This is a genomic window from Staphylococcus sp. HMSC056G08, assembly GCF_001812305.1.
Classification (GTDB): Bacteria; Bacillota; Bacilli; order Staphylococcales; family Staphylococcaceae; genus Staphylococcus; species Staphylococcus simulans.
The window spans coordinates 1-57671 of record NZ_KV808503.1 but is presented as its reverse complement, the minus strand read 5'-3'; the positions used below and the strand labels follow the sequence as shown (position 1 = coordinate 57671).

At 36.2% G+C, this 57671-nt stretch carries 66 protein-coding genes, 1 tRNA gene and 1 riboswitch (1 of these 68 running past the window's edge); of the genes, 62 read left to right on the top strand and 5 right to left on the bottom strand.

Translation table 11 applies throughout. The annotated features are described in order from the left end of the window. Both rpoE and HMPREF2846_RS09330 read left to right on the top strand, forming a co-directional pair. Positions 1-315, top strand: partial view of a DNA-directed RNA polymerase subunit delta gene (rpoE, locus tag HMPREF2846_RS09335; protein ID WP_002481808.1) — the 3' portion only. 234 nt of this gene lie to the left of the window's left edge; only the last 315 of its 549 coding nucleotides appear in the window; its start codon lies beyond the left edge, outside the window; its stop codon occupies positions 313-315. 226 nt (positions 316-541) lie between these two features. Continuing rightward, positions 542-2158 carry a CTP synthase gene (locus HMPREF2846_RS09330; RefSeq protein ID WP_002481807.1) on the top strand — a complete coding sequence of 539 codons (1617 nt, stop codon included), beginning with the start codon at positions 542-544 and terminating at the stop codon, positions 2156-2158. Positions 2159-2255: 97 nt separating this feature from the next. On the opposite strand, the gene HMPREF2846_RS09325 is transcribed toward HMPREF2846_RS09330, so the two are convergent. Further along, entirely contained in the window at positions 2256-2789 is a 534-nt protein-coding gene (locus HMPREF2846_RS09325) for a DUF2529 family protein (RefSeq protein WP_002481806.1), read from the bottom strand. A 302-nt stretch (positions 2790-3091) separates the two neighbouring features. On the opposite strand from HMPREF2846_RS09325, the gene fdaB reads away from it, so the two are divergent. The 28 genes from fdaB (at position 3092) to fabZ (ending at position 27149) form a co-directional block, all read left to right on the top strand. Next, entirely contained in the window at positions 3092-3949 is an 858-nt protein-coding gene (fdaB, locus tag HMPREF2846_RS09320) for a class IIb fructose-bisphosphate aldolase FdaB (protein ID WP_002481805.1), read from the top strand. Between the two features lie 498 nt (positions 3950-4447). Continuing rightward, positions 4448-5707: a UDP-N-acetylglucosamine 1-carboxyvinyltransferase gene (locus HMPREF2846_RS09315; RefSeq protein ID WP_023016121.1), complete on the top strand. Its 1260-nt coding sequence runs from the start codon at positions 4448-4450 to the stop codon at positions 5705-5707. A gap of 62 nt (positions 5708-5769) precedes the next feature. Further along, on the top strand, positions 5770-6120 hold the full coding sequence (locus HMPREF2846_RS09310; RefSeq protein ID WP_002481803.1) for a winged helix-turn-helix transcriptional regulator: 351 nt from the start codon (positions 5770-5772) through the stop codon (positions 6118-6120). A 131-nt stretch (positions 6121-6251) separates the two neighbouring features. After that, positions 6252-7682, top strand: a complete 1431-nt coding sequence (locus HMPREF2846_RS09305; protein ID WP_070626502.1) for an aldehyde dehydrogenase family protein — start codon at positions 6252-6254, stop codon at positions 7680-7682. 191 nt (positions 7683-7873) lie between these two features. Further along, entirely contained in the window at positions 7874-9190 is a 1317-nt protein-coding gene (rho, locus tag HMPREF2846_RS09300) for a transcription termination factor Rho (protein ID WP_070626501.1), read from the top strand. Positions 9191-9322: 132 nt separating this feature from the next. After that, positions 9323-9583, top strand: a complete 261-nt coding sequence (locus HMPREF2846_RS09295) for a type B 50S ribosomal protein L31 (protein WP_002481800.1) — start codon at positions 9323-9325, stop codon at positions 9581-9583. A 151-nt stretch (positions 9584-9734) separates the two neighbouring features. Continuing rightward, positions 9735-10334, top strand: a complete 600-nt coding sequence (locus HMPREF2846_RS09290) for a thymidine kinase (RefSeq protein WP_002481799.1) — start codon at positions 9735-9737, stop codon at positions 10332-10334. Positions 10335-10336: 2 nt separating this feature from the next. Then, a complete protein-coding gene (gene prfA / locus HMPREF2846_RS09285) occupies positions 10337-11413 on the top strand; it encodes a peptide chain release factor 1 (RefSeq protein WP_023016117.1) in 1077 nt (358 codons plus the stop codon). Then, the gene (gene prmC / locus HMPREF2846_RS09280; protein WP_070626500.1) at positions 11403-12242 is read left to right on the top strand and encodes a peptide chain release factor N(5)-glutamine methyltransferase; all 840 of its coding nucleotides are present in this window, start codon (positions 11403-11405) and stop codon (positions 12240-12242) included. The genes prfA and prmC overlap by 11 nt, the downstream gene beginning before the upstream one ends. A 107-nt stretch (positions 12243-12349) precedes the next feature. Then, positions 12350-13393, top strand: coding sequence for an L-threonylcarbamoyladenylate synthase (locus HMPREF2846_RS09275; RefSeq protein ID WP_070626499.1), 1044 nt, complete (start codon positions 12350-12352; stop codon positions 13391-13393). After that, complete coding sequence (locus tag HMPREF2846_RS09270) at positions 13390-13824, top strand: low molecular weight protein arginine phosphatase (RefSeq protein ID WP_070626498.1); 435 nt, start codon at positions 13390-13392, stop codon at positions 13822-13824. The genes HMPREF2846_RS09275 and HMPREF2846_RS09270 overlap by 4 nt, the downstream gene beginning before the upstream one ends. A gap of 114 nt (positions 13825-13938) precedes the next feature. After that, positions 13939-14466: a TIGR01440 family protein gene (locus HMPREF2846_RS09265; protein ID WP_023016114.1), complete on the top strand. Its 528-nt coding sequence runs from the start codon at positions 13939-13941 to the stop codon at positions 14464-14466. Positions 14467-14491: 25 nt separating this feature from the next. After that, positions 14492-15730, top strand: coding sequence for a serine hydroxymethyltransferase (gene glyA / locus HMPREF2846_RS09260; RefSeq protein WP_002481793.1), 1239 nt, complete (start codon positions 14492-14494; stop codon positions 15728-15730). A 23-nt stretch (positions 15731-15753) separates the two neighbouring features. Then, the gene (upp, locus tag HMPREF2846_RS09255) at positions 15754-16383 is read left to right on the top strand and encodes a uracil phosphoribosyltransferase (protein ID WP_070626497.1); all 630 of its coding nucleotides are present in this window, start codon (positions 15754-15756) and stop codon (positions 16381-16383) included. 164 nt (positions 16384-16547) lie between these two features. After that, positions 16548-17699: a non-hydrolyzing UDP-N-acetylglucosamine 2-epimerase gene (wecB, locus tag HMPREF2846_RS09250; RefSeq protein ID WP_070626496.1), complete on the top strand. Its 1152-nt coding sequence runs from the start codon at positions 16548-16550 to the stop codon at positions 17697-17699. A 160-nt stretch (positions 17700-17859) separates the two neighbouring features. Next, complete coding sequence (locus HMPREF2846_RS09245; RefSeq protein WP_002481790.1) at positions 17860-18210, top strand: ATP synthase subunit I; 351 nt, start codon at positions 17860-17862, stop codon at positions 18208-18210. A gap of 33 nt (positions 18211-18243) precedes the next feature. Then, positions 18244-18969 carry a F0F1 ATP synthase subunit A gene (atpB, locus tag HMPREF2846_RS09240; protein WP_002481789.1) on the top strand — a complete coding sequence of 242 codons (726 nt, stop codon included), beginning with the start codon at positions 18244-18246 and terminating at the stop codon, positions 18967-18969. A gap of 48 nt (positions 18970-19017) precedes the next feature. Then, positions 19018-19230 (top strand): F0F1 ATP synthase subunit C, encoded by a 213-nt coding sequence (gene atpE / locus HMPREF2846_RS09235; protein ID WP_002481788.1) that lies wholly within the window; start codon positions 19018-19020, stop codon positions 19228-19230. A gap of 113 nt (positions 19231-19343) precedes the next feature. Beyond that, positions 19344-19868, top strand: a complete 525-nt coding sequence (locus HMPREF2846_RS09230) for a F0F1 ATP synthase subunit B (RefSeq protein WP_002481787.1) — start codon at positions 19344-19346, stop codon at positions 19866-19868. Beyond that, entirely contained in the window at positions 19868-20407 is a 540-nt protein-coding gene (locus HMPREF2846_RS09225) for a F0F1 ATP synthase subunit delta (RefSeq protein ID WP_002481786.1), read from the top strand. The genes HMPREF2846_RS09230 and HMPREF2846_RS09225 overlap by 1 nt, the downstream gene beginning before the upstream one ends. Before the next feature lie 22 nt (positions 20408-20429). After that, on the top strand, positions 20430-21941 hold the full coding sequence (atpA, locus tag HMPREF2846_RS09220) for a F0F1 ATP synthase subunit alpha (protein WP_002481785.1): 1512 nt from the start codon (positions 20430-20432) through the stop codon (positions 21939-21941). Positions 21942-21974: 33 nt separating this feature from the next. Next, on the top strand, positions 21975-22838 hold the full coding sequence (gene atpG / locus HMPREF2846_RS09215) for an ATP synthase F1 subunit gamma (RefSeq protein ID WP_070626495.1): 864 nt from the start codon (positions 21975-21977) through the stop codon (positions 22836-22838). Positions 22839-22860: 22 nt separating this feature from the next. After that, the gene (gene atpD / locus HMPREF2846_RS09210) at positions 22861-24276 is read left to right on the top strand and encodes a F0F1 ATP synthase subunit beta (protein ID WP_002481783.1); all 1416 of its coding nucleotides are present in this window, start codon (positions 22861-22863) and stop codon (positions 24274-24276) included. A 19-nt stretch (positions 24277-24295) separates the two neighbouring features. Beyond that, entirely contained in the window at positions 24296-24700 is a 405-nt protein-coding gene (locus HMPREF2846_RS09205) for a F0F1 ATP synthase subunit epsilon (RefSeq protein ID WP_002481782.1), read from the top strand. A 186-nt stretch (positions 24701-24886) separates the two neighbouring features. Further along, positions 24887-25120, top strand: coding sequence for a DUF1146 family protein (locus HMPREF2846_RS09200; protein WP_002481781.1), 234 nt, complete (start codon positions 24887-24889; stop codon positions 25118-25120). A gap of 109 nt (positions 25121-25229) precedes the next feature. Further along, entirely contained in the window at positions 25230-26501 is a 1272-nt protein-coding gene (gene murA / locus HMPREF2846_RS09195) for a UDP-N-acetylglucosamine 1-carboxyvinyltransferase (protein ID WP_002481780.1), read from the top strand. Positions 26502-26518: 17 nt separating this feature from the next. Further along, positions 26519-26707, top strand: a complete 189-nt coding sequence (locus tag HMPREF2846_RS14940) for a DNA-directed RNA polymerase subunit beta (protein WP_002481779.1) — start codon at positions 26519-26521, stop codon at positions 26705-26707. A 4-nt stretch (positions 26708-26711) separates the two neighbouring features. Beyond that, entirely contained in the window at positions 26712-27149 is a 438-nt protein-coding gene (gene fabZ / locus HMPREF2846_RS09185; protein WP_002481778.1) for a 3-hydroxyacyl-ACP dehydratase FabZ, read from the top strand. Between the two features lie 72 nt (positions 27150-27221). On the opposite strand, the gene HMPREF2846_RS09180 is transcribed toward fabZ, so the two are convergent. Then, positions 27222-27665: a YwpF family protein gene (locus HMPREF2846_RS09180; RefSeq protein WP_002481777.1), complete on the bottom strand. Its 444-nt coding sequence runs from the start codon at positions 27663-27665 to the stop codon at positions 27222-27224. 185 nt (positions 27666-27850) lie between these two features. Between HMPREF2846_RS09180 and HMPREF2846_RS09175 the strand changes: the two genes are divergently transcribed. The 10 genes from HMPREF2846_RS09175 (at position 27851) to HMPREF2846_RS14750 (ending at position 35429) form a co-directional block, all read left to right on the top strand. Continuing rightward, positions 27851-28267, top strand: a complete 417-nt coding sequence (locus HMPREF2846_RS09175; protein ID WP_002481776.1) for a single-stranded DNA-binding protein — start codon at positions 27851-27853, stop codon at positions 28265-28267. 710 nt (positions 28268-28977) lie between these two features. After that, the gene (locus tag HMPREF2846_RS09170; protein WP_002481775.1) at positions 28978-29655 is read left to right on the top strand and encodes a transglycosylase family protein; all 678 of its coding nucleotides are present in this window, start codon (positions 28978-28980) and stop codon (positions 29653-29655) included. A 209-nt stretch (positions 29656-29864) separates the two neighbouring features. Next, positions 29865-30626, top strand: coding sequence for a LysM peptidoglycan-binding domain-containing protein (locus HMPREF2846_RS14935; RefSeq protein ID WP_070626494.1), 762 nt, complete (start codon positions 29865-29867; stop codon positions 30624-30626). A 113-nt stretch (positions 30627-30739) separates the two neighbouring features. Next, positions 30740-30836, top strand: a riboswitch (TPP riboswitch). A gap of 67 nt (positions 30837-30903) precedes the next feature. Next, positions 30904-31584 (top strand): thiaminase II, encoded by a 681-nt coding sequence (gene tenA / locus HMPREF2846_RS09160; RefSeq protein WP_060804051.1) that lies wholly within the window; start codon positions 30904-30906, stop codon positions 31582-31584. 2 nt (positions 31585-31586) lie between these two features. Continuing rightward, on the top strand, positions 31587-32408 hold the full coding sequence (thiD, locus tag HMPREF2846_RS09155; protein ID WP_002481772.1) for a bifunctional hydroxymethylpyrimidine kinase/phosphomethylpyrimidine kinase: 822 nt from the start codon (positions 31587-31589) through the stop codon (positions 32406-32408). Continuing rightward, a complete protein-coding gene (thiM, locus tag HMPREF2846_RS09150) occupies positions 32401-33195 on the top strand; it encodes a hydroxyethylthiazole kinase (protein ID WP_070626493.1) in 795 nt (264 codons plus the stop codon). Before thiD ends, thiM begins: the two co-directional genes overlap by 8 nt. Beyond that, a complete protein-coding gene (gene thiE, locus HMPREF2846_RS09145) occupies positions 33196-33834 on the top strand; it encodes a thiamine phosphate synthase (RefSeq protein WP_070626492.1) in 639 nt (212 codons plus the stop codon). Between the two features lie 88 nt (positions 33835-33922). Beyond that, a complete protein-coding gene (yidC, locus tag HMPREF2846_RS09140; RefSeq protein ID WP_002481769.1) occupies positions 33923-34792 on the top strand; it encodes a membrane protein insertase YidC in 870 nt (289 codons plus the stop codon). Between the two features lie 125 nt (positions 34793-34917). Further along, positions 34918-35328 (top strand): GNAT family N-acetyltransferase, encoded by a 411-nt coding sequence (locus tag HMPREF2846_RS09135; protein WP_256274622.1) that lies wholly within the window; start codon positions 34918-34920, stop codon positions 35326-35328. After that, positions 35304-35429 (top strand): hypothetical protein, encoded by a 126-nt coding sequence (locus tag HMPREF2846_RS14750; protein ID WP_256274620.1) that lies wholly within the window; start codon positions 35304-35306, stop codon positions 35427-35429. The genes HMPREF2846_RS09135 and HMPREF2846_RS14750 overlap by 25 nt, the downstream gene beginning before the upstream one ends. Before the next feature lie 56 nt (positions 35430-35485). On the opposite strand, the gene HMPREF2846_RS09130 is transcribed toward HMPREF2846_RS14750, so the two are convergent. Further along, positions 35486-36136, bottom strand: a complete 651-nt coding sequence (locus HMPREF2846_RS09130) for an HD domain-containing protein (protein ID WP_060804054.1) — start codon at positions 36134-36136, stop codon at positions 35486-35488. A gap of 23 nt (positions 36137-36159) precedes the next feature. Beyond that, positions 36160-37641 carry a cardiolipin synthase gene (cls, locus tag HMPREF2846_RS09125; protein WP_070626491.1) on the bottom strand — a complete coding sequence of 494 codons (1482 nt, stop codon included), beginning with the start codon at positions 37639-37641 and terminating at the stop codon, positions 36160-36162. 158 nt (positions 37642-37799) lie between these two features. On the opposite strand from cls, the gene csoR reads away from it, so the two are divergent. From csoR to HMPREF2846_RS14435, 5 genes are all read left to right on the top strand, one after another. Further along, on the top strand, positions 37800-38093 hold the full coding sequence (gene csoR / locus HMPREF2846_RS09120) for a copper-sensing transcriptional repressor CsoR (protein WP_002481765.1): 294 nt from the start codon (positions 37800-37802) through the stop codon (positions 38091-38093). A gap of 14 nt (positions 38094-38107) precedes the next feature. Beyond that, a complete protein-coding gene (locus HMPREF2846_RS09115; protein WP_002481764.1) occupies positions 38108-38314 on the top strand; it encodes a putative copper chaperone CsoZ in 207 nt (68 codons plus the stop codon). Positions 38315-38332: 18 nt separating this feature from the next. Next, a complete protein-coding gene (locus HMPREF2846_RS09110) occupies positions 38333-38539 on the top strand; it encodes a copper ion binding protein (protein WP_002481763.1) in 207 nt (68 codons plus the stop codon). Positions 38540-38631: 92 nt separating this feature from the next. Continuing rightward, positions 38632-40824: a heavy metal translocating P-type ATPase gene (locus tag HMPREF2846_RS09105; RefSeq protein WP_070626490.1), complete on the top strand. Its 2193-nt coding sequence runs from the start codon at positions 38632-38634 to the stop codon at positions 40822-40824. An 81-nt stretch (positions 40825-40905) separates the two neighbouring features. Beyond that, entirely contained in the window at positions 40906-41046 is a 141-nt protein-coding gene (locus tag HMPREF2846_RS14435) for an Lmo0850 family protein (protein WP_023016106.1), read from the top strand. A gap of 59 nt (positions 41047-41105) precedes the next feature. On the opposite strand, the gene HMPREF2846_RS09100 is transcribed toward HMPREF2846_RS14435, so the two are convergent. Then, positions 41106-42314 (bottom strand): FtsW/RodA/SpoVE family cell cycle protein, encoded by a 1209-nt coding sequence (locus HMPREF2846_RS09100; protein ID WP_002481760.1) that lies wholly within the window; start codon positions 42312-42314, stop codon positions 41106-41108. Between the two features lie 245 nt (positions 42315-42559). Here HMPREF2846_RS09100 and HMPREF2846_RS09095 point away from each other — a divergent pair, with 245 nt between their 5' ends. From HMPREF2846_RS09095 to HMPREF2846_RS09015, 17 genes are all read left to right on the top strand, one after another. After that, positions 42560-43630: a D-alanine--D-alanine ligase gene (locus HMPREF2846_RS09095; protein ID WP_002481759.1), complete on the top strand. Its 1071-nt coding sequence runs from the start codon at positions 42560-42562 to the stop codon at positions 43628-43630. 14 nt (positions 43631-43644) lie between these two features. Beyond that, the gene (murF, locus tag HMPREF2846_RS09090; protein ID WP_070626489.1) at positions 43645-45009 is read left to right on the top strand and encodes a UDP-N-acetylmuramoyl-tripeptide--D-alanyl-D-alanine ligase; all 1365 of its coding nucleotides are present in this window, start codon (positions 43645-43647) and stop codon (positions 45007-45009) included. A gap of 323 nt (positions 45010-45332) precedes the next feature. Continuing rightward, positions 45333-46841: a degradosome RNA helicase CshA gene (locus HMPREF2846_RS09085; RefSeq protein WP_002481757.1), complete on the top strand. Its 1509-nt coding sequence runs from the start codon at positions 45333-45335 to the stop codon at positions 46839-46841. A 146-nt stretch (positions 46842-46987) separates the two neighbouring features. Beyond that, positions 46988-47452: a PH domain-containing protein gene (locus HMPREF2846_RS09080; RefSeq protein ID WP_070626488.1), complete on the top strand. Its 465-nt coding sequence runs from the start codon at positions 46988-46990 to the stop codon at positions 47450-47452. Continuing rightward, positions 47445-48938 (top strand): PH domain-containing protein, encoded by a 1494-nt coding sequence (locus HMPREF2846_RS09075; protein WP_070626487.1) that lies wholly within the window; start codon positions 47445-47447, stop codon positions 48936-48938. Before HMPREF2846_RS09080 ends, HMPREF2846_RS09075 begins: the two co-directional genes overlap by 8 nt. Beyond that, positions 48931-49428, top strand: a complete 498-nt coding sequence (locus tag HMPREF2846_RS09070; RefSeq protein ID WP_070626486.1) for a PH domain-containing protein — start codon at positions 48931-48933, stop codon at positions 49426-49428. Before HMPREF2846_RS09075 ends, HMPREF2846_RS09070 begins: the two co-directional genes overlap by 8 nt. 1 nt (position 49429) lies before the next feature. After that, complete coding sequence (gene acpS / locus HMPREF2846_RS09065; protein ID WP_070626517.1) at positions 49430-49783, top strand: holo-ACP synthase; 354 nt, start codon at positions 49430-49432, stop codon at positions 49781-49783. A 79-nt stretch (positions 49784-49862) separates the two neighbouring features. Continuing rightward, positions 49863-51017: an alanine racemase gene (gene alr / locus HMPREF2846_RS09060; RefSeq protein WP_070626485.1), complete on the top strand. Its 1155-nt coding sequence runs from the start codon at positions 49863-49865 to the stop codon at positions 51015-51017. 80 nt (positions 51018-51097) lie between these two features. Continuing rightward, positions 51098-51265 (top strand): type II toxin-antitoxin system antitoxin MazE, encoded by a 168-nt coding sequence (gene mazE, locus HMPREF2846_RS09055; protein ID WP_023016097.1) that lies wholly within the window; start codon positions 51098-51100, stop codon positions 51263-51265. Next, positions 51262-51612: a type II toxin-antitoxin system PemK/MazF family toxin gene (locus HMPREF2846_RS09050; protein WP_031262808.1), complete on the top strand. Its 351-nt coding sequence runs from the start codon at positions 51262-51264 to the stop codon at positions 51610-51612. Before mazE ends, HMPREF2846_RS09050 begins: the two co-directional genes overlap by 4 nt. A gap of 291 nt (positions 51613-51903) precedes the next feature. After that, complete coding sequence (locus HMPREF2846_RS09045) at positions 51904-52905, top strand: SpoIIE family protein phosphatase (RefSeq protein ID WP_070626484.1); 1002 nt, start codon at positions 51904-51906, stop codon at positions 52903-52905. 75 nt (positions 52906-52980) lie between these two features. After that, positions 52981-53307 carry an anti-sigma factor antagonist gene (locus HMPREF2846_RS09040; RefSeq protein WP_002481749.1) on the top strand — a complete coding sequence of 109 codons (327 nt, stop codon included), beginning with the start codon at positions 52981-52983 and terminating at the stop codon, positions 53305-53307. Position 53308: 1 nt separating this feature from the next. Beyond that, positions 53309-53788, top strand: a complete 480-nt coding sequence (gene rsbW, locus HMPREF2846_RS09035) for an anti-sigma B factor RsbW (RefSeq protein WP_023016096.1) — start codon at positions 53309-53311, stop codon at positions 53786-53788. Then, positions 53763-54533 (top strand): RNA polymerase sigma factor SigB, encoded by a 771-nt coding sequence (gene sigB, locus HMPREF2846_RS09030; protein ID WP_070626483.1) that lies wholly within the window; start codon positions 53763-53765, stop codon positions 54531-54533. Before rsbW ends, sigB begins: the two co-directional genes overlap by 26 nt. 115 nt (positions 54534-54648) lie before the next feature. Then, the gene (locus HMPREF2846_RS09025; RefSeq protein ID WP_070626482.1) at positions 54649-56799 is read left to right on the top strand and encodes a Tex family protein; all 2151 of its coding nucleotides are present in this window, start codon (positions 54649-54651) and stop codon (positions 56797-56799) included. Between the two features lie 7 nt (positions 56800-56806). Next, positions 56807-57259, top strand: coding sequence for a SprT family protein (locus HMPREF2846_RS09020; protein WP_070626481.1), 453 nt, complete (start codon positions 56807-56809; stop codon positions 57257-57259). Positions 57260-57528: 269 nt separating this feature from the next. Further along, positions 57529-57611: transfer RNA gene (locus HMPREF2846_RS09015), tRNA-Leu, on the top strand. The last annotated feature ends 60 nt before the right edge of the window (positions 57612-57671 follow it).

The window sequence follows — 57671 nt, the reverse complement described above, 5'->3', positions numbered from 1 at the left end:
TTACGTGACTGGTATTCAGTAGATGATATTGAAGAAAAAATCGCACCTACAATTCAAAAATTCGATATCTTGGATGAAGAAGACGAAGAAGATAAAAATCTTAAACTTCTTGGCGAAGAGGAAGAAGAGGAAGACGAAGCAAGAACTGAAGAAGATGTTGAGGACGACGAAGAAAATTTAGACGATCCTCAAGATGAAGAAGAAGTCAATGAATCTGATATCGTTATCGAAGAAGACGAAGATGAATTAGAAGAAGCAGAAGAATTATTTGAAGATGCGGCTGGTTTTAATGATGAGCCAGACGATGAAGAATAATAATTGACTTTTTCTAGAAAAATGATAAAATTTTATTCGGGCTCCTTTAATTAGGACAACGTGTATAAATCATACGCTCCCCCTTTACATGAGATGTGAGAGGGAGCGTTTTTTTATTTTTAAGCGATATTTAAAATAAGCGCTAAGACTTTTATGTCTTAACATGAATACAAACAAGTTATGGAATGTTAAATTAATTTGTAATTGAAAAGTAGGAGGAAAAAGAATGACTAAGTTCATATTTGTTACTGGCGGAGTAGTTTCTTCACTTGGTAAAGGAATTACAGCGGCATCATTAGGCAGATTATTAAAAGATAGAGGTTTATCCGTAACGATACAGAAATTCGATCCATATTTAAACGTAGACCCAGGTACTATGAGTCCGTATCAGCACGGGGAAGTCTTTGTGACAGATGATGGTGCGGAAACAGACTTAGACTTAGGACACTATGAACGTTTTATCGACATCAACTTAAATAAATATTCAAACGTGACAGCTGGTAAAGTTTACTCTCACGTATTGAAAAAAGAACGCCGCGGTGATTACTTAGGCGGTACGGTTCAAGTTATTCCTCATATCACGAATGAAATTAAAGAACGTTTATTATTAGCAGGCGAAAGCACAAATGCAGACGTTGTTATTACTGAAATCGGCGGCACAACAGGTGATATCGAATCACTGCCATTTATCGAAGCGATTCGTCAAATTCGTAGTGATTTAGGCAGAGATAATGTCATGTATATCCACTGTACTTTATTACCTTACATCAAAGCAGCAGGTGAAATGAAAACAAAACCGACACAACATAGTGTTAAAGAATTACGTGGTTTAGGTATCCAACCTGATTTGATTGTGGTAAGAACTGAATATGAAATGACACAAGATTTAAAAGATAAAATTGCATTATTCTGTGACATTCCTGAAGAAAATGTTATCGAATGTCGTGATGCTGAATCTTTATATGAAATTCCTTTACAATTAAGCAAACAACATATGGATGACTTAGTCATCAATCGCTTAGACTTAGATGCGAAATACGATACACAATTAGATGAATGGAAACATTTATTAGAAATCGTAAACAATCTTGATGGTGAAATCACAATCGGTTTAGTCGGTAAATATGTAAGCTTGCAAGATGCTTATCTTTCAGTTGTAGAATCATTAAAACACGCAGGCTATCCATTATATAAAGACATTAAAGTTAAATGGATTGATTCTAGCGAAGTGACAGATGAAAACGCAGCAGAATATTTAAAAGATGTAGACGGCATCTTAGTGCCTGGCGGCTTTGGTTACCGTGCAAGTGAAGGTAAGATTTCAGCAATCCGTTATGCGCGTGAAAACAATGTGCCATACTTCGGTATCTGCTTAGGTATGCAGTTGGCAACAGTAGAATTTGCGCGTAACGTTCTTGGTTTAGAAGGTGCACATTCTGCAGAATTAGATCCTGATACACCATATCCAATCATTGACTTATTACCAGAACAAAAAGATATCGAAGATTTAGGCGGAACATTACGTTTAGGCTTGTACCCAAGTGAAGTTAAAGAGGGTACATTAGCTTATGATATCTATGGTAAAAAAGAAATCGAAGAACGTCATCGTCACCGTTATGAATTTAACAACGACTATCGTCAACAAATGGAAGATGCAGGTATGGTCTTCTCAGGTATCAGCCCAGACGGCAGAAGAATCGAAATGATTGAAATTCCTGGTAATGACTTCTTCTTCGCGAGTCAATTCCACCCAGAATTCTTATCAAGACCAAACCGTCCGCAACCAATCTTCAAAGCGTTTATCGAAGCGGCTAACAAATATCAACAAAATAAAAGTAAATAAGGCAAAACACGTCTATTATAAAGCATAAAGAAGCGGCAAAGCAGATTCACAACTAGGTGAAACAGCTTTGCCGCTTTTGTATTTTCAAATTATTTAGTTACTCTTCTACGTTCAAATCCAAGTCTCTGATCATTTCAATCATTTGTGTATAGATTTCATAGTAAACATAAGTGAAAGCCATAGGATGAGGTTGAACAATTTTGTCATAATCCTCTGTATAGACAATCGGTCTTGGTGTACATAAATCTATATAATGAAGAAGATGGTCAGGAATAGGTGTTTCTTTATTTTTGTTACAGATTAAAACGAAATCAACATCTAAATCAATTAAGCGTTGTGTATCCGCTTGAACTTCTTCTGTATAAAAAGGAGAGAAGAGTAAGACGCGGTCAGTTGTATCTAATGCATCATAACTTTCTAAGTCAGTTAGACGTTTGCTTGCTTCTAATTTTTCATTGCTGTTAAGCACATAATCTTCGAAGCAATTTAAGTCGCCATAACCTTTGACATAAACATGACCTTCTCCGCCGATAGCTTGAATTAAACATTGTGCTGCCATTTGTATATCCAATTCTTGTTGATTTAAGCGATTGAATATACCAGTAAGTTGTGTTTGTAAGATATTCGCCATAGTAGCCTCCAACTATATTATCGATATTTCAATTTTAAATGAAGCTTATCTTTAATTCAATTGACTGAAAAATGTATAAGACGCAGATGAAAATGGGTAATAATAAAAAATACAACGTTAAGCACAGAACAAAGTGGTTGTGAAACACATATACACATGTTGTATACGTTTTCATTTGAAAATTCACACAATTTTATCATTTATAACCGCTTACATTTAGTTTTGCAATGCATTACGGCGGTGACTTTGATATACTTAACGTATAAAAATCACGTGCAAAACGCACGCAAGGAGGAACTTTCATGCCTTTAGTTTCAATGAAAGAAATGTTAATCGATGCAAAAGAAAAAGGTTACGCAGTTGGTCAATACAACTTAAATAACCTAGAATTCACTCAAGCTATTTTAGAAGCTTCACAAGAACAAAATGCACCAGTTATTTTAGGTGTATCTGAAGGTGCTGCTCGTTACATGAGCGGATTCTACACTGTAGTTAAAATGGTAGAAGGCTTATTACATGATTTAAAAATCACTGTACCAGTTGCTATCCATTTAGACCACGGTTCAAGCTTCGAAAAATGTAAAGAAGCAATCGACGCTGGTTTCACATCAGTTATGATCGACGCTTCACACAGCCCATTCGAAGAAAATATTGAAATCACTAAAAAAGTGGTTGAATATGCACATGCACGCGGTGTATCAGTTGAAGCTGAATTAGGTACTGTTGGCGGACAAGAAGACGACGTAGTAGCTGACGGCGTTATCTATGCTGACCCTAAAGAGTGTCAAGAACTTGTTGAAAAAACAGGTATCGATACTTTAGCACCTGCATTAGGTTCTGTTCATGGTCCTTACAAAGGTGAACCAAACTTAGGCTTCAAAGAAATGGAAGAAATCGGTCAATCAACTGGTTTACCATTAGTATTACACGGTGGTACTGGTATCCCAACTAAAGATATCCAAAAATCTATTTCTTTAGGTACAGCTAAAATCAACGTAAATACTGAAAACCAAATTGCTTCAGCGAAAGCAGTTCGTGAAGTATTAAACAACGACAAAGAAGTATACGATCCACGTAAATATTTAGGACCAGCTCGTGAAGCTATCAAAGCTACAGTAACTGGTAAAATCAAAGAATTCGGTACTTCTAACCGCGCTTAATTTTGAGTAATTAAGTATTGAAAGAGCATCTTTTTCGGATGCTCTTTTTTGTGTTGTGAGACAACACCAAAAGATTGTGTTCTCGTCAACCATTTGTTAGGATACAAAAGATTGCGGAAATATCTATATGACAATAATGTTAGGCAAAAATGGTGTATTGCCTGAAATTATTTCGCAGTCTTAACGTGACTTGTGCTATAATGTCTTAAGTGATTTTTTGAATGAAACAAAAAAGTTTGTTGAGACTGACAACTTAAGACAAACGCATAAAATGGGTGCAACATATCAACATGTTGTAAATACTTTAACAAATGGCTTTGTATTCTATAATATGAATATACAATCGCTAGTACATTCAACTATAATTAATATGAAGTATGTGGATAACAGTTATTTTCATAGAAAATGATGAAAGAGTGGGTGTAGTCGTATCAGAAACAAGGTAGACTATACATAGAACTGTGGAATAAAGATTGAATAACAAAGGAGAACAATCGAATGGCTCAAGAAGTAATAAAAATCAGAGGCGGACAGCCATTAAAAGGGAAACTGAAAATCAACGGCGCTAAAAATAGTGCAGTGGCGATTATCCCAGCAGCATTACTTGCAGAGGATGTTGTAACATTAGAAGGCTTACCGCAAATTTCAGATGTTGCTACTTTAGTAAGCTTGTTAGAGGATTTAAACATTAAAACAGATTTAAAAGATACAGAATTAAAAGTAGACCCGACGGAAATAAAAAATGCGTCTTTACCAAACCATAAGGTAGAGTCATTAAGAGCATCATATTATATGATGGGAGCAATGTTAGGTCGATTTAAAAAATGCGTCATCGGACTACCAGGTGGTTGTCCTTTAGGACCACGTCCGATTGATCAACATATTAAAGGATTCAAAGCATTAGGTGCGACGATTGATGAATCAAGCCCGACTTCTATGAAGATTGAAGCGGAAGAATTAAAAGGTGCGAATATCTTCTTAGATATGGTTAGTGTCGGTGCAACGATCAATATTATGTTAGCTGCTGTCCGTGCAGAGGGACAAACAGTAATCGAAAATGCAGCGAAAGAACCTGAAGTTGTAGATGTTGCGACGTTCTTAACAGGAATGGGTGCGAATATCAAAGGTGCAGGTACAAGTACTATTAAAATTACGGGTGTCGATCATTTGCATGGTGTGACACATCAAATTATTCCAGACCGTATTGAAGCGGGTTCATATATGTGTATGGCAGCAGCTTGCGGTGCTGAAGTGGAACTTGATAATATCATTCCAAAACACATCGAACCTTTAACTGTTAAATTACGTGAACTAGGTGTAGATGTTGAGATTGATGATGACCGCGTAAAACTTAAAGGCCAATTACCATTTAACAGCGTCAACATCAAAACGTTGGTTTATCCAGGTTTTGCGACTGACTTACAACAACCAATCACACCATTATTATTCTTAGCAGATGGACCTTCATTTGTAACAGATACAATTTATCCTGAAAGATTCCGTCATATCGAAGAGTTAAGAAAAATGGGCGGAGAAATTTCTGTAGATCAAAACACAGCAACAGTTAAACCGTCTCAATTACATGGTGCGTCTGTGTATGCGAGTGATTTACGTGCCGGTGCTTGCTTAATTATTGCAGGTTTAATCGCTGAGGGTGTAACAACAATTTATAATGTAAATCACATTTATCGCGGCTACACAAACATTGTAGAGAATTTAAAATCTCTCGGCGCAAACATTTGGACTGAAAAAATTTAGGAAACGTGGTATACTTTGTATAGTAGGTTTGCATGATCTAGTAATCATGAGAGGTGATTTAAATGGAAATTTGTCCATATCTAGAAGAAACATTCAAAATCATCGGTCGAAGCTGGAATGGATTAATTTTAAATTATTTATCTAGATGTCCAGAACAGTCTGCACACTTCAGTGATATGAAGAAAGATTTGAAGACAATTACACCACGTTCTTTAAGCTTAAAACTTTCTGAACTGATGGAATGGGAGTTAGTAGAAAAGAACATCGTATCAAAAGCCCCCTTATCAATCGTTTATCATTTAACTGATAAAGGTGCTGCTTTAGCTGAGGCTTTAGTACCGATGGAAGAATGGGCACAAAAATATATTGAACTTGAATCTGAGAATCAAACAGATAATGTGGCCAATTCTTAATATAGATTTGAGAGAAGTAAGAGTTATTCCTTTTGGAGTAGCTCTTATTTTGCGTTATAAGCAGAAACGTTTAAAAAAATCTGAGAAAGGATAAACTATAAAGTAAGACGTAATACTAAGGAGTGACTGAATTGAGAATTCAAACTAAGCAATATATCAATGGTGAATGGGTTGATAGTGCAAGTGGCGAAACAATCGATGTCATCAACCCAGCAACTGAAGAAGTACTCGGTCAAGTTGCGAAAGGTAACAAAGAAGACGTAGATAAAGCAGTCCAAGCTGCAAAAGATGTTTATCTTGAATTCCGTCGCAGCAGTGTAGAATATAGAAGAGACTTACTCGATAAAATTGTCAAAGAGTATGAAAATAGAAAACAAGATATTATTGAAGCGATTACTGATGAACTAGGTTCACCGCTTGAAAAATCCGAAAATGTGCATTATCAAATGGGACTTAATCACTTCTCAGAAGCAAGAGATGCATTGGATAATTTCCAATTTGAAGAACGACGCGGTAATGACTTAGTGGTGAAAGAAGGTATTGGTGTTGCTGGTTTAATCACACCATGGAACTTCCCAACTAACCAAACATCATTAAAACTAGCAGCAGCATTCGCAGCTGGTAATCCAGTCGTATTAAAACCTTCTGAATTAACACCATACGCAGCAATTATCTTAGCTGAAATCTTTGATAAAGCTGGTGTACCAAAAGGTGTATTCAACTTAGTAAATGGTGACGGCGAAGGTGTCGGCAATCCATTAAGTGAACACCCAGATGTACGCATGATGTCATTCACAGGTTCAGGACGTACAGGTGCTAAAATCATGGAAAAAGCAGCACAAGACTTCAAAAAAGTTTCACTTGAACTTGGTGGTAAATCACCTTATATCATTTTAGATGATGCAGATGTAGAAGAAGCTGCTGAAGCTGCAGTCGGCAAAGTTTATAACAACACAGGCCAAGTATGTACTGCAGGTACAAGAACTATTATTCCTGAATCAATGAAAGATAAATTCATTGAAGCAGCAAAAGAAAAAATGAGCCAAGTAAAAGTTGGAGATCCAAGAGAAGAAGGCGTTCAAATGGGTCCAATCATCAGCAAAAAACAATTTGATCAAGTTGAAGATTATATTCAAAAAGGTATCGATGAAGGTGCTGAATTAGTTCTTGGCGGTGTAGGTAAACCTGAAGGATTAGACAAAGGTTACTTCGCAAAACCAACAATCTTTGCGAATGTTGATAACCAAATGACTATCGCACAAGAAGAAATCTTTGGACCTGTAATGTCAATTATCACTTACAAAGACCTTAAAGAAGCAATCGAAATTGCGAACGAAACAAAATATGGTCTTGCTGGTTATGTATATGGTAAAGACTTAAACACTTTACGCAAAGTTGCACGTGAAGTTGAAGCAGGTACAATTGAAATCAATGAAGCAGGTCGCAAACCAGATTTACCATTCGGTGGTTATAAACAATCAGGTATCGGTAGAGAATGGGGCGACTATGGTATTGAAGAATTCTTAGAAATTAAATCAATTGCAGGTTACTATAATGAATAACCTTTGAATACTATTTGCTGGGCACGAAAGTGTCCAGCTTTTTTAATGGAGAAATAGTTAATTATACGCAATTGATAACGTTAGACCAATGATTGTTTTTGTAATTAAAATGGAAATTTGCTATGGTTATCTTATGAAAAATACTTTATAATAAGTAAATACGTAAAATTAAAACGAAATGAGTGTCAAACATGCCTGAAAGAGAACGTACATCTCCTCAATACGAGTCTTTCCACGAACTTTATAAGAACAACACTACTAAAGCGCTAACTCAAAAAGCAAAATCTCTTAAACTTACAAATTATAGTAAACTTAATAAAAAAGAATTAGTATTAGCTATCATGGAAGCTCAAATGGAAAAAGACGGCAACTATTATATGGAAGGTATCTTAGATGATATTCAACCTGACGGTTACGGTTTTTTAAGAACAGTCAACTATTCCAAGGGCGAAAAAGATATTTATATTTCTGCAAGCCAAATCCGCCGTTTTGAAATCAAACGAGGGGATAAGGTTACAGGTAAAGTCAGAAAGCCAAAAGATAATGAGAAATATTATGGTTTACTGCAAGTTGACTTCGTTAATGATCACAATGCAGAAGAAGTCAAAAAACGTCCTCACTTCCAAGCACTTACACCACTATATCCAGATGAACGTATTCGATTAGAAACAAAATCAACTAACTATTCCACACGTATTATGGACTTGGTTTCACCGATTGGTTTAGGCCAACGTGGTTTAATTGTCGCACCGCCTAAAGCAGGTAAAACAACGTTGCTTAAAGAAATTGCGAACGCCATTTCAGCAAACAAACCAGAAGCTAAATTGTTCATTTTATTAGTTGGAGAACGACCAGAAGAGGTAACAGATATTGAACGTTCAAGTGATGATGCAGAAGTAGTGCATTCAACATTTGATGAGCCGCCAGAACATCATGTGAAAGTTGCTGAATTATTACTAGAACGTGCGAAACGTTTAGTTGAAATCGGAGAAGACGTCATTATTTTAATGGACTCTATTACACGATTAGCACGTGCATACAACTTAGTTATTCCACCAAGCGGACGTACTTTATCAGGTGGTTTAGATCCGGCTTCATTACACAAACCTAAACATTTCTTTGGTGCGGCAAGAAATATTGAAGCAGGCGGCAGCTTAACAATTTTAGCCACTGCATTAATTGATACAGGTTCTAGAATGGACGATTTAATTTATGAAGAATTCAAAGGAACAGGTAATATGGAGCTGCATTTAGATCGTAAATTAGCTGAAAGACGTGTCTTCCCAGCTATTGATATTGGTCGAAGCTCAACACGTAAAGAAGAATTGCTGGTAGATAAGAAAGATTTAGAAAGCTTATGGCAATTACGTAATATGTTTACAGATTCTACAGACTTCACAGAACGTTTCATCAGAAAGTTAAAACGTTCGAAAAATAATGAAGAATTCTTCCAAAAATTACAAAAAGCAGCTGAAGACAGCAAGCGTACAGGCAAGCCGATCATTTAAATATAAATTTGATTTGTCATCCAGAATGGGTTGCAATTTATTCTGGTAACAATTATACTTACTAAGTATTGGGTAAAAACTCACAAATAACTCTGTTCCAGATGGTTCAGGGCAAAGGAGCTGAAAATAATAATGAGACAAGGAATCCATCCTGAATACCACAAAGTAATTTTCTTAGATACTACTACTAACTATAAATTCTTAAGTGGTTCAACTAAAACATCATCAGAAACAATGGAATGGGAAGATGGTAACGAATATCCAGTTATCCGTTTAGATATTTCATCTGACTCACATCCATTCTACACAGGTCGTCAAAAATTCGCAGCAGCGGATGGCCGTGTTGAACGATTCAACAAAAAATTCGGTCTTAAATCAAACAACAATCAATAATATTGAATGTCATTTACTCTCGCTTTTGAAGCGAGAGTTTTTTTACTTTTTTGTCCGAATTCATTTGGATTTTCTTGCAGTTATTTCTCTATCAAAATTAAAAATATGATATAATGAGATGATTTTGTTTTGAAAAGGAAGGAAAAGCATAATGTATGAAACTTATCATTCCGGCTGGATTGAATGTATTACCGGCAGCATGTTCAGCGGTAAATCTGAAGAATTAATCCGCAGATTAAAACGCGGCATGTATGCAAAACAGAAAGTCGTTGTATTTAAACCTGCAATAGATAATCGTTACCATAAAGAAAAAGTGGTATCGCATAATGGTAATGCGATAGAAGCCATTACAATTAAAGCAGCTGAAGAAATCTTTGAACAGGATTTAACAGGGGTAGATGTCATCGGTATTGATGAAGTACAATTCTTTGAACATTCAGTAGTAGATATCGCACAAGAGTTGGCTGAACAAGGTCATCGTGTGATTGTTGCTGGATTGGATATGGATTTCAGAGGTGAACCTTTTGAACCGATGCCTCAACTAATGGCAGTCAGTGAACTTGTCACAAAGTTACAAGCCGTTTGTGCAGTCTGTGGTGCACCTGCCAGCAGAACGCAACGTTTGATTAATGGCAGACCTGCCAAAGCAGATGATCCGATTATTATGGTTGGTGCAGATGAAAGTTATGAACCGAGATGTCGTGCACATCATATTGTCGCACCAAGTGAGACTGAGAAGGAGGAATTATAATCATGTTTGATCAATTAGACATTGTTGAAGAACGTTATGAACAGTTGAACGAATTACTGAGTGATCCAGATGTGGTCAGTGATTCTGATAAACTGCGTGAATACTCAAAAGAACAATCTGATTTACAAAAAACAGTAGATGTTTATCGTGAGTATAAACAAAACAAAGAAGATATTGAAGAAATGAATGAAATGCTGAATGAAACAACAGACAAAGAAGAAGTCGACATGTTGAAATCAGATATCAGCGAATTAAAAAATACATTACCTGATTTAGAAGAACAATTAAAACTATTATTGATTCCTAAAGACCCAAATGATGACAAGAACGTTGTCGTTGAAATCCGTGCCGCAGCAGGTGGAGATGAAGCAGCCATCTTTGCGGGTGATTTATACCGTATGTATTCACGTTATAGTGAAGCACTAGGATATAAAACTGAAGTCATTGAAATGAATGACAGTGACCATGGCGGTTTCAAAGAAATCAGCTTTATTATCAATGGTCAAGGTGCTTATTCTAAATTGAAATACGAAAATGGCGCACACCGTGTACAACGTGTACCTGAAACTGAATCAGGCGGTCGTATTCATACATCAACTGCTACTGTAGCGGTACTGCCTGAAGCGGAAGATGTAGAAATTGAAATTAGAAATGAAGACTTGAAAATTGAAACATATCGTTCAAGTGGTTCAGGTGGTCAGCACGTCAATACGACTGACTCAGCAGTACGTATTACGCATTTACCAACAGGTATTATTGCGACATCATCTGAAAAATCACAAATTCAAAACCGTGAAAAAGCATTGAAAGTGTTGAAAGCACGTGTGTATGATATGAAATTACAAGAAGAACAAGAAAAATACGCATCTGAAAGAAAATCAGCAGTGGGTACTGGGGACCGTTCAGAACGTATTCGTACGTATAACTATCCACAAAATCGTGTCACTGATCACCGTATCGGTTTAACAATTCAAAAGTTAGATCAAATCATCGAAGGTAAATTAGATGAAATTATCGATGCGTTAACAATGTCAGAACAGACAGAGAAATTGAAAGAATTGAACAACGTTGAATTATAAAGAAGCGGTTCAAGCTGCCTCAAAACAAGCGACTGCTCGTGGTTATGAACCGAAACGCGCAGAATGGCTGTTGCTAGATTTATTAGATTGGTCGTTGACGGACTATGTACTGCATATGCAGGATACCATGCCAGAAGAACATGAACGGTTATATCAACAAGCGGTCGAACGTATGTTGACAGGGGAACCGATTCAATATATCACTGGCTTTCAAAGTTTCTTAGGAGAAAAGTTTCAAGTAGATGAACGTTGCTTAATACCAAGACCTGAAACAGAAGAAGTGCTCATGTACTTTTTAGAACGTTTGCCTAAGCAAAGTGTGGTGGCAGATATTGGGACGGGAAGTGGTATTTTAGCTGTCTCCTTAAAACGTTTAGAACCAAGTTTGACAGCGTATGCGTCAGATTTGTATGAAGGACCGTTAACTATTGCTGAAGCTAATGCGAAGCTGCATCAAACAGAAATTACTTTTATACAAGGCAGTGACTTGGAACCTTACATTAAACAAGGTATTCGTTTAGATGGTTTGATTTCTAATCCGCCGTATATTGATGAAAGTGAATCTGTCGATATGGCCGAAACAGTTTTGGATTATGAACCACATCAAGCTTTATTCGCAGATGAACAAGGTTTAGCGATTTATCGTGCGATCATTGAAAAATTGCCGTATGTTTTAAATGATCAGGCACTTGTCGTCTTTGAAATTGGTTATAATCAAGGCGCAGTATTAAAAACGATGATTGAAACCATGTATCCAAAAGTACAAGTTGAAGTCGTCGCTGATATTAATCAAAATGATCGAATTGTCGCATTTAAATGGTCAGCTTAAACAGAGGATGAGAAGTTATGGGAGAAGAAGGGGAATCGCACATTCCCTGTTCTCGCATAACTTCTTATTTTGTTTTACAATTAAATTGAAAGGACGTGCAGCAGAAAATGATGACAAAAACATGGGATTTACGTAACCAATTACAGACAGAACAAGGTCAACGTGCATTAAATGAAATCAGTGACATCTATCATGCGGGCGGTTTAGTCGCAATTCCGACAGAGACAGTTTATGGATTAGGAGCTAACGCATGTGATGATCAAGCCGTACGTCGTATCTATGAAGCGAAAGGACGTCCATCTGATAATCCTTTAATCATTCATATTCATGATAAAAGCCAATTGAATGATTTTGTGGCTTCTTATTCAAAAGAAGTGGAACAATTAATGGATGCGTTTTGGCCAGGGCCGATTTCTTTTATCTTACCGTTGAAACCAGGTTACTTATGTGAACGTGTCTCAGGAGGTCTTGACTCTATCGCAGTGAGAATGCCGAGTCATCCTATTGGTCGTGCTATTTTGAAATATACAAATCTGCCGATTGCTGCACCGAGTGCTAATATTAGCGGCAGACCTTCACCTACAACTTTCTCACATGTCTTTAATGATATGGACGGACGAGTAGAAGGAATAGTAAATGGTGATCAAAGTGAAGAAGGTTTAGAAAGTACAGTACTTGACTGCACACAATATCCTTATAGAATTGCAAGACCAGGTGCGATAACAGAAGAGATGATTGACTCTGTATTGCCAGGTTCTGTAGACCATGATGCACAATTAAATACAGAAAAACCAATCGCACCAGGTATGAAGTATAAACATTATTCACCACAAACACCTGTAGCGATGCTGACAAGTTTAACACAAGCTATTTCAGAGGATAAAGATTGGTCGCATACATTGTTTGCGGTACCTGCGACATTGCAGGCTTACTTGCCAAAAGATGCTATTTATCGCGAACTTGCAAAAGATGTCACTGATTTAAAATCCGCAAATCATATGCTATATCAAATTCTGCACGAGCTTGATACGGATGAATCCATTGAACAAGGTTATATTTATCGTTTTGAACTTACAGATGAAAGTACTGCTTTCTTAAATCGTTTAGAAAAAGCAACAGGTAATCAACAAATAGGAGCGGATCAACTGTGAAAATAATCTTTGTTTGTACAGGAAATACATGTCGCAGTCCAATGGCTGAAAGTATTGCGAAATCATTAATGCCTGAACATACCTTTTATTCAAGAGGTTTATTTGCGATGAATGGTCAAACTGCAGCTGCATATACACAATCTATTTTAGAAGTAAAAAATTTAGATTCACCGACAAAGGCTTGTCAGTTGTCTGAAAGTGATTTAGATGCAGACTTGATTTTGACAATGACTGAAGGACATAAGCAACAACTTGAAATGATGTATGCGCAACCATTACCGGTATATACGCTTTATGAGTTTGCAGGCCAAAAAGGTGAAGTTTCAGATCCCTATGGCGGAGACCTCAATCAATACCAACAGATTTATAATGAACTGAATTACTTATTGAACGAAGTGAAGTTAAGATTGGAAAAAGATGTTAATAATTAGTATGAGTTGAGCTTTAAATGCGTTATAATAGCAACTATATAGCATCGTTTGCTTTACATAAGCGAGAACTTTTCTGTTTTCGCTTGAGATGAGTTTACAAAGGGGTGGAATTAAATGGAAAATTTGAAGTTATTGCTTAATGAGTTAAAAGAACAAGATTTCTTCAAACCCGGAGAAATTTGTGTTATTGGTTGTTCAACATCTGAGGTTATCGGTGAGCGAATCGGCTCAGTCGGTTCAATGGAAGTAGCACAAGAAATCTTTGATGCTTTGATGGAAATCCGTAAAGAGACAGGTGTCACTTTTGCATTCCAAGGTTGCGAGCATATCAATAGGGCAATTACTATCGAAAGAGAACATTTCAATCCACTTACAATGGAAGAAGTTACAGTTGTGCCCGCAACGCATGCTGGCGGCAGTATGTCGACATATGCTTATCGTCACTTAGACAATCCGATGGTTGTTGAACATATCACTGCTGATTGCGGTATTGATATCGGTCAAACAATGATCGGTATGCATATCAAACATGTTGCAGTACCTGTACGTACTTCAGTGAAGCGTGTCGGGGATGCGGTCGTGACACTTGCGACTTCTAGACCTAAGCTAATCGGCGGCGAACGTGCTCACTATACTTTATAACTAAATGAATTGGGGGAATGATGTCATGTCATTTATCGAAAAGGAAGACAAAGCAGTATTTGAAGCTATTCAAAACGAATACAATCGTCAGAATAACAACATTGAATTAATCGCATCAGAAAACTTTGTGTCAGAAGCAGTTATGGAAGCACAAGGTTCAGTATTGACTAACAAGTATGCTGAAGGTTACCCAGGACGCCGTTATTATGGCGGCTGCCAATTTGTAGATGTAACAGAAACATTAGCGATTGAACGTGCGAAAGAGTTATTTGGTGCAGAACACGTTAACGTACAACCACACTCAGGTTCACAAGCAAATATGGCAGTTTATTTAGTTGCATTGGATTACGGTGACACTGTATTAGGTATGAACTTAAGCCATGGCGGTCACTTGACACATGGTGCTAAAGTCAACTTCAGCGGACAATTTTATAACTTTGTCGAATACGGTGTAGATAAAGAAACAGAACGCATCGATTACGAAGAGGTACGTCGTCTTGCGAAAGAAAACAAACCTAAATTAATCGTTGCGGGAGCATCAGCTTACCCAAGAGAAATCGACTTCAAGAAATTCAAAGAAATTGCTGATGAAGTCGGTGCTAAATTAATGGTAGACATGGCACATATCGCTGGTTTAGTAGCTGCAGGTTTACATCAAAACCCAGTAGACTATGCTGATTTTGTGACAACTACAACGCATAAAACTTTAAGAGGCCCTCGTGGCGGTATGATTCTTACTAAAAAAGAATATGCGAAACAAATTGATAAAACAATTTTCCCAGGTATTCAAGGTGGACCATTAGAACATGTTATTGCGGCAAAAGCAGTAGCATTCGGTGAAGCATTGCAACCTGAGTTCAAAGTTTATCAAGAACAAGTCATCAAAAATGCAAAAGCATTAGCTGATACGTTAATCAATGAAGGCTTCAGAGTGGTTTCTGGTGGTACAGAAAACCACTTAGTAGCGGTTGATGTTAAAGGTTCATTTGGTATTACAGGTAAAGAAGCGGAAGAAGCATTAGATGAAGTGGGCATTACTTGTAACAAAAACACAATTCCATTTGACCAAGAAAAACCATTCGTAACAAGCGGTTTACGTTTAGGTACACCAGCTGCAACAACACGTGGATTCGATGAAAAAGACTTTGAAGAAGTAGGTAAAATCATCAGCCTAGTTGTTCAAAATCCTAAAGATGAAGCGAAGTTAAAAGAAGCTTCTGAACGCGTACAAGCTTTGACTTCAAAACATCCACTATATAAATAAGAGAACTAGGAGGCTATTCCTTTATGGGAAAAGTACATGTATTTGATCATCCGTTAATTCAACACAAATTAAGTTACATCCGTGACGTCCACACTGGAACAAAAGAGTTCAGAGAGTTAGTAGACGAAGTCGGTATGTTAATGGCATATGAAGTGACAAGAGATTTGGAACTTCAAGATGTTGAAATCGAAACACCCGTGACTAAAACGGTAGCGAAAAGATTATCTGGTAAAAAACTAGCGTTTGTACCGATTCTTAGAGCTGGTTTAGGTATGACACAAGGTGTCTTAAGCTTAACCCCTGCAGCGCGTGTCGGTCATGTCGGTTTATATCGTGATCCAGAAACATTGGAAGCAGTTGAATACTTTGTTAAATTGCCTCAAGATATTGAGGATAGACAAATTATTGTCGTAGATCCAATGTTAGCAACAGGTGCTTCAGCAATTGAAGCTATCAACTCGTTGAAAAACCGTGGTGCGAAACATATTCGTTTCATGTGCTTGATTGCTGCGCCTGAAGGTGTGGAATTACTTCAAGAAGCGCACCCGGATGTTGATATTTATATTGCAGCACTTGATGAAAAATTGAATGATAAAGCATATATCATCCCAGGTTTAGGTGATGCTGGAGACCGTTTATTCGGTACAAAATAAGAAGTGTTCAGCAGTCACACATATTAACCTATGTGCATGCTTTAAATGGAAATAAGAGATAAATAGATATAAGAGTATGCAAATTGTTTAGCGTAGATGAACAGAAAGTTCAATCTGTGATGCCATAACATTGCATACTCTTTCTCTGTATAGGAGGCATTGACTTGAAGAAAATAATGACAATCTTCGGCACGCGACCTGAAGCAATCAAAATGGCGCCATTAGTCAATCAATTAAAACATGAAGAAGCGCTAGAACCTGTGGTTGTCGTTACGGCTCAACATAGAGAAATGCTTGATGCTGTACTAGAAACGTTTGATATTCAACCAGATTATGATTTAGATATTATGAAGGCAGGGCAAACGTTATCAGATATTACTTCTAGAGTTTTAAAAGGATTGGAAGCTATTATTCAACAAGAGAAACCAGATATGATATTAGTCCACGGTGATACGATGACTGCATTTGCCAGCGGTTTAGCAGCATTTTACAATCAAGTCGCTATAGGTCATGTAGAAGCTGGATTAAGAACTTGGAATAAGTATTCGCCTTATCCTGAAGAGATGAATCGCCAAATGATCAGCTGTTTATCAGATATTCATTTTGCGCCGACAAAACAAGCGAAGGCGAATCTATTAAAAGAGAATATACCTAGCGCTAAAGTTGTAATTACAGGCAACACTGCCATTGATGCTATGAATACTACAATTCAAAAGGATTATCATTCAGAAGTGATGAAACGTCATAAAGACAAGCGCGTTATTTTATTGACAGCGCATCGTAGAGAAAATTTAGGTGAACCCATGGCACATATTTTCAGTGCATCACGAAGATTAGTGGAAGCACATGAAGATGTGGTGTTGGTTTATCCTATGCATAAGAATCCTAAAGTACGTGAAATTGCACAACAGTATCTCAGTGATCATGATCGTATAGAATTGATAGAACCTTTAGATGTCGTAGATTTTCATAACTTTGCCCATCAGTCTTATTTGATACTGACAGATTCAGGCGGTATTCAAGAAGAAGCACCATCTTTAGGCAAACCAGTTTTAGTATTAAGAGATACAACAGAACGACCTGAAGGTGTAGAAGCGGGTACCTTGAAATTGACTGGAACGGATGAAGAAGATGTGTATCGAGAAGCTGAATTATTATTAACGGATCAAGCACTTTATCAGCAAATGAGTGAAACTGCCAATCCTTATGGTGATGGTAAAGCTTCGAAACGCATTTGTGACAATATTAAGTATTATTTTAATCTGACAAGCGAAAAACCTGTAGATTTTAATGAAAATAAAGACAATTATGAATGATTTGTTAAAAATGTGTCTAATTTGTGACAAAAATCACTCATAAGAATTGCATGTTTTGAATGTAATTGACACGCGTTCCATTGCTATATTATGATTAAAAATGTATGGATGAAATGGTTTACAAATGATTCGTATCTCCATGTGAAATGAGGCACAATAAATGAAACAGTTCAACTTAATTTTTAAGCAATATCTTCAATATTACATTTATTGGTTGTTAGCCTTGGTTGTAATAGCAATTTTTATACCAAAGCCTTTCATTATTGGTCTTATCATCGGTTCATTTGGTTCCTTGATCAATACATACATCTTTGAATTATATTTATCTCAGGCGCAGAAACAAGAAACGTCTCAGATATCTACAGGTGGGATATGGCGCTTTTTAGTGGCACTTGCTGCTTGTATTATCTGGGTTTATTTCAAAAACCAAGTGAATATTATTGGTGTAATGATTGGTTTAATGATTTCATACTTATTAATCATTTTTCGACCATTTCTTCACAAAATGTAATACAAATCAACGAATGAAAGAGGTGAGTATTATATGCAACATAAAAGCCCTGTAGTTACATGGGAGCTATTTGGTTTAGATATCAAATTCAACTTGGCTAGTATTTTAATGGTAATTATTACAGCAATTATTGTTTTAGCAATAGCCATAGCTTGTACACGTAACTTACAGAAACGACCGACTGGCAAACAGAACTTCATCGAATGGGTCTTTGACTTTGTTAGAGGCATCATCGAGAGTAACCTTGCATGGAGACATGGCGGTCAATTCCACTTCTTGGCAGTAACATTAATTATGTTTATCTTTATCGGTAACATGTTGGGTCTGCCATTTGCGATAGTCATCGACCATACGCTATGGTGGAAATCTCCGACAGCTGATGCCACAGTTACTCTGACGTTGGCAATGTTAATGATTCTGTTGACACATTACTACGGTATCAAGTTGCGCGGAGCGAAAGGTTACTTTAAAAATTATGCTCAGCCTTTCTTAGCGTTAACACCTGTCAATATATTTGAAGAATTTACAAATACATTGACGCTCGGTCTACGTTTATACGGTAATATTTACGCTGGTGAAATTTTAATCGGCTTATTATCTACTTTAATCATAGGCCATGCAGCTTGGGGTTGGATTATCGGTATTCCAGGCTTAATTGCTTGGCAAGCATTCTCGATTTTCATCGGTACGATCCAAGCGTATATCTTTATCATGTTATCCATGGTATACATGTCCCACAAAGTTGCGGACGACCACTAGTTTTTCCACATTAAAATTTTATAAAAATATTTAGGAGGATTTTTTAATATGAATTTAATCGCAGCGGCAATCGCAATTGGTTTATCAGCACTTGGTGCAGGTATTGGTAACGGTCTTATTGTATCTAGAACAGTTGAAGGTGTAGCACGTCAACCAGAAGCACGTGGACAATTAATGTCAATCATGTTCATCGGTATCGGTTTAGTTGAGGCATTACCTATCCTTGGCCTTGTTATCACATTCATCGTCTTATTCATGTAATTTATACATCGATACTAACGGCGAAGTCTCACATCGACTCTCGCCATTTCTTTCGTAAACAACTATCGTAAGAGCCAATAGAGGACTTTGAATGAAAGGAGTGTCCAAGTACTGTGACTGCGACTACAAACACATTAGTTTTAGGTGCTGCAGGCGGCGGTGTTGAATGGGGTTCAGCATTAGTAACATTAATTACTTTCTTAATCCTTTTAGCATTGCTTAAAAAGTTCGCATGGGGTCCATTGAAACAAGTCATGGATAAACGTGAACGCGATATCAACAAAGATATCGATGATGCAGAACAAGCTAAAATTAATGCTCAAAAATTAGAAGAACGAAATAGACAAACACTAAGAGAAACTCAAGAAGAGGTTCAAAAAATCTTAGAAGAAGCAAAAGTTCAAGCGCGTGACCAACATGAACAAATCATTCATGAAGCTAACGTCCGTGCAAACGGCATGATTGAAACTGCACAAAGTGAAATCAACAGCCAAAAAGAACGTGCAATCTCTGAAATCAACGATGAAGTTTCTAAACTATCAGTTCTGATTGCATCTAAAATTTTACAAAAAGATATCTCAGAACAAGATCAAAAAGACTTGATCGACAAGTACATTAAAGAGGTAGGGGATAAATAATGGCAGATGTTGCTAAAAAATATGCCCAAGCACTGTATGAAACGTCACTCGATAAAGATGTTTTAGATTTAATGTACGATGAATTTGCTGTTATTGATGAAGCAGTAATTCCTTATAAAGAGAAATTAAAATCTTTCGATGAAGATCCAAAGAATATTGCACAAAACCGCAAAGCTTTTGTTGATGCAACATTCCAAGATATCAATGAATACTTAAAAAACATGTTATATGTCTTAGCTGAAAATCGTAATCTTGCGATTATCTCTGAAGTATTCAGAGCATTCCAAGGTTTATACAATCAACACTATAATCAAGACTTTGCAACGGTTGAGTCTGTATATGAGCTTTCTCCAGAAGAACTGGACAAAGTAGGGGAGTCTTTAATTCAACGTACAGGACTTGAAAGAGTCATTCTTACAAATGAAATCAATCCAGCACTCATCGGCGGTTTGAGAACAACTGTAGGAACTAAAGTATATGACGGCAGTATTCAAAATGATCTTATTAACTTAGAGAGAAGATTTACTAGAACGAAATAATAATTATAGAGGAGTGACATAGATGGCCATAAAAGCTGAAGAGATTAGTGCATTACTTCGCTCACAAATTGAAAATTATGAGTCAGAGATGTCTGTTACTGATGTTGGTACAGTAATTCAGATTGGTGACGGTATTGCATTAGTTCACGGATTAAACGACGTTATGGCTGGTGAGTTAGTAGAATTCCATAATGGTGTGCTTGGACTAGCTCAAAACTTAGAAGAATCTAACGTCGGTATTGTAATTTTAGGACCATACACTGACATTAAAGAAGGCGACGAAGTTAAACGTACAGGACGTATCATGGAGGTGCCTGTAGGTGAAGAATTAATCGGTCGTGTCGTGAATCCATTAGGTCAACCACTTGATGGACAAGGTCCAATTGAAACAAATAAAACACGCCCAGTTGAAGAAAAAGCAACAGGCGTTATGGCAAGAAAATCAGTTGACGAACCATTACAAACAGGTATCAAAGCGATTGACGCATTAGTACCAATCGGTCGTGGTCAACGTGAGTTAATCATCGGTGACCGTCAAACTGGTAAAACAACAATTGCAATCGATACAATCTTGAACCAAGCGGATCAAGACATGATTTGTATCTATGTAGCAATTGGTCAAAAAGAATCAACAGTACGTGCGACTGTAGAAAAATTAAGACAGCATGGTGCTTTAGATTACACAATCGTTGTAACTGCATCAGCAGCTGACCCAGCTCCATTATTATACATTGCGCCATATGCAGGTGTAGCAATGGGTGAAGAATTCATGTTCGACGGTAAACAAGTGTTAATCGTTTATGATGATTTAACTAAACAAGCAGCAGCTTACCGTGAACTTTCATTATTACTTCGCAGACCACCAGGTCGTGAAGCATACCCAGGTGACGTTTTCTATCTACATAGTAGATTATTAGAACGTGCAGCTAAATTGAACGATGAATTAGGTGGCGGTTCAATTACTGCATTACCTATCATTGAAACACAAGCCGGAGATATCTCTGCTTATGTTCCAACAAACGTAATCTCAATCACTGATGGACAAATCTTCTTAGAATCAGACTTGTTCTTCTCAGGGGTACGTCCAGCGATTAACGCCGGATTCTCAGTATCTCGTGTAGGTGGTTCAGCGCAAATTAAAGCAATGAAAAAAGTTGCGGGTACTTTACGTTTAGACTTAGCTTCATACCGTGAGTTAGAATCATTCGCGCAATTCGGTTCAGACTTAGATGAATTCACAGCAAGAAAATTAGAACGTGGTAAACGTACAGTTGAAGTTCTTAAACAAGGACAAGGCGAACCATTACCAGTTCAAAACGAAGTATTAATCATCTACGCATTAGTTAATGGCTTCTTAGATGATATCCCAGTTCAAGACGTTCAACGTTTTGAAGCAGAAATCATCAGCTGGACTAAAAACAATGCGCCAGAAATCTTAGATGAAATCAAAACAAAAGGTACTTTACCTGACAAAGAAAAAATGAACAGCGCAATTGAAAACTTCAAACGCAGTTTCAGTATTTCTGAAGAGTAAGATGAAGCGAAGTATAAATAAGGTGGTGAAATAATGGGATCTCTAAAGGATATTGATTCAAGAATCAAGTCGACGAAAAAAATGAATCAAATTACCAAAGCGATGAACATGGTAGCGAGTTCTAAGCTCAACAGAGCACAACGTAACACGAACCAGTTCAAACCTTATATGGAAAAAATGCAAAATGCGATTACAGCAGTTGCAGGCCAAACGACTTCTAATCATCCGATGCTGAAGAAACGTCCGGTTAAAAAACGTGGTTACTTAGTTATTTCAAGTGATCGTGGATTAGCTGGTGCATATAACGCAAATATCTTGAAGAAAGTGGTACTAGATATCGAAGCGCGTGGTGAAAGTCAGAGCGATTATAAATTACTCGTTCTTGGTAAAGTAGGTATTGATTTCTTCAAAAACAGAGACTATGAAGTAGACTTTGCACTGCCGGATGTTCCAGATCAACCGTCATACAAAGATATTTCTTCTGTAACGAAGAAAGCAATCGATTTATATAGCAACGGTGATATTGATGAGTTGGAAATTTACTACAACAAATTCGTCAACGTTCTTGAAAATACGCCAACTGCAAGAAGAGTATTACCATTAGCAGAAGAAGATACAAGTTCAGGACATGGACAAATGTCTTCATATGAATTCGAACCAGATAAAGAATCAATTTTAAATATTATTTTGCCGCAATATGTAGAAAGCTTAATTTACGGCTCAATTCTGAATGCGAAAGCCAGCGAGCACGCATCTAGAATGACTGCCATGAAGAATGCTTCTGATAATGCGAGCGACCTTATTGACGATTTATCATTAGAATATAACCGAGCACGTCAAGCAGCAATCACACAACAAATTACTGAGATTGTCGGTGGCGCAACAGCTCTTGAATAGTATATTAAAGGAGGAAAAAAGAATGGGTGTAGGCCGCGTAACACAAATCATGGGTCCAGTTATTGACGTAAGATTCAATCATGATGAACTGCCTAAGATTAATAACGCATTAGTGCTAGATGTACCTAAGAAAGATGGCACGACTGAATCTCTTACATTAGAAGTAGCACTTGAATTAGGCGACGACGTAGTTAGAACTATCGCCATGGACTCTACAGACGGAATTAAACGTGGTGACGACGTTAAAGACACTGGTCGTCCAATCAGTGTACCTGTCGGTGAAGATACGTTAGGAAGAGTATTTAACGTTTTAGGTGATCCAATCGATAATGATGGACCGATTTCTGAATCAGTTCCACGTGAACCAATTCATAGACAACCACCTAAATTTGATGAATTATCAACAAAAGTTGAACTACTTGAAACTGGTATCAAAGTAGTAGACTTATTAGCACCATATATCAAAGGTGGTAAAGTTGGTTTATTCGGTGGTGCCGGAGTAGGTAAAACTGTATTAATCCAAGAATTAATTAATAACATCGCTCAAGAACACGGCGGTATTTCAGTATTCGCAGGTGTTGGTGAACGTACACGTGAAGGTAACGACTTGTACTTCGAAATGAGCGACAGTGGTGTTATCAAGAAAACAGCGATGGTATTCGGACAAATGAACGAACCACCTGGTGCACGTATGCGTGTAGCTTTATCAGGTTTAACAATGGCTGAATACTTCCGTGATGTTAAAGGACAAGACGTTCTTTTATTCATCGATAACATTTTCCGCTTCACACAAGCAGGTTCTGAGGTATCAGCATTGCTTGGCCGTATGCCATCAGCCGTTGGTTACCAACCAACATTGGCAACAGAAATGGGTCAATTACAAGAACGTATCACTTCTACAATGAAAGGTTCTATCACATCTATCCAAGCGGTATTCGTACCTGCCGATGACTATACTGACCCAGCGCCAGCAACAGCTTTCGCTCACTTAGACTCAACAACTAACTTAGAGCGTAAATTAACAGAAATGGGTATCTACCCAGCCGTTGACCCATTAGCGTCAACTTCACGTGCGCTTGAACCAAGCATCGTTGGTCAAGAACACTATGATGTTGCTCGTCGTGTACAATCAACATTACAAAAATACAGAGAATTACAAGATATCATCGCAATCTTAGGTATGGATGAATTATCTGATGAAGATAAGAGCACAGTTGAACGCGCAAGACGTATTCAATTCTTCTTATCTCAAAACTTCCACGTTGCAGAACAATTCACTGGTCAAAAAGGTTCATACGTACCTGTTAAGCGTACAGTTGAAGACTTCAAGGACATTCTTGAAGGTAAATACGACCACATCCCTGAAGATGCATTCCGTTTAGTCGGCAGCATGGACGATGTATTAGAAAAAGCTAAAGACATGGGTGTTGAAGTATAATATTAGGAGGTAAAGTTTAATGAACACAATGAACGTTAATATTGTTACTCCTAATGGTTCTGTTTATAACCAAGATGATGTTGAAATTGCGATTCTGCAGACAGTTGGAGGCGACATTGGTGTAATGGCCGGCCATTTACCAACTGTTACAGCAATTAAAACAGGTTATGTTAAAGTAAATTATACAGATGGGATTGATTTCATTGCGGTCAGTGATGGTTTCGTTGAAATCAGACATGAAAGCACATCAATTATTGTACAGACAGCAGAAAAAGCTGAAGATATTGATATCAGACGTGCTAAATCGGCTAAAGAAAGAGCAGAATCACATTTGAATAACAATGACGAAGATACTGACATTAACAGAGCAGAACGAGCTTTAGAACGTGCGGAAAACCGCATTAAAGTTTCGGAAATGAAATAATAACAACCATAAAGTATAGGATATATCTCACTTTGAGGTATATCCTATTTTTTAATGTCAAATTTTAGGGTAAACATATGAGTGAACAGATATTAGGATTTTGAATTTCTAAGTAAGAATGTATGATTTTACTCTATTTTCATGTACAATATGAGACAGTAAACAATTGAGGAGACGACAAAGATCATGGAATATTTAGGGCAATTTGCGATTGCGCATTTGATTATGCATGTGCTTTGTATCTGTGTCGCATATTGGGCATTGAATGCGATTAGGTTGGATCAATTCTTTAAAAAGGGTTATCCTGTCCAAGTACAAGTATTGATTATATTTCTTGCGATTTTAATCGGAACAGGAGTTAGTAATTTCATCATAGATTTATTGCAATTTTCAACGCAACTTAAATATCTTGGCCGCTAATCGTTTGAGTGTAATTCAAATGTTTTTCCATATATAATAATAGGTAATAGAAGAGATGAGAAATTTTTAAATTGAAGATGTTCAGGAGTTAAAAAGTGGAGGAGTAGTAATGAATAGAGATAGAATGATTATTAAAGGCGGAAATCGTCTAGTAGGAGAAGTACAAGTTGAGGGAGCAAAAAATGCAGTATTGCCAATTTTAACTGCATCATTGTTAGCTTCAAAGGGAGCGAGTACATTACATAATGTGCCTGAGTTAAGCGATGTTGAAACGATTAATAATGTACTTTCAACGCTTAATGCTGAAATTGAGTATCATAAAGAGGATAACAGCGTGACAGTTGATGCGACGAAACAATTGAATTCAGAAGCACCTTATGAATATGTCAGTAAAATGCGTGCGAGTATTTTAGTCATGGGTCCATTGCTTGCACGTTTAGGTCATGCAAAAGTAGCTTTACCAGGCGGTTGCTCTATCGGAAGCAGACCGATTGAACAACATATCAAAGGATTTGAAGCACTAGGTGCCAAAATTCATTTAGAAAACGGCTTTGTCTTTGCAGAAACTGCAAATGGTTTAACAGGTGCAGAGATTCACTTAGATTTCCCAAGTGTAGGTGCTACACAAAATATCATCATGGCGGCTTCATTAGCAAAAGGTAAATCTGTTATCGAGAATGTTGCACGTGAACCAGAAATCGTTGACCTAGCAAACTACATCAACGAAATGGGCGGTAATGTAACTGGTGCAGGAACAGATACAATTACGATTCATGGTGTCGAAGCTTTACATGGTGTAGAACATGCGATTATCCCAGATCGTATTGAAGCTGGTACATTACTTGTAGCAGGCGCTATTACAAGAGGCGATGTTTTAGTTAAAGGTGCAATTAAAGAACATTTAACAAGCTTGTTGTATAAACTAGAAGAAATGGGGGTCAACTTATCATATGAAGATAAAGGTATCCGAGTATCTGCAGAAGGTGAATTGCAACCAGTAGATATCAAAACATTACCACACCCAGGATTCCCTACAGATATGCAATCACAAATGATGGCGTTATTGTTAACAGCTGAAGGACATAAAGTCATTACAGAAACTGTCTTTGAAAATCGCTTTATGCATGTTGCTGAATTCAAACGAATGAATGCTCAAATTACGGTTGAAGGACGCAATGCAAAAATTACAGGTAAAAGCCATTTACAAGGCGCACAAGTGAAAGCAACTGATTTACGTGCTGCAGCAGCATTGATTTTAGCCGGTTTAGTGGCTGAAGGTACTACTGAAGTTTCAGAATTACAACACTTAGATAGAGGTTACGTAAACTTTAACGGTAAACTTAAAGCTTTAGGTGCTGATATTGAGCGTGTTAATAAATAAGTAAGTAGGGGATTAAGATGATTAAACGCTTTTATTTTAAAGTGATAAAATTACCGATTGGTTTTCACATACTCATCGTTATGCTTATGATGCTTTTGATGTTTTTCATCGGTATGTGTATCGGTTTTATATTGAATCATCAAAATCCGCTTAATATATTTGAATACCAGACTTGGTATCATTTCAAGCAAATTTTTGGAGGCTAGTAACATGGAAACAATTTTTGACTATAACCAAATTAAAAACATTATCCCACACCGCCAACCTTTTTTATTAATTGATAAAGTTGTTGAGTATGAAGAAGGTCAACGTTGTGTGGCTATTAAACAAGTATCAGGTAATGAACCATTCTTCCAAGGTCATTTCCCAGAATACGCGGTTATGCCAGGCGTGTTGATTACTGAAGCATTAGCACAAACTGGTGCAGTTGCGATTTTAAACAGTGAACAAAACAAAGGTAAAATCGCATTATTCGCTGGTATTGATAAATGTCGTTTCAAAAGACAAGTTGTACCTGGTGATACATTACAGTTAGAAGTTGAAATTACTAAAATGCGTGGACCAATTGGTAAAGGCACTGCGAAAGCAACTGTTGATGGTCAATTGGCATGTAGCTGTGAATTAACATTTGCAATCCAAGATGTATAAGCTGATATAAAAAGACTGAGACAATAGATATAAAGCATTGCTTTAATTCATCTATATTGTCTCAGTCTTTTTTTAATCTTCTCTTTTTTCGTCTTTTAAACGTGGTTTTGATTGCATCATACGGTTGAATGAAGTCTTTAATTCTTCACCAGATAATCCATCATCTACAAGTTGTGCTAATAAATTTTCAGCATAAACTTGTCTTAATGTATAGACGTGGCAATCAAAAATAATAGACATACGCTCATTATCGTATAATGAAATATTTTTAATTGTTGCATCGAATAATGCAGGATCATTAGAAGGACGTGTGATCACAACACGTATATCTAATAATGTTTCATCATCCATATATTCTTTCATAATATCGTAGTGGTTACTGGAGATTACAATTTCTAACAACCAGCCGGTGCCGCTTTGTTCTTTATTGATAATTACACCATCATAGAGTTCATATTCTATAACGCCACCGTGTTCAGTGACAATTTGGAATCTGACTGCTTTAAATGTTTTCAATTGAAGTCACTCCAATCTTTTTAAAATCTGCAAATTTTTTCTTTCTGATTCTAGTATAGCGTAAAAGATAAAAATATTTGAGAGATAGTACAGAAAATTAACCAATCAACTATAAAATTTCTCTTAATTTGTGTTTTGACGATATGTATCAATCTGAATATGATAGTAACCAAGGAGGTGACAAAATGCTTAATAAAATCGTTATTGTAGGAAGATTGACGAAACAACCTCAATTGACAGCAAAGGAGGAATCAGATATTGTATACTTTAGTGTTGCGACAGAACGTCATTATAACTATCAAGGCCAGAACAAACAATCTGTAGACTTTATTAATTGTAAGGCTTTTGGCAAGATTGCCCGAAATATTGCCAGCTATACACAAAAAGGATCGCTTGTCGGTATTACTGGCTATATGCATTCCTACAAATATGAAAAAGATAATCAAACACATTTCGGTATGGAGCTGGTTGTAGAAACAATCAAATTTATCTCGCATCCGAATGACAATTCAAGTTGTCAATTCTCATCACACCATGCACAAACGGACACTTTGATGGGTGAATATGAAGGAAGCCCGTCCTTCGACGCCATTCATCTCTAACTACCAAGTTATCCATTGACATTATATATGCTTAACTGCATATCTCCCAAAATCAAATTGCAACAACCAGCATGATGTATCTATCTCTATCCTGTTCAAAGTATCATGCTGTCCTCTCGTTAATTAAAAGTAATTCATTATGATGTTAGAATTATCCTTCTTTCTATTATAGGAAGATTCCTATAATCTATTCCAAACTCTATTTTTAAACTCTATTTAGTCCAACGCATAGCTTTTACTGCGAAAGATGATTGGATTGCTCCATTTTCAATTTTGTACTTTCAACTTAATCCATAAAAAACTCTTTAAATATACTAATACTCACCAAGACTTTGCATAAATTTCACTTTATGCAGGGTCTATTTTTTTAAAAAGACGTTTGACAGAGAAGAAATCGGGTTTTATTGCGGGTTTTTCTAGAAATTTTAGCCGATGTAAAGGGTAAAATAACCCTTCAATTATCTGAAAGATTACATAAATGTTACATAGGTTAAGAGTCAAAATTCAGTTCGAATGTGATATTAATAGGATTTGAAGTGATAGTAAGATATCTAACTATTTTATTTTAATGTAATTTACACGTAAAATTAAGCTGTATTTTTTTATTTCGTTGTAACCTACACCCTGATTTCAGATGATATAGTTGTAATTGCAAATTGATGATATTAATCACACGAAAAAACAATTACCTTATAGGAGGATTTTTAGAAATGAAAAAATTATTAGTAGCTTCATCAGCAACAGCAGCATTATTCGCAGTAGGAGTAGGAGCAGAAGCTCACGCATCTGAACAAGGAAATGCAGATCAAGCACAATTAGCAGAAACAGCATTAAACAATCCTGAACAATTAAACGAAAGCCCTGTACAAGAAGGCGCTTATAATATTAACTTTGAATATAATGGTTTAGACTTCAACTTTGAATCAGACGGTCAATATTGGAGCTGGAGCTATGGTCAAGCAGGCGGTAACGCACCAGCAGCTCAAACTACAACTCAACAAGCACCAGCAGCTCAACAAGCTCCAGTAGCTGAGCAAGCAGCACCACAAGCACAAGAAGCAACAACTCAACAAGCACCAGCACAACAAGCAGCACCTCAAGCTCAACAAGCTGCTCCACAACAATCAGCAAGCACTGGTTCATCAGCTGGTTTAAATGATCACTTACGTGCAATTGCACAACGTGAATCAGGTGGCGACATCCACGCAATCAACCCATCATCAGGTGCAGCAGGTAAATTCCAATTCTTACAATCAACTTGGGATTCAGTAGCACCAGCTGAATGGGTAGGTAAATCACCAGCATCAGCACCAGAAAGCGTACAAGACGCAGCAGCTGTTAAATTATATGACGGTGGCGCAGGTGCAGGTCACTGGGTTACTGCATAATTCAGTTAACTGATTATAAATAAATAGTTAAAAAATCTATCAGGCAGGTTATCTCCAATTTAGGAGGTAACCTGCCTTTTGTAATATGTATGTAAAGAAAGACACAAGAAATATATATTGTTGTAACCTATGTTATTAGGATAGATGCTATTATAAAGACATCAAATAAATGATTTAATACAAACACCTTATGGGAGGACATATTTTACATGAAGAAATTACTAGTAGCATCGACAGCGGTGACAGCTGCTGCAGCAGTATTGGCAACAGGAATTGGAACTCAAGACGTACAAGCAAAATCATCATCAAAAGCTGAACATGCGAAGAAAGTAAAAGACGCTGAAAAGTATCTAAATGAAAAAGGTGAATATACTGTAGTTAAAGGTGACACTTTAAATAAAATCGCTAAAAAATTCGACGTTAAAGTTAAAGAATTAAAAAAATGGAACGATAAAAAATCTGACTTAATCTTAGTAGATGAAAGTTTAAAAGTTAAAGAACCTAAAAAAGTTGCGACAACACAAACAGCTGTACAATCAGACAGCCACTATGCATACAATACGCAACAAGTATCATACAATAATTATAATCAAGCGCAATCAAACAATGCGCCACAATCATCATATACAGCACCACAACAATCTTATAACGCACCACAAGCATCATACAATGCACCATCATATGCATCTTATGGTTCAGGTTCAGTAAGATTAGCTAACGGTAATACTGCAGGTTCTACAGGTGCATACGCAGCAGCACAAATGGAAGCTCGTACAGGCGTATCTGCATCAGTATGGGAAAACATCATTGCACGTGAATCAAATGGACAAGTTAATGCGTACAATCCATCAGGTGCCAGCGGTTTATTCCAAACAATGCCTGGTCATGGTTCTACAGCAACAGTTCAAGATCAAATCAACTCAGCTGTACATGCATATAACGTACAAGGATTAAGTGCTTGGGGTTATTAATGTTAAATAGTTAAAATTCAAGTCGAGACTGAGGTCTCGGCTTTTTTTATGAAAACAGATTCATTGCAAGTATGAAAGGGCTTTGATATGTTTAGTGTGTAAATAAATTAAATAAAAACTGCTAGGGGCGCCTTTTGGCTGAGATAGGAAACTAGACCCTTTAAACCTGATTTGGTTAAGACCAACGTAGGAAAGTAGATACATAGTATGCATGATGCAAAAATACTGAAACTGCACTCCTAGGTTGGAATGCAGTTTTTTTATTGGAGGAATAAAAGTGACTTTTGCTGAAACACTTGAAAGAGATGCACAACCGATTATTGATCAAATTTATGACGATAATTTCATTCAAGCATTGTTAAAAGGGAATATAGATAAAGAGTCAATCAGACAATATTTACGTGCAGATGCCTCGTATTTAAGAGAGTTTGCGAATATCTATGCTTTATTAATTCCTAAAATGCCGAATTTAGAAAGTGTTCGATTTCTAGTTGATCAAATTCAATTCATTGTGAATGGTGAAGTGGAAGCACATGAATTCATGGCAGAATACGTGGGTGAACCGTATCACGAAATCGTACAACAAAAAGTGTGGCCGCCAAGTGGTGACCATTATATTAAACATATGTATTACAACGTTTATGCCCATGAAAATGCTGCATATGCGATTGCGGCAATGGCACCTTGTCCTTATGTCTATGCAGAAGTAGCAAAACGCGCAATGCAGGATGACAGATTAAATCAATCTTCTATATTGAAAAAATGGTTTGAATTCTATCAAACAGAAATGGATGCATTAATCGATGTTTTAAATCAATTAATGAATGAGTTAACAAAACATATGACAGATACAGAGAGACAAGAAGTCAGAGAGAATTATCTACAAAGTACAGTACATGAACGAAACTTCTTTAATATGGCTTATACAAAAGAACAATGGGAATTTGGAGGTAAATAATTATGAACAAACCGAAAATTGCTTTAACGATTGCAGGCACAGATCCAACAGGCGGCGCAGGTGTAATGGCTGACTTAAAGTCATTTCATGCATGCGGTGTGTACGGGATGGCCGCAATCACAAGTATCGTAGCGCAAAATACAAAAGGGGTTCAACACATTCATAACTTAGAATTATCTTGGTTAGAAGAACAGTTAGATAGTGTGTTTGATGACGAATTACCGCAAGCGATTAAAACTGGCATGATTGCGACAAAAGAAATGATGGAATTAATTCGTACTTATTTAGAAAAGCATCCTGAAATTCCATATGTCATTGATCCAGTAATGCTAGCCAAAAGTGGAGACTCTTTAATGGATGATAAAGGTAAACATGCCTTACAAAGTATCTTGTTACCACTTGCTGATGTTGCAACACCTAACTTACCTGAAGCAGAGGAAATTGTAGGATTCAAATTAGATAATGAAGATGCGATTAAAAAAGCAGGTAAAATCTTCATAGAAGAAATCGGCAGTAAAGGTGTAGTCATTAAAGGTGGTCATATCGAAGATGACAATATCGCAAAAGACTATCTATTTACGAAAGATGGTTTAGAAATTTTTGAAAGTGAAAGATATGAAACAAAACATACACATGGTACAGGTTGTACTTTTTCAGCTGTAATTGCGGCTGAGCTAGCGAAAGGGAAAACGATTTATGAAGCGGTTAAAAAAGCAAAAGACTTTATCGCATTAAGTATTAAATATACACCTGAGATCGGACAAGGCAGAGGACCAGTTAACCATTTCGCATATATGAAGAAAGTAGGATTAGATGATGAGTAAAGGTTTAGATAGAATCAGAACAGAACATCCATTAGTTATTTGTTTTACGAATGATGTCGTTAAAAATTTTACAGCTAATGGACTCTTAAGTTTAGGTGCGAGTCCAGCAATGAGCGAAGCACCAGAAGAAGCAGAAGATTTTTATCCACACGCGGGTGCAGTCTTAATTAATATTGGCACACTGACAAAAGCGAATGAACAAGCAATGTTAGAAGTTGGAAAAATTGCGAATAAGACAAACACACCGTTAGTGTTTGATCCCGTTGCTGTGGGCGCATCAACGTATCGTAAACAATTTTGCAAAACATTCCTAGAGCAAGTGAAACCAACTGTAATCAAAGGAAATGCTTCAGAAATTTTAACGCTTATAGATGATACAACAACAATGAAAGGTACAGATAGTGCTGAAAGCTTGGATGTTCTATCCATTGCGAAAAAAGCACATGAACAATATCAAACTGCCATTGTGTTAACTGGTGAAACAGATGTCATTGCTCAAAACAATAAAATTGTTAAGCTGAATAATGGTTCACGTTTCTTAACGCAAATTACAGGTGCAGGTTGTTTATTAGGTGCTATTGTAGGTGCATTCTTATTTAGAAATGAAAATCCAGAGATTGAAGATTTAATTGAAGCAGTTTCTGTTTATAATATTGCAGCTGAACGTGCTGAACAATTAAGTGAAAGTAAAGGACCAGGTACTTTCTTAGTTCAATTTATTGATGCATTATATAAAATAGACAGTGAAGCAGCAGTAGAAAATCGTAAAGCACAAGAGGTGAAATAAGTGTTTCAACCAGAGGATTTAAAAGTTTACTTTATTTGCGGAACACAAGATATACCTGAAGGTCGTACGATTCATGAAGTATTAACTGAAGCATTAGAAGGCGGCATTACGATGTATCAATTTCGTGAAAAAGGGCCTAACGCTAAAACAGGTAATGCGAAGAAAGAACTGGCACAATCTTTGAAACAATTATGTGAACAATATCATGTACCTTTTATCTTAAATGATGATGTTGAATTAGCAGAGTTGATTGATGCTGATGGCATTCATGTTGGACAAGATGATGCGAAAGTGAATACTTTTAAGACACACTTTAAAAATAAAATTATCGGTTTAAGTGTCGGCAATGAAACAGAATTAGCGCAATCTGATTTAACAGATGTCGATTATATTGGCGTTGGTCCGATATTTAAAACAGGGTCTAAAGACGATGCCAGTGATCCTGTCGGCACAGAAATGATTGAAACATTGCATGAGAAAACAAATGGTATGCCGATTGTTGCAATTGGCGGTATTGCGTTAAATAATGTCGAACCGATTGCGCAAACACATGCACAAGGTGTATCAGTTATTTCAGCGATTGCTCAGAGTTCAAATGTTAAAGAAACCGTTCGCAATTTCTTACAATATTTTAAATAATGCCCTTAATTCTATGTTTTTGTTTTCTACACCTCATAGAATGTGATAAAATTATTTTTATGTGAATAATACCAATAGAGGTGGAAAAATGAATAAAAAAGCATTATTGCCTTTGCTTCTTGGGGTTATGGTTTTTCTTGCAGGATGTGATTATTCTAAACCTGAAAACAGAACAGGTTTTTTCTATAATACATTTGTGAAAAACATGGATAACATCATCCATTGGCTAGGCTCTAGTTTTAATAACGATTATGGATTAGCGATTATTGTCTTAGTTTTAGCAATCCGTATTGTCGTTCTGCCATTCATGCTTTCTAACTATAAGAACAGTCACTTAATGCGCGAAAAAATGGTGATTGCAAAACCAGATATGGACGCAGTGAAAGAGAAAGTAAAACGTGCACGCACACAAGAAGAAAAAATGGCAGCAAACCAAGAAATGATGGAAGTTTATAAAAAATACGATATGAATCCAATGCAAAGTATGCTTGGATGTTTACCAATGTTGATTCAAATGCCTGTAATCATGGGCTTATTCTTCGTATTAAAATACCCATCACCAGGTGGTATTGTAGAACATCCTGATTTCTTATGGTTCAACTTAGCAAAACCGGATATTTGGATTACAATTATTGCCGGTGTGTTATACTTCCTACAAGCTTACGTATCAACATTCAGTATGCCGCCTGAACAAAAACAAATGAGTTACATGATGATGATCATTTCACCAATTATGATTATCTGGGTATCATTAAGTTCAGCAGCTGCATTAGGTTTATACTGGTCAGTCAGTGCCGCGTTCTTGATTGTTCAAACATATGTTGCGAACCAATATTACTCTAAGAAAGCGAAAGAAGAAGTCGCTCCAATGATTAGAGAATATGAAAAGAAACATGGTAAAGACGGTAAACAAAAAGGTGCGCAAGTCTTAGGTAAGAAAAACAGAAAGAAAAAATAATACATCATTGATGACTTAAAATCAGTTGCAACTAAAATTGCAGCTGATTTTTTATTTAGGATTTGTACAATAGGGAATGGTAATAGTAACTAAAAGTGTTATTTTAAAATTGGAGGGGAATACCAATGGAAATTAAATCAGTAACAACTGCTGACATTTTAGAGTTACAGAAAATCAGCTATAGAACTTTTGATGACACATTTAGAGAAATGAACAGCCCAGAAAATATTAAAGATTATTTAGATACAGCATTTACACAAGACAAACTAAGACGTGAATTAGAAGATCCACATTCGAATTTCTATTTCTTGTATGATAACGATAAAATTGTCGGATATTTAAAGTTGAATGAAGGGGATTCACAAACAGAACAAGTTTCATCTGATTGTACTGAAATAGAACGCTTATATATTTTGAAGAATTATCATGGCTATGGTTATGGTAAAAAATTATTGAACTTTGCTATAAAGACAGCAGTCGAAGATGGTAAAAAATGTGTATGGCTAGGTGTATGGGAAAAAATGAACAAGCATTAGGTTTCTATAAACATTTAGGATTCAAGAAAATCTCAGAACATGATTTCATGATGGGGAATGATAGACAAACAGATTTAATCCTAGCATATAATATCGAATAAAAAAGAAGCGGTTGAGAATTTAGATTTGTTCTCAGCCGCTTCTTCATCTTATTTGCTTATTGTTCTGTAAACTGCCATTCGTTAAAGAATTGTGCGACGAAGAATTCCATAAAACGATGACGTTCTTGCGCAATTTCTGAAGCAGTTTCAGTATGCATTAAATCTTTAAGTTTAAACAATTTATCATAGAAATGCTTAATCGCTGAAGGATCATAACCTTCTAATTCGTTATCAGAACTAATACTATCAGGAATAGGCCCTTGCCACATCGGCTCATCAAAGTGACCCGCAAATTGGAACGTACGCGCTATACCAATTGCACCAATCGCATCTAAGCGATCTGCATCTCTAACAATATAACCTTCTTTGGATAAGGGGATTTCTTGATCCACATTATGACGAAAGCTGATGTTTTTGATGATATGCATAATTTTTTCTTGATCCTGTCCACTAACTTCAATACGGTTTAAAAAATCAATTAGTTGATTTTCAGCAGCAGTTTCATCTGTTAATTTGGTATCTACCGTATCATGTAATAATGCAGCCATCTGAATAATGTAAGGATTGCCGTAGCCTTCTTGTTCAGAAATGAAGAGTGCCATTTTAACGACCCGCATGACATGGTTGATATCATGCCCTGTGTGATCTGTTTGATGGAAGTCTTTCATATATTGTTCAGCTGATTTTAATTGTTGATATTGATTCATGACTTTGTGTACTCCTTTATGATTTACAATATCGGTGAAATTAAGTTGGCAATGGCTTCTTTGAATTTCACCCATAAACTGCGTTGATTATAACGCTCTTGTGTTAATTCTGAAGATAACATTAAATCTTGATTGAACTGGTCACGCAATTGTGCCGCAATTTGATGGTCATATATAAACGCATTGATTTCAAAATTCAGTGTAAAACTACGATGGTCCATATTCGCTGTTCCCACACTTGCGACTTCGTCATCAATAATCATCATTTTTGAATGTAAGAAACCATTGTCATAATGATAAACCTTGACGCCTGATGCCAACAGTGATGCAACATTTTTCAATGTCGCAAAGTAGACGAATGGATGGTCTGGTTTATTTGGAATCATAATCGATACATCTACACCGCCTAATGCAGCAATAGACACAGCATCCATAAAGGCTTGGTCAGGAATAAAGTAGGGCGATTGAATTTGAATCGATTTTTTCGCTGAAGTAATCATTTTCAAATAACCGTATTTGATTTGCTCCCAATCTTCATCTGGACCGCTTGATGCGATTTGGATACCGATAGAACTACCTGTATCAATGTCAGGGAAGTAGCGATCAGAATAAGTGATGTTATCACGCTTAGCTTGTGAGTTCCAATCTAAAATAAAGCGTAATTGCAAGGCATTGACCGCATCTCCGACAATACGTAAGTGCGTGTCTCTCCAGTATCCGAAACGTTTGGATAAGCCTAAATATTCTTTGCCAACATTAAAACCTCCGACATATCCGATATAACCATCAATCACGACAATTTTACGGTGATTTCGGTTGTTTAATCTAAAGTTGATAAGCGGTAATTTAGAAGGGAAGAAAGATTCAACTTGTCCGCCCTTTCTTCTGAACTCATCAAAGTCTTTTAAAGTTAAGCCCCTGGAACCCATATCATCGTATAACATTTTTACTTCAAGGCCTTCTTCAAGTTTTTTCTCTAAGGCAGCTAAGATACGTTTACCAAGCTTGTCATTTCTAAAAATGTAATACTCGATATGGATGTAATCTGTGGCGTTTTCTATATCTTTAATCAACGCATCAAACTTTTCATGACCATCTGTAAAAATCGTCATTTCATTATCAGTAGTTAAGAAGGCTGAGTTATTATACAACAACATTTGTACCATTGATTTATGTTTGACGATTTCATGGTTCCCTTTAGAGAACTCTTTGGTTTGTAATGCTTTTAATTGTTCATTAACAATTGCCTCTAATCCAATACGGTCTTCCTCATCTAAGGAAAAGATATGATCTCTTTGGATTTGGCGGCCCAGCAATAAATAAAGTATGAACCCGATAACAGGTAAGAATACGAGTACGAGCAACCATGCCCAAATCGATCCTGCAGATCTTCTTTCCATAAATACAATAACGAAACCGAATACGAGGTTTAATATGAATAAGCCGATTAAAATAATATTGATGACTAAATTGGCTTGAAAAGGTATAAAGTCGAAATTATACATAAGTAACCTCCGTGTTGTTAATCAGCAATTATGTATGTTTTTACTTTTGCTGATGTTGAACTTATTGTAACACAGGCACACCTTTCACGATACATTTGACATATACCTATATAGGGTATATTCTAGAGATAGAAACCTAACAGGACGGAGGTTCAAACATGACGCAAGAAGAACGCGCACATCATTCAGAAAAAATAAAATCTAACCTTAAAGCACGACTGAATCGTATAGAAGGACAAGTCAGAGCGATTAATCGCATGATAGATGAAGATGTTTATTGTGATGATGTTTTAACACAAATCAGAGCGACACGTTCAGCTTTGAATAGTGTTGCTGTAAAATTGCTGGATCATCATATGAAAGGCTGTATTTTGCATAAAGCTGAAGATGGACAAGCAGAAGCTGCAATGGAAGAATTATTAGTTACCGTCCAAAAATTAATTAAAGATTAATAAAGGAGTCAGACATGCATAGTAGTGTGATTCAAATCAGTGGTATGGAAACTGAAGAACAACAGCATATTTTGCAAGAACATTTGCAGCAAATGATTGGTATGTCAGAAGTGCAAGTGGATCTGAAATCACAAGAAGTGAAAGCGAGTTACCAGACACCAATCAGTTTAAACAATTTGGAAAAAGAAATTTATGATCAAGGTTACCAAATATTAAATTAAATAGAGGAGTGTTGTGATATGGAAAAACAATTAAAAGTTGAAGGTATGAGTTGCAGTCATTGTAAAAAAGCTGTAGAAGATGCTGTTGGTAAAGTAAATGGCGTTGACCAAGTAACGGCTACCCCAGATAATGATACAGTAGACGTAACATTCAATGGTGAAGATAAAGTATTATCTGAAGTTGAATCAGCAATTTATGACGCAGGTTATGACGTTGTAAAATAAGACAGAATTATAAAGGCTCAAGTTATCTCTATGGCTGAGCCTTCTTTTTTAAATAAAAATATACCTATGTAGGGTATAGGAGCGGGTGAAATATGGAAAAAGCAGAGTTTAAAATATCAGGTATGACTTGTGCTGCTTGCTCATCACGAATTGAACGGGTTTTGAGTCGTACAGAAGGGATCGACCAAGCGAATGTGAACTTAGTCACTGAAAAAGCATCTATCGAATATGACCAAAGCCATGTCGATATGGATCAAGTCTTTGAAAAAGTGAAACAGCTCGGTTATGAACCCATTGCGCTTGAAACTGCAGATGAAGCTAAAGCACGTAAAAACCAAGAGTTAAATCGTCAAAAAATGAAATTTATTATTGCGATGATTTTATCATTGCCATTGTTATATACCATGGTGGGGCATTTCAGTTTCTTAAGCTTCTTGCCACTCCCTCATGTGATGACAGAACCGTGGTTCCAATTTATCTTAGCAACGCCAGTCCAATTTATTCTAGGTTGGCAATTCTATAAAGGTGCGTATGGTGCATTAAGAAATAAGAGTGCTAATATGGATGTCTTAGTCGCATTAGGGACTTCCGCAGCGTACTTCTATAGTATCTATATGTGGATTATTCATGCAGGTGAAAAACACATTCCATTGTACTTTGAAACCAGTGCAGTTTTAATTACGTTAATCTTACTTGGTAAATACTTTGAGGCGAAAGCTAAAGGCCATGCGAGTGATGCGATTAATAAATTGTTATCACTTCAAGTTAAAGAAGCGCGTGTAGAACGAGATGGGGAAGCGGTCTCTTTACCAGTCGATCAAGTACAGAAAGGTGATGTTTTACTGATTAAAAGCGGTGAATATGTGCCTTTAGATGGTGAAATTATCGAAGGGGAGACTAGTTTAGATGAATCAATGTTAACTGGTGAAAGTATTCCTGTAGATAAAACGATTGGTGATGAAGTCATCGGTGCCACATTAAACCATGGAAACTTTATTAAAGTGAAAGTGACACATACAGGCGATGATTTAGTATTAAATCAAATTATTAAAATTGTTGAAGAAGCACAAGGAGAAAAACCAAATATTCAACGTTTAGCAGATAAGATTTCTGGAATCTTTGTGCCGACAGTACTCGGTATCGCGCTTGTTGTGTTTATTATTTGGTTCAGTTTTATCACACCATTTAATTTTCAATCTAGTTTAGAGGTCTTTATCGCAGTCATAGTTATTGCATGTCCATGTGCTTTAGGTCTTGCGACACCGACTTCAATTATGGCTGGATCAGGACGTTCAGCAGAATTAGGTGTGTTATTCAAATCATCTGAAGCGTTAGAACAAACGCAAAATGTGGACACAATCGTATTTGATAAAACAGGCACATTAACAAAAGGGCAACCTTCAGTATACAAAGTCATCGATAATACAGATAATCAACAGTTCGGAACACTTGTAAAAAGTTTAGAAGTACAATCTGAACATCCATTATCACAAGCAATTACAGACTATTATCAAGATGCGCAAAACTTGATAGTAGAACAGTATCAAACACATCCAGGTAATGGTATCAGTGGTTATATTAATGGACAGTTTATCAAAATCGGATCACAAAGCTTTACTCAACCTGATTTGAATGATTGGGATGAGCAGCTTGAAGCAGAAATAAAAAATTTACAACATCAAGGTTCAACGGTTGTATTAGCTTCAATCGATAATCAATTCGCGGGATTGATTGCCTTAAGAGATGAACCGAAAACAAGTGCCAAAGCATTAATTGAACGCTTAAATCCACATTATGACATTGTGATGTTAAGTGGTGACAGCCAAGGTACAGCTGAAGCCATTGCTGAAGAGTTAGGCATTAACCGTGTCATCGCTGGTGTGAAACCTGATCATAAAGCTGAAGAGATTACGAAATTACAAGACGAAGGTAAAAATGTGATGATGGTCGGTGATGGTATCAATGATGCACCAGCATTAGCAAAAAGTAACATCGGCTTGGCAATGGGTACAGGTTCTGATATTGCGATTGAAGCAGGCGACATTATGATTGTCGGTGGAGATATTGAAAAAGTAGAAGATGCGTTAGATATGAGTCAGCGTACGATGAAGAATATTAAACAAAACTTATTCTTCGCATTCTGTTACAATGCAATCGGCATTCCGATTGCGGCATTCGGTTTACTTGCCCCATGGGTGGCTGGCGCTGCAATGGCATTCAGTTCAGTCTCAGTCGTACTCAATGCATTAAGACTACAAAAAGTTAAACCACAAAAGAAAATATAAAAATAATGTAGTAAAATGAAAATTTTTAGGGTAGAATAAAAGTAACTATTCTATAGTAATACGAAGATGGGGTGAACACGAATGAATAATAATACAGATAAACTACGTAATGTCGTTCAATTGTTATCTTCGCTCGGTGTCAATATTAAGAAAACGAAATCCAGATTAGAGATTATGCATACGTTACCGAATACTTCAGTAGCGACACCAAAATTAAAGTAATAAAAAACAGGTTATCGATTCGGACATTGAATGCAATGTTCAACCGATAACCTGTTTTTTTAGTTTGTATAAGATTTAGAACGTAAGAAGTCTGGTTGATAAGGGACAGGTTGGTGATAGTAGATTGATAAGATCACACCGACACCCGTCATTAAACTCCATAAAGAGCTACCGCCGTAACTGATGAATGGAAGCGGAATACCTGTAATTGGTAATAATTGAACTGTCATTCCCATGTTTTGGACTGCATGGAATAAAACAAGTGTCATAAATCCAATAATATAAATCTTGTTGTAAATAATTGTGTTTTTATTCGCAAGACGTACCAAGTGGAACATCAGCACAATAAATAAAATGATTAATAATACAGCGCCGATAAATCCGAATTCCTCACCAACAACAGAGAAGATAAAGTCAGTATGGTTTTCAGGGATATAAACTTCACCATGATTAAGTCCTTTACCTAATAATTGCCCAGAACCGATTGCTTTCAGCGACTCTGTTAAATGATAACCATCGCCTGAACTATAAGAATAAGGATCTAACCATGAAGCGATACGCCCTAATTGATAGGTTTTAATACCGAACCCATTTTCAATTAATGATGGTTTGAAGATAATAGATAAAATAAAGAATGCACCGATTGATAAAATCGTTAAGAAAATAGGTGCAAGGATTTTCCAAGAAATCCCACTGACGATTAAAACACCTGTTAAGATTGCTAGGCAGACTAACGTTGTCCCTAAGTCATTTTGTAAAAAGATTAAAGCCATCGGAATACCTGTGACTATTAATAATTTAAAGAATAACTTAAAGTCAGTTTCTAATGATTTGTTAAATGTATATTTGTTATGACGAGATACAATCTTCGCAAGCATTAAAATCAGTATAATTTTCATAAACTCAGAAGGTTGGATACTGATCGGACCAAAACTGTACCAACTTTTTGCACCGTTGATGATAGGTGTTATCGCTGTTTCCGGCATTACCAATAAGACAATTAACAAAACGCATAAAATGCCGTACAACGTATAAGTGTATTTCATAATACGCTTCGGTGAGATTACCATAATTGCAAAGGCGATTATAAAACCGAGTATGTAATAAATGATTTGTTTAATACTGAAGTTTGCGCTATATTGACCGCCGCCCATGGCAGATTTTATAAAAACGACACTAATGATAGCAAATATTACCAAAATGCCGATTAAAACCCAGTCAATACGCCGTATCCATGATTTATTAGGTTGTTGACGTGAAGCTTTCATAAATAGTCTCCTTTAATGCATGTTTTACATCAGTTCAATTGATGTTGACAGGTAACTCTTCGATAGTTGTATGTTATGTATAGTTATCCATATGAAAAACTATAGCATATTTAAACTTTCATCTGTAGCTATTTCCTATTATATACCGTTTTACCAATTATGACTTTAATTTCTCAGGTTTGACATGCAATAAATTAGGAAATCGTGATAAAATAAAGTTTAACAATGCGTTTGGAGGAAAGAACATGGCTAAAGAAAATATATGTATCATTTATGGTGGAAAAAGCGCGGAACATGATGTTTCTATTTTAACTGCGCAGAATGTCTTAAATGCTATTGATAAAGATAAGTACCAAGTAGATATTATCTACATTACAAATGATGGTGCTTGGAAAAAGAAAGATAACATCGTCGATAGTGTGGAAGATACAGAAACTTTGCGCCTAGAAGATGTAAAAGAAGGTGAAATTTCCAGCTTGCTTACAAACAGCAGTTCTGGACAGCCATATTCAGCAGTATTCCCATTATTACACGGACCGAATGGTGAAGACGGAACAATTCAAGGATTATTTGAAGTATTAGATTTACCGTATGTCGGTAATGGTGTGTTAGCAGCTTCTAGTACAATGGATAAACTTGTCATGAAACAATTATTTGCACATAGAGGTTTACCGCAATTACCATATGTCAGCTTTTTAAGAAGTGAGTATGACAAATATCAAAGCAATATTTTAAAACTTGTGCATGACAAATTAGAATATCCTGTCTTTGTAAAACCAGCAAACTTAGGTTCAAGTGTCGGTATCAGTAAATGTAACAACGAAGAAGAGTTAAAAGCAGGGATTGAAGAAGCTTTCCAATTCGATAGAAAACTTGTGATTGAACAAGGTGTCGTTGCGAGAGAAGTCGAAGTTGCGGTATTAGGTAATGATTACCCAGAAACAACGGAACCAGGGGAAGTTATCAAAGATGTGGCATTCTATGACTATAAATCTAAATATTTAGATGGTAATATCCGTTTATCTATTCCAGCTGAATTAGACAGTGAAGTACGTACAACACTTCGTAATATGGCAGTTGAAGCATTTAAAGCAACAGACTGCGCAGGCTTATTACGTGCAGATTTCTTTGTGACAGAAGATAATCAAATCTACATTAATGAAACAAATGCGATGCCAGGATTTACTAAATTCAGTATGTATCCAAGTCTGTGGGAAAGCATGGGCTTATCATACTCTGACTTGATTACAAAATTAATTGAGTTAGCGAAAGAAAAACATATCGAAAAACAAAAGAACAAATACAAAATTGATTAAGGTCGTGTACTTACATGATAGAAGTAACTTTAAAACAAATTAAAGCGTGGATTCCTTGTGAAATTGATGAAAAATATTTAGATCATACAATTAAAGGTGTCACAATCGACTCAAGAAAAATTGATGAAGGTAATTTGTTTATCCCATTTAAAGGTGAAAATACAGATGGTCATCGATTTGTAGAACAAGCATTACAAGATGGTGCAGGCGCTGTTTTTTATCAAAAAGATGTCAAACCAGAACATCCAGTAGAAGGTCCTGTCATCTGGGTTGATGATACCTTATTAGCACTGCAAGAACTGGCGAAAGCTTACTTGCAGCACGTACAACCAAAAGTAATTGCTGTAACAGGATCTAATGGTAAGACAACAACTAAAGATATGATTGAAAGTGTCTTAAAGCCGAATTTCAAAGTGAAGAAAACACAAGGAAATTACAATAATGAAATTGGGATGCCATTAACGATTTTAGAATTAGATGAGGATACTGAAATTTCCATTTTAGAAATGGGTATGTCAGGTTTCCATCAAATTGAACTACTATCTGAAATCGCACAACCTGATATTGCAGTGATTACCAATATCGGTGAATCACATATGCAAGATTTAGGTTCTAGAGAAGGCATTGCCCGAGCTAAATTTGAAATTGTTGCTGGTTTAAAACCAGAAGGTGTACTACTTTATGATGGAGATGAACCTTTACTTGTACCACATGTTCATACGTTAGAAAACAATCAAGCCATCAGTATCGGCATAAGTTCTGAGAATGAAGTGGTATGTCATGTTGAACAACATGATGCGTTAGGTATTGCATTTAGTATCAATGATCAAGAACATTATCAAATTCCTATTTTAGGTATTCATAATATGCGTAATGCAGCAATTGCGATTACGATCGGTAAATTGTCAGGGCTTGATTATGAAACAATTAAAACGAATATTGCGCAAGTCCAATTGACGCAAATGCGTATGGAGTTGCATTATTCTAAACAAGATGTCGCAGTAATTAATGACGCTTATAATGCCAGCCCAACAAGTATGAAAGCGGCTATTGATACGCTATCTGCAATGGATGGACGCAAAATCTTGATTTTAGCGGATGTGCTAGAATTAGGAGAAAACAGTGCAGCAATGCATGCTTCAGTAGGTGAATACTTAGAAGATAAAGGTATCGACTATTTATTGACTTACGGCGAAGAAGCGGCACATATTCATCAAGCGGGTAAAGCATTTGTAGAGACTGCCGAACATTTTGATGATAAAACACAATTAATCGCAAATACGTTAGCACATGTTCAACCAAAAGATAATGTGTTGATTAAGGGTTCAAGAGGTATGGCTTTAGAAGAAGTAGCTCAAGCTCTATTAGAACAAAATTAATTAGAAAGTCAGCGAGATGATGAAATTTCTTATTACGAGAAATCCTATCATCTTACTGACTTTTTTGCTTTCTAGTGAGAATTGCATGATTGCTATAATGGGCTTAAGGTGGTACTATATAGAAGTTGATGAAAAATTAAAGACAAGGTGGGGGCGGGTGCTCATTAGTTCTGTATCCATACAGAATAATTGTTAAAGTATTAACCGCTCATTTTTTATCATTTTTAGATGAAAATGAAACTGATAGATGATGTATATCTACTGAAATAAAGAGAGCACAAATTCATCAAAGTCGTCTCGACCATATATAAAGGAGAATTATTTTGCAAAAATTTATAGACTTAGGTGTTTCAGAACAAACTGCTGAAACGCTTGCTAATATGGGCTTCGAAGAACCGACTCCTATACAAAATGATAGTATTCCGTTTGCATTGCACGGTTTAGATATTTTAGGACAAGCGCAAACAGGTACAGGTAAAACGGGAGCGTTTGGTATTCCGTTAATTGAGAAAGTTGTCGGAAAAGAAGGCGTACAAGCACTGATTTTAGCACCTACACGCGAACTTGCAATGCAAGTTGCGGAACAATTACGTGCATTCAGTCGCGGACAACGCGTACAAGTCGTAACAGTTTTCGGTGGTATGCCGATCGGACGCCAAATTAAAGCGTTGAAAAAAGGACCGCAAATTGTTGTAGGTACACCAGGACGTGTCATTGACCACTTGAACCGTCGTACACTTAAAACAAATGATATCCACACATTAATTATTGATGAAGCGGATGAAATGATGAACATGGGCTTCATCGACGATATGAGATTCATTATGGACCATATTCCATCAGAAAATCGTCAAACAATGTTGTTCTCAGCAACAATGCCTAAAGCCATCCAAGCTTTAGTACAACAATTCATGAAAGACCCTAAAATCGTTAAAACAATGAATAACGAAATGTCAGATCCGCAAATTGATGAATACTACACAATCGTTAAAGAATTAGAGAAATTCGAAACATTTACCAACTTCTTAGATGTCCACCAACCAGAATTAGCAATTGTCTTCGGTCGTACAAAACGTCGTGTAGACGAATTAACAAGTGCATTAATTTCAAAAGGCTACAAAGCTGAAGGTTTGCATGGTGATATTACACAAGCAAAACGTTTAGAAGTCTTGAAGAAATTTAAAAATGACCAAATCGATATTTTAGTTGCGACAGACGTTGCAGCACGTGGTTTAGATATTTCAGGTGTCAGCCATGTATACAACTTCGACATTCCTCAAGATACTGAAAGTTATACTCACCGTATCGGACGTACAGGCCGTGCCGGTAAAAAAGGTATCGCGGTTACATTCGTTAACCCGATTGAAATGGACTATATCCGTCAAATCGAAGATACAAATAATAGACGTATGAAAGCGTTAAGACCACCACATCGTAAAGAAGTATTACGTGCACGCGAAAATGATATTAAAGAAAAAGTAGAAAAATGGATGAATCAAGAACATTCAGAACGTCTACAAAATATCTCTTCTCAATTATTAAATGAATATGATGATGTAGAATTAGTAGCTGCATTATTACAAGAATTAGTCGAGTCAAATGATGAAGTAGAAGTTCAATTAACATTCGAAAAACCACTTGCACGCAAAGGTCGTCATAATGCGAAAGGTCCTCGTCGTGGAGGCAAACCTTCTAATAAACGTTCAAACAATAAATTTGATAACAAAAACCGTCGCGGTAAAGGCAAATTTAATGGTAAAAAACAAAAACACGATAAAAAAGATCATAAAAAACCGATTAAAGGTCGTACATTCGCAGACATGCAAAAATAAGAATACCCAATGATTTCAAACCGTTTCGAAGAAATTCGAAGCGGTTTTCTATTTATAGAAATCTATAAATTTTTAACAAAATAATGTTAATCATTGTTAAAATATGACTGATAGCTAAAATACATAGAAAGGTGCGAAGTGACCTTATGTCTAAAAAAAGTCCACGCCGCGTAGTAGGGTACTATTACATCCGCTATTTCATTGAGTTTTTAATAGAAATATTAGTTTTTAGCGGCTTAGTATTCTTGTATCATCATTTTACGTGGTCACCTTGGGTGCTAAACCTGCTTATCATTTTATTGACCATGAGTTTCCTATATAAAATCATCCATCCTTGGATTATATGGAACTATCGCTTTTATCTATTGCAAGAACATTATGTATCAATTGAGTCACGATTCTTCTTTCAAAAGCAACAAGTGCTTAAATATGACAGAATACAATATGTAGAAAGAGAAAGTGGGCCTATTTTATTAGCGTTCAAACTTTATAAACTTTCTATTATTACTGCAGGTCATGTTGTCACATTACCGATATTGACAGAAGATGAAGCAATATCTATAGAATCCGTTTGTATGCGCCGACTTGAGGAGGTAGATGCAGATGTATAATCCACAAAGATTACACCTACTGTCATATCTCACAGGGTTAATTACTACAATTAAGCAAAATATAGTCGTCATTGTTATCTTTATTTTCAATATCAACAACTTTAACTTTACCGATGTAAAATCGTATATATGGCCAGCTTTTTTAACAGCTATATTTTTATTTTCTTTTATCTATAATGCATTAGAAGTGTATTCTACACGCTATTGGATAGAAGGGCATCATTTTGTCGTGACCAAAGGCGTCTTTAATAAAATACGAAAAGAACTGGATATTCAAAGAATCCAAGCTTTTGATTCCTCACAAGATATTGTGAATCGAATCTTTGGCGGAGTCATTATGGAAATTAAAACACCGAGTGATGGCATTACGTTGCAAATTGTGTCTAAGCAGCAGTTCAATCTGATAGAGCAAGCAGTCAGATCAGAACAAACATCAAAAGATTATAAAGAAGAAACAACGCATGTACCGATTGATGAGGAACAACAAGTTTCACATGACTTGGAACCAGACAAGCCTGAACACATATTTAATCTCTCGCTGAAAGAGTTGATTTTTATGGCGTTGTCTAGCGGATCTATTGGTATTGCGTTATTTACTTTAGCACCATTATTAGGAAGCTTCCAAGAAATTATTCCGTGGGATGAAGTGTTCCATCAATTTGATTGGATAGCAGAAGCTGCATATGTAGTGGTTGCAGGTATGATTATATTATCCTTACTTTTAGCATATATCATTGGTGTCATCATCGAATTTGTAAGGTATTACGGTTATACCCTGAGTGAGAAAGATGAACAACTGCATATACAATATGGCTTGTTGAATGTGAAGACGATAAATGTGGCAACACGCCGTATTCAAGCAGTAGTAGAAAAACAATCATTTATTCGTCGATTTATCGGTTATACTTCTATTTACTTTATTATTACGAGTGATGTGGAAAAGACTGATAGTTCTACAACAGCTTCAGGTGATATCATGATTTTACCGTTTATTAAACGTAAGAAAGCCTATCAAATTGTTGAACAGTTAGTACCTTCTATTCAATTTGAAACCGTAGAACCCGGATTGCCGATAGGCGGTATCCGTCGTCATGCACAAATTGGAATCGGTCTATTTTTAATCGCAGGTGCGATTTGTACGTACTTTTGGTCGTGGTGGTATATGGTGTTAGCCGTTGTCGCAAGTCTGTTAGTATTAGTGCATAGTATCATGACAGTACATTATTCAGGCTATAAAACTGATGCATCAACGCTAACTGTTAAGAAAACGCAATTAACAAGAACACGTTATTATTATGCGAAAAGAGATAGGTTGATTGGGTTTGAAAAATCACAGAATTGGTTTACGAAACGTGTCGGCTTAGCTGATTTCTCATTTTCGGCCGCAAAAGGGCAAGGTCAAATAGATATCGGTTTGCGCTTTATCAATAATGATGCTGCCGAACAACTAAAACAATGGTATGTAAAGGAGGACAACTATGAATAGAATGGCTCAAGATGGAAAGAAAGTGTTGTTTATTTCAGGTTTAATTCAAACAGGACTGATTGTTTTAGTGTTTTCTGTATTAATTACGGCAGAATATCTGTGGTTGCATCTATTATCCAAAGATGCATTGAAATGGGTTAGTCTGATTGCGGTTATACTCACATTATTTGTCTTTATATGGACCTGTCTTCTTAATCCGTGGTTGAAAAATAAGCAACACAGTTATTTGTTGGAAGCGAAACAAATTATTGTTCAAGAAGGTATGATTTTTGTCAGTATGAAACATATTCCTTTGTTTAGGATTCAAAATATAGATATTAATGAAGGTTGGTTGATGCGTAAATGGCAATTAGCAACATTGACACTGTCAACTGCAGGCGGAGATAGTGAGATATTGTTGATAAATAAAGCAACAGCCCAACAAATTATGTATGATATTAAACATATTCATGATAAGAATGAGATGTCAGAAGAAGAAGCGGGTGAATAAAGTGATTTATGGTATAGGTATCGATTTGATTGAAATTGATCGTATCAAAACAATGTTAGAACGTCAGAAGAGATTTCCAGAAAAAGTATTGAGTCAAGATGAACTGGACAAGTTCCATTCATTTTCACATCCACAACGACAAGCAGAATTTTTAGCTGGACGTTTTGCATGTAAAGAAGCGTTCAGTAAAGCGTTAGGTACAGGCATCGGCAAACAAATCAGTTTCCAAGATATTAATTGTAAAAACGATGAACTAGGACGACCTTATATACATTTTGAAGGGTTCAAAGTACATGTGAGTATCTCTCACACGAAAAATTATGCGACAAGCCAAGTATTGCTTGAAAAAATATAAAATAAATTGAGTATTGATAAAATGAGTCAGAAAGTATTATAGTAGTAATACATTTTACTTGGTTAAAGGAGATGACGCTATGGCGGATAAATTTTATCGCCCTACGTATTTAAAGGTAGACTTAGAAGCGATTTTAAAAAACTACCAAGTACTAGGAAAACTACAACCAAACAAAACAGTAATGCCTGTCATTAAAGCAAATGCATATGGACTGGGCAGTGTGAAAGTTGCACATTATCTAGAAAAACACGGTGCAGAATTTTTTGCGGTCGCTACATTAGACGAAGCAATTGAATTGCGCATGCATGGGATAGACGCCAAAATTTTAATATTAGGTGTCGTTATGCCGAATGATATTAATAAAGCGATTCAACATCGTGTTGCATTAACCGTTCCTTCATACCAATGGTTGGAAGCGGTAATAGAGCAGATTGAGCCTGAAAATAAAAAAGATTTATGGCTGCATGTCAAAATTGATACAGGCATGGGGCGCCTAGGTATTAAGACACTTGAGGATTATCAAAAAATCGTTGATACAATCAATCAACATGATCAATTAGTTTTTGAAGGTGTGTTTACTCATTTTGCGCAAGCAGATGAAGATTCACCACATACACATGAACAATACCAATTATTTGAAGATTGGGTGAATACATTACCACATCCTCCTTATGTCCATTCTCAAAATTCTGCAGGTACAATTCTGCATGAAGCACCTATTTGTAATATGGTGCGTACTGGTATTTCGTTATATGGTTATTACCCGTCTGAATATGTAGAAGAAGTGACAAATGCAGTGCTTTATCCAAGCGCTTACTGGGCAACCGAAATTATGGAAATCAAACGTTTAAACTTAGGGGATACTGTCAGCTATGGTTCTACCTTTACTGCTGACCGAGCATTGAAAATCGCTATTTTAGGTGTGGGTTATGCAGATGGATTCCCACGCATCATGCAAGGAGCAACAGTAGAAATCAATGGCCATCATTGTGAAATTATCGGACGTGTTTGTATGGATCAAATGATGGTGGTTTTACCAGAAGATGACACATTTGAAGTTGGGGATACAGCAACGTTATTGAACCGCGAACATCAAGGACCTGAATCATTAACTTCATTGGCACATCAACAACAAACTATCAATTATGAAGTGCTTTGTCGTATCGGTAGACGTGTGCCAAGAATCTACGAACCAGAAAAAGAATTTGATATTGTCAACGAATTGCAAAAATAGTATGGTCATGAATTTTGAAATTTGTTATGATTAATTTGAATATTAGTTTAGAAGTTCTTTATTTCTTGGAGGTCTTACCTATGTCAACTTTTAATCAGAATAGAAGCTATAGTTTGGAACAGTCATTAAAAGAAGGCTATTCACAAATGGCTGATTTGAATCTCTCCCTAGCAACGGAGGCATTTTCAGTGGAATGTGAAGCCTGTGATTGCAATGAATCTTATCTTACATTTGATAAGGATGAATGATGAGGAGAGGCGATGTTTATTTAGCTGATTTATCACCAGTGCAAGGTTCTGAACAAGGGGGAGTTAGACCTGTTGTAATTATACAAAATGACACTGGCAATAAGTACAGTCCGACGGTAATTGTAGCCGCGATTACTGGGCGTATTAATAAGGCGAAAATTCCAACACATGTTGAAATTGAAAAGAGTAAATACAAATTAGACAAAGATTCTGTTATATTACTTGAACAGATTAGAACAGTTGATAAAAAACGTTTGAAAGAGAAATTGACTTATCTTTCAGATGAGAAGATGAAAGAAATTGATAACGCGATTGGAATTAGTTTAGGCTTGACACATAAAAATTAGGAACCGATTTCAATCATATGTGTAAACAACTAAATGAGAAGTGGTTGTATCAGTTTGTGCTGAACAATCCAGTTCATTCAAATGAACGATTTAAAAGAGGTGAAGCAACATTTTCAGCCTGCTTAGCAACTTTGCTTATTGCTCGATTTTTATCATAGTGTGATACAGCATTTTACTATGGTGCTGAAATGTGACTTTCGACCTCTTTTTATTTCATCAAACAAGATTTAAATAAGTATGTGTGGTTACTGGGGAGACGGCGAAACTGGTATAAAGAGAGGGACAACGCAATTGGAAAATTTCAAAAAAAGATATATGCAATTAATGAAGTCTTATGTAGAGTCCTATAATAAGGAAACGGTTATTAAGCAATTTGAAGACTTCGGTCAAGAAATTTTAGAAAAACATATCCATGCAGAAGATGTACTTGATATTCATAGAGAATGTGCCAAAGAAATGGACTTAACTAAAGAACAAGTCTTCGCTACATTTGAATTATTGAAAATTATCGCAAGTATTTTCGGATATAGCTATCAAGATTATCAAGAAATGGTAGATAAACTCTATTACCATGATAAAGAAATGGATTTAGCTTCACGTTTACAACAAACGATGCTGCAAACTGAGATACCTCAATTCGACAGTATTCAAATTGGGGTTATTTCTGTTGCAGCGCAAAAAGTAAGTGGGGACTACTTTAATTTAATTGATCATAAAGATGGAACGATGAGTTTTGCGGTAGCGGATGTCATTGGTAAAGGTATTCCTGCAGCGCTCGCAATGAGTATGATTAAATTCGGAATGGATTCATATGGGCATTCACAATTACCAAGTGATGGTTTAAAACGTCTGAATCGTGTAGTTGAGAAAAACGTCAACCAAGATATGTTTGTGACAATGTTCTATGGCTTATATGAAGAAATGAATCATTTGTTATACTGTAGTTCGGCAGGTCATGAACCAGGTTATATTTTCAGAGCTGCCGAAGACAGATTTGAAGAAATCTCTGTTAAAGGGCGTGTGCTTGGTGTTAGACAATTAGAACGCTACAAGCAGCAGGAAATTCAAATTCATTTAAATGATTTGATTATTATCTTTACTGATGGTGTGACTGAAATCAGGGATGAAAACGGTAAATTTATAGAGACAGATTATTTATTAGATTTTATACATAAGTATAAAAATCTGCATCCGCAAGATATTGTACAGTTATTGTATGAAGATTTACTTGGCATTCAAAAGTCGGGCAAGCGTGATGACTTAACAATCTTAATTATTAAGCGAGTAAATTAAATAAAAATGATTAACCTTTAAACAAAATGGGTAAACTAGTGTTTGAAATATGAACAGACTGGAGTGTATCACTGAATGAATTTGAATATAGAGACACAAGAACATGATGGGTATTATGAAATTAAAGTCGGAGGAGAACTAGACGTTTATACTGTACCTGAATTGGAACAAGTTTTAACACCAATTAAACAAGAGGGTACACATGACGTATATGTTAACTTGACGAATGTAAGTTACATGGATTCCACTGGACTTGGTTTATTTGTAGGCACATTGAAAGCATTAAATCAAAATGATAAAGAATTATATATTATCGGCGCTTCAGAACGTATCAGCCGTTTATTCGAAATTACAGGTTTAAGCGACTTGATGCACGTAAATGAAGGATCGGAGGTAGAATGACATGGAAGCGAAGCGGAATGTAATTGAAATGAAGCTGCCGGCACAAGCTGAATATGTCAGTTTAATCCGATTAACATTATCGGGCGTGTTTTCACGTGCGGGTGCTTCATATGAAGATATCGAAGATGCTAAAATTGCGGTAAGTGAAGCAGTCACAAATGCTGTAAAACATGCATACAAAGAAGAAGAAATCGATCCCTCTATTTATTTATGTTTTGAAATTTACGATGATAAAATTAGAGTTGTTATTTCTGACCAAGGCAAGAGCTTCGATTACGAAGAGAAGAAAAAAGAACTTGGTCCATACAGTGAAAATGAAAATATAGACTTCTTAAGAGAAGGCGGATTAGGTTTATTCTTGATTGAGTCATTGATGGATGAAGTTAAAGTAAACAAGGACAATGGTGTAACGATAAGCATGATCAAGTATATAAAAAAAGAGCAGGTGCACAATAATGGCGAAAGAGTCGAAATTAACTAACGATATTTCACCACAACAAATCAACGAATGGATCAGACAACATCAGAATGAAGAAAATACCAGTGCCCAAGACAAACTTGTCAGACATTATCAAAAATTGATTGAATCTTTAGCTTTCAAATATTCAAAAGGACAATCACACCATGAAGACTTGGTTCAAGTAGGAATGGTAGGACTTATCGGTGCCATAAATCGATTTGATATCAATTTTGGCAGAAAGTTCGAAGCCTTCTTGGTGCCTACGGTAATCGGTGAAATTAAAAGATACTTAAGAGATAAGACTTGGAGCGTTCATGTTCCAAGACGTATCAAAGAAATTGGTCCAAGAATTAAAAAGACCACTGATGAATTAACAAATGAACTTGAACGTTCGCCATCAATTGCCGAAATCGCAGATAGATTAGAAGTTACAGAAGAAGAAGTATTAGAAGCGATGGAAATGGGACAAAGTTACAATGCGTTAAGTGTAGACCACTCCATTGAGGCAGATAAGGATGGTTCAACGGTCACGTTACTTGATATTATGGGTGAGCAAGAAGATGGTTATGATTTAACCGAGAAACGAATGATTTTAGAAAGAATCTTACCTATTTTATCTGATCGTGAACGTGAAATTATTCAATGTACTTTCATTGAAGGGTTAAGTCAGAAAGAAACAGGTGAACGCATTGGCTTAAGTCAAATGCATGTCTCACGATTGCAACGTAATGCAATTAAAAAGTTACAACAAGCGGCGAAGAAATAATGCCGAAAATAAAGAATCGCAATCTTTAGAAAGGGCTGAGATACATTATGTATTTCAGTCTTTTTCTATTCTTATGATACTATGGAAACAAGAAAATGAATTTGAGGTGCAGATATTGAATAACGAATTAATCAACTCAATTGAAAAACAACATCACTTTTCAAAAAAACAAATTACTGAAGTGCTAGCATTACTAGAAGAAAATAACACAGTTCCATTCATCGCACGTTATCGAAAAGAGCGTACAGGTGGACTAGATGAGGTCGAAATTAAAAAGATTGCCGACGAATATCATTACATGGAACAGCTTCAAAAGAGAAAAGAAGAAGTTTTACATAACATAGAACAACAAGGTTTATTAGATGACCAGTTAAAAGCGGATATTTTAAAACAAACGAAGTTGCAACGTGTGGAAGATTTATATAGACCGTTTAAACAAAAGAAAAAAACACGTGCAACAGAAGCTAAACGAAAAGGATTAGAGCCTTTAGCAAAATGGTTGATGCAAAGTAGTATTGATCAATCACCTAAAACTTATGCAGAAGCATTTTTAAATGAAGAAGTGACATCAGTTGCTGATGCGTTAGCAGGTGCACAAGATATTATTGCAGAATGGGTTTCTGATAATCCTAAATACAGAAATAAAATTTTGACACAGACACAAAAACGAGGACTCATCACAAGTCAGAAAAAGAAAAAAGCAGAAGATGAGAAAAAGACATATGAAATGTACTATGAATTTTCAGAGCCGATTCATAAAATAGCCAACCATAGAATATTAGCGATGAATCGCGGCGAAAAAGAAAAAGTATTATCAGTGAAGATTGAAATGGATACAGATTCATTAGAAAGAGAAATTGCACGCCAAGAAATTAAAGGTCAGCATGAAGGTACAACTTATATTGAAGCGGCAATTAAAGATAGTATGAAACGTTTGATTATGCCATCAATCGAGCGAGAAATTCGCACTGATTTGACGACTAAAGCTGAGAATCATGCGATTGATGTATTCAGTGTTAACTTAAAACATTTATTATTACAACCACCATTGAAAGGAAAACAAATTTTAGGTGTTGACCCTGCATTTAGAACAGGGTGCAAATTGGCTGTAATTAATCCGTATGGTACATTTATTGCAAAAGGTGTGATGTATCCGCATCCGCCAGTTTCAAAAACAGCGCAAGCAGAAAAAACATTTTTACAATTTATCAATGATTATGATGTTAAATTAGTAGCTATTGGTAATGGTACGGCAAGTCGTGAAACTGAACAATTTGTGGCTGACTTAATTCAAAAACATAACTTAGATGTTCAATTTATTATTGTGAACGAAGCGGGTGCGTCTGTTTATTCTGCATCTGAAATCGCAAGAACAGAATTTCCTGATTTCCAAGTAGAAGAAAGAAGTGCTGTTTCCATAGGACGTCGTGTACAAGATCCGTTGAGTGAATTAGTAAAAATTGATCCAAAATCAATTGGTGTAGGTCAATATCAACATGATGTTAACCAAAAAGCACTTGAAAATGCTTTAAATTTCGTAGTAGAAACAGCCGTTAACCAAGTTGGCGTAGATGTGAATACAGCTTCACGTTCATTATTGCAACATGTTTCAGGTTTATCACCGCAAATCGCACAAAACATTATTGATTATCGCGAAGAAAATGGTGTCATTAACCATCACAAACAAATTGCCAAAGTAAAACGTCTAGGCCCTAAAACATTTGAACAAAGTATCGGATTCTTACGTATTGTAAATGGTAAAGAGCCGTTAGATAATACATCAATTCACCCTGAGAGTTATGCGATTGCATATCAATTATTAGAGCAACAAGGTTTGAGTGCAGAAGATCTAGGTACAACACATCTTAAAGAGGTATTGAACAAACTAGACTTAAAACAATCTGCTGAGCAATTAAACGTAGGTCTACCAACTTTAGAAGACATTGTGGCTGCGTTGATAGCACCTAATCGAGATCCACGTGATGAATATGAAACGCCGATTTTAAAATCCAACGTATTATCTTTAGAAGATTTAACCAAAGGAATGAAATTGAGCGGTACTGTTCGAAACGTCGTTGACTTTGGTGCATTTGTAGATGTCGGTGTTAAACAAGATGGCTTAGTGCATATATCTCAATTAGCGAAACGTTTCGTGAAAAATCCAATGGATATTGTCAATGTAGGAGATATTGTAGATGTTTGGGTACTTGATACAGATACAGTAAAAAATAAAGTTTCATTGACAATGATTAATCCTAATGAGTAATAACTGGATGGATAATGAGAAGTTGCAACAACTTACAGAGAAAATTTCCAGACAATCATTTGGATGGGAATTCAAACACGAGGCTTATTTCAATAATAGGTTAAGAACAACAGGCGGAAGATATTTGTTGCAGTCTCATAATATCGAAATCAATCCGAAACAATATGAACAGTTTGGAGAAGCGGCTATTATTGATATTATCAAACATGAACTATGTCATTATCATCTCCATCTGCAAACACGAGGTTACCAACATAAAGACAAAGATTTTAAGAAGTTAAGTCAAAAAGTTGGTGCACCAAGATTTTGCAGTGCTGTTAAAAGTTATGAAGAACGAGCGAACTATGTATATCAATGTCAATCATGCAAAAAATCTTTCTTGCGCATTAAAAAAGTGAATACACGAAAGATAGTTTGTGGTCATTGTCACGGCAAGTTAAAACTACAAAAGAAATTATAGTAATCAATACCGAGTATCTAAGGTGTTATGCCTTGGATGCTCGGTTTTTTACTACGATTAAAATAAAAATAAGGAAATATGAACTTTAGTGTTGACTCAACTCTGAGAATGTTATATGATAGTTCATGTCCTAAAAAAAACGACATTAAATATTTGAAACGAACTTTAACGCTATGTTAAAAACTTTTAAAAAGTTATTGACATGATATTACGAGAGTGTTACAATAGAGTACGTTGTTAAAATAAATGATTAATGAAATCAAACCCAAGCGGTCGTGGCGGAATGGCAGACGCGCTAGGTTGAGGGCCTAGTGGGAGAGATCCCGTGGAGGTTCAAGTCCTCTCGGCCGCATCAACATTTCATTAATTAACGAATATATGCGGGTGTAGTTTAATGGCAAAACCTCAGCCT

Coding starts and splice junctions, on each gene's coding strand:
- HMPREF2846_RS14750 (WP_256274620.1), top strand. CDS start 35,304: ATGGGAAAAAATGAACAAGCATTAGGTTTCTATAAACATTTAGGATTC.
- HMPREF2846_RS09050 (WP_031262808.1), top strand. CDS start 51,262: ATGATGAGGAGAGGCGATGTTTATTTAGCTGATTTATCACCAGTGCAA.
- rho (WP_070626501.1), top strand. CDS start 7,874: ATGCCTGAAAGAGAACGTACATCTCCTCAATACGAGTCTTTCCACGAA.
- prfA (WP_023016117.1), top strand. CDS start 10,337: ATGTTTGATCAATTAGACATTGTTGAAGAACGTTATGAACAGTTGAAC.
- HMPREF2846_RS09315 (WP_023016121.1), top strand. CDS start 4,448: ATGGCTCAAGAAGTAATAAAAATCAGAGGCGGACAGCCATTAAAAGGG.
- thiM (WP_070626493.1), top strand. CDS start 32,401: ATGAGTAAAGGTTTAGATAGAATCAGAACAGAACATCCATTAGTTATT.
- rsbW (WP_023016096.1), top strand. CDS start 53,309: ATGGAAGCGAAGCGGAATGTAATTGAAATGAAGCTGCCGGCACAAGCT.
- HMPREF2846_RS09290 (WP_002481799.1), top strand. CDS start 9,735: ATGTATGAAACTTATCATTCCGGCTGGATTGAATGTATTACCGGCAGC.
- HMPREF2846_RS09225 (WP_002481786.1), top strand. CDS start 19,868: ATGGCAGATGTTGCTAAAAAATATGCCCAAGCACTGTATGAAACGTCA.
- HMPREF2846_RS09310 (WP_002481803.1), top strand. CDS start 5,770: ATGGAAATTTGTCCATATCTAGAAGAAACATTCAAAATCATCGGTCGA.
- HMPREF2846_RS14935 (WP_070626494.1), top strand. CDS start 29,865: ATGAAGAAATTACTAGTAGCATCGACAGCGGTGACAGCTGCTGCAGCA.
- HMPREF2846_RS09115 (WP_002481764.1), top strand. CDS start 38,108: ATGCATAGTAGTGTGATTCAAATCAGTGGTATGGAAACTGAAGAACAA.
- mazE (WP_023016097.1), top strand. CDS start 51,098: ATGTCAACTTTTAATCAGAATAGAAGCTATAGTTTGGAACAGTCATTA.
- HMPREF2846_RS09325 (WP_002481806.1), bottom strand. CDS start 2,789: ATGGCGAATATCTTACAAACACAACTTACTGGTATATTCAATCGCTTA.
- HMPREF2846_RS09265 (WP_023016114.1), top strand. CDS start 13,939: ATGGAAAATTTGAAGTTATTGCTTAATGAGTTAAAAGAACAAGATTTC.
- fabZ (WP_002481778.1), top strand. CDS start 26,712: ATGGAAACAATTTTTGACTATAACCAAATTAAAAACATTATCCCACAC.
- murA (WP_002481780.1), top strand. CDS start 25,230: ATGAATAGAGATAGAATGATTATTAAAGGCGGAAATCGTCTAGTAGGA.
- alr (WP_070626485.1), top strand. CDS start 49,863: ATGGCGGATAAATTTTATCGCCCTACGTATTTAAAGGTAGACTTAGAA.
- thiD (WP_002481772.1), top strand. CDS start 31,587: ATGAACAAACCGAAAATTGCTTTAACGATTGCAGGCACAGATCCAACA.
- HMPREF2846_RS09110 (WP_002481763.1), top strand. CDS start 38,333: ATGGAAAAACAATTAAAAGTTGAAGGTATGAGTTGCAGTCATTGTAAA.
- HMPREF2846_RS09275 (WP_070626499.1), top strand. CDS start 12,350: ATGATGACAAAAACATGGGATTTACGTAACCAATTACAGACAGAACAA.
- HMPREF2846_RS09040 (WP_002481749.1), top strand. CDS start 52,981: ATGAATTTGAATATAGAGACACAAGAACATGATGGGTATTATGAAATT.
- HMPREF2846_RS09295 (WP_002481800.1), top strand. CDS start 9,323: ATGAGACAAGGAATCCATCCTGAATACCACAAAGTAATTTTCTTAGAT.
- atpA (WP_002481785.1), top strand. CDS start 20,430: ATGGCCATAAAAGCTGAAGAGATTAGTGCATTACTTCGCTCACAAATT.
- atpB (WP_002481789.1), top strand. CDS start 18,244: ATGCAACATAAAAGCCCTGTAGTTACATGGGAGCTATTTGGTTTAGAT.
- HMPREF2846_RS09080 (WP_070626488.1), top strand. CDS start 46,988: ATGTCTAAAAAAAGTCCACGCCGCGTAGTAGGGTACTATTACATCCGC.
- fdaB (WP_002481805.1), top strand. CDS start 3,092: ATGCCTTTAGTTTCAATGAAAGAAATGTTAATCGATGCAAAAGAAAAA.
- HMPREF2846_RS14435 (WP_023016106.1), top strand. CDS start 40,906: ATGAATAATAATACAGATAAACTACGTAATGTCGTTCAATTGTTATCT.
- cls (WP_070626491.1), bottom strand. CDS start 37,641: ATGTATAATTTCGACTTTATACCTTTTCAAGCCAATTTAGTCATCAAT.
- atpD (WP_002481783.1), top strand. CDS start 22,861: ATGGGTGTAGGCCGCGTAACACAAATCATGGGTCCAGTTATTGACGTA.
- HMPREF2846_RS09020 (WP_070626481.1), top strand. CDS start 56,807: ATGGATAATGAGAAGTTGCAACAACTTACAGAGAAAATTTCCAGACAA.
- sigB (WP_070626483.1), top strand. CDS start 53,763: ATGGCGAAAGAGTCGAAATTAACTAACGATATTTCACCACAACAAATC.
- HMPREF2846_RS09135 (WP_256274622.1), top strand. CDS start 34,918: ATGGAAATTAAATCAGTAACAACTGCTGACATTTTAGAGTTACAGAAA.
- HMPREF2846_RS09175 (WP_002481776.1), top strand. CDS start 27,851: ATGCTTAATAAAATCGTTATTGTAGGAAGATTGACGAAACAACCTCAA.
- HMPREF2846_RS09100 (WP_002481760.1), bottom strand. CDS start 42,314: ATGAAAGCTTCACGTCAACAACCTAATAAATCATGGATACGGCGTATT.
- HMPREF2846_RS09205 (WP_002481782.1), top strand. CDS start 24,296: ATGAACACAATGAACGTTAATATTGTTACTCCTAATGGTTCTGTTTAT.
- HMPREF2846_RS09070 (WP_070626486.1), top strand. CDS start 48,931: ATGAATAGAATGGCTCAAGATGGAAAGAAAGTGTTGTTTATTTCAGGT.
- atpG (WP_070626495.1), top strand. CDS start 21,975: ATGGGATCTCTAAAGGATATTGATTCAAGAATCAAGTCGACGAAAAAA.
- HMPREF2846_RS09105 (WP_070626490.1), top strand. CDS start 38,632: ATGGAAAAAGCAGAGTTTAAAATATCAGGTATGACTTGTGCTGCTTGC.
- HMPREF2846_RS09245 (WP_002481790.1), top strand. CDS start 17,860: ATGAAACAGTTCAACTTAATTTTTAAGCAATATCTTCAATATTACATT.
- atpE (WP_002481788.1), top strand. CDS start 19,018: ATGAATTTAATCGCAGCGGCAATCGCAATTGGTTTATCAGCACTTGGT.
- HMPREF2846_RS09075 (WP_070626487.1), top strand. CDS start 47,445: ATGTATAATCCACAAAGATTACACCTACTGTCATATCTCACAGGGTTA.
- HMPREF2846_RS09130 (WP_060804054.1), bottom strand. CDS start 36,136: ATGAATCAATATCAACAATTAAAATCAGCTGAACAATATATGAAAGAC.
- murF (WP_070626489.1), top strand. CDS start 43,645: ATGATAGAAGTAACTTTAAAACAAATTAAAGCGTGGATTCCTTGTGAA.
- HMPREF2846_RS14940 (WP_002481779.1), top strand. CDS start 26,519: ATGATTAAACGCTTTTATTTTAAAGTGATAAAATTACCGATTGGTTTT.
- glyA (WP_002481793.1), top strand. CDS start 14,492: ATGTCATTTATCGAAAAGGAAGACAAAGCAGTATTTGAAGCTATTCAA.
- HMPREF2846_RS09170 (WP_002481775.1), top strand. CDS start 28,978: ATGAAAAAATTATTAGTAGCTTCATCAGCAACAGCAGCATTATTCGCA.
- upp (WP_070626497.1), top strand. CDS start 15,754: ATGGGAAAAGTACATGTATTTGATCATCCGTTAATTCAACACAAATTA.
- yidC (WP_002481769.1), top strand. CDS start 33,923: ATGAATAAAAAAGCATTATTGCCTTTGCTTCTTGGGGTTATGGTTTTT.
- HMPREF2846_RS09330 (WP_002481807.1), top strand. CDS start 542: ATGACTAAGTTCATATTTGTTACTGGCGGAGTAGTTTCTTCACTTGGT.
- HMPREF2846_RS09200 (WP_002481781.1), top strand. CDS start 24,887: ATGGAATATTTAGGGCAATTTGCGATTGCGCATTTGATTATGCATGTG.
- csoR (WP_002481765.1), top strand. CDS start 37,800: ATGACGCAAGAAGAACGCGCACATCATTCAGAAAAAATAAAATCTAAC.
- HMPREF2846_RS09095 (WP_002481759.1), top strand. CDS start 42,560: ATGGCTAAAGAAAATATATGTATCATTTATGGTGGAAAAAGCGCGGAA.